Annotated in this window: 50 protein-coding genes (1 of these 50 running past the window's edge); 19 read left to right on the top strand and 31 right to left on the bottom strand. The window is 56.1% G+C overall.

What is annotated here, in order from left to right; all coding sequences use genetic code 11:
• The 4 genes in view from ADS46_RS02635 to ADS46_RS02620 are tightly spaced (at most 40 nt apart) and all read right to left on the bottom strand, a layout consistent with a single transcriptional unit that may run on beyond the window.
• Positions 1-642, bottom strand: partial view of an ABC transporter permease gene (locus ADS46_RS02635; protein WP_066315947.1) — the 5' portion only. The gene continues 384 nt to the left of window position 1, outside the view; 642 of the gene's 1026 nt are visible here — the first part of the coding sequence; its start codon is at positions 640-642; its stop codon lies off the left edge, out of view.
• Entirely contained in the window at positions 642-1661 is a 1020-nt protein-coding gene (locus ADS46_RS02630; RefSeq protein WP_066315943.1) for an ABC transporter permease, read from the bottom strand. The genes ADS46_RS02635 and ADS46_RS02630 overlap by 1 nt, the downstream gene beginning before the upstream one ends.
• Positions 1654-3174 (bottom strand): sugar ABC transporter ATP-binding protein, encoded by a 1521-nt coding sequence (locus ADS46_RS02625; RefSeq protein ID WP_066315941.1) that lies wholly within the window; start codon positions 3172-3174, stop codon positions 1654-1656. The genes ADS46_RS02630 and ADS46_RS02625 overlap by 8 nt, the downstream gene beginning before the upstream one ends.
• Before the next feature lie 40 nt (positions 3175-3214).
• Positions 3215-4222, bottom strand: coding sequence for a substrate-binding domain-containing protein (locus ADS46_RS02620; protein WP_066315940.1), 1008 nt, complete (start codon positions 4220-4222; stop codon positions 3215-3217).
• A gap of 260 nt (positions 4223-4482) precedes the next feature.
• Between ADS46_RS02620 and ADS46_RS02615 the strand changes: the two genes are divergently transcribed.
• From ADS46_RS02615 to ADS46_RS02605, 3 genes are all read left to right on the top strand, one after another.
• Positions 4483-5547 carry a substrate-binding domain-containing protein gene (locus ADS46_RS02615; protein WP_066315938.1) on the top strand — a complete coding sequence of 355 codons (1065 nt, stop codon included), beginning with the start codon at positions 4483-4485 and terminating at the stop codon, positions 5545-5547.
• Positions 5525-6157: a hypothetical protein gene (locus ADS46_RS02610; RefSeq protein WP_066315936.1), complete on the top strand. Its 633-nt coding sequence runs from the start codon at positions 5525-5527 to the stop codon at positions 6155-6157. Before ADS46_RS02615 ends, ADS46_RS02610 begins: the two co-directional genes overlap by 23 nt.
• 207 nt (positions 6158-6364) lie before the next feature.
• A complete protein-coding gene (locus ADS46_RS02605) occupies positions 6365-7363 on the top strand; it encodes a LacI family DNA-binding transcriptional regulator (protein WP_066315934.1) in 999 nt (332 codons plus the stop codon).
• Between the two features lie 19 nt (positions 7364-7382).
• Here the strand turns inward: ADS46_RS02605 and tal are convergent, their stop codons facing one another.
• The 7 genes from tal to ADS46_RS02570 all read right to left on the bottom strand — a co-directional run bounded on the left by tal (position 7383) and on the right by ADS46_RS02570 (position 15084).
• A complete protein-coding gene (gene tal, locus ADS46_RS02600; RefSeq protein ID WP_066315933.1) occupies positions 7383-8336 on the bottom strand; it encodes a transaldolase in 954 nt (317 codons plus the stop codon).
• Positions 8337-8353: 17 nt separating this feature from the next.
• Complete coding sequence (locus tag ADS46_RS02595) at positions 8354-9085, bottom strand: SDR family oxidoreductase (RefSeq protein ID WP_066315932.1); 732 nt, start codon at positions 9083-9085, stop codon at positions 8354-8356.
• Between the two features lie 9 nt (positions 9086-9094).
• Complete coding sequence (locus tag ADS46_RS02590; protein WP_066315931.1) at positions 9095-10636, bottom strand: FGGY-family carbohydrate kinase; 1542 nt, start codon at positions 10634-10636, stop codon at positions 9095-9097.
• A gap of 62 nt (positions 10637-10698) precedes the next feature.
• Positions 10699-11679: an ABC transporter permease gene (locus ADS46_RS02585; protein ID WP_066315929.1), complete on the bottom strand. Its 981-nt coding sequence runs from the start codon at positions 11677-11679 to the stop codon at positions 10699-10701.
• A complete protein-coding gene (locus ADS46_RS02580) occupies positions 11676-13178 on the bottom strand; it encodes a sugar ABC transporter ATP-binding protein (RefSeq protein ID WP_066315926.1) in 1503 nt (500 codons plus the stop codon). The genes ADS46_RS02585 and ADS46_RS02580 overlap by 4 nt, the downstream gene beginning before the upstream one ends.
• Before the next feature lie 61 nt (positions 13179-13239).
• On the bottom strand, positions 13240-14178 hold the full coding sequence (locus tag ADS46_RS02575) for an ABC transporter substrate-binding protein (protein WP_066315924.1): 939 nt from the start codon (positions 14176-14178) through the stop codon (positions 13240-13242).
• 177 nt (positions 14179-14355) lie between these two features.
• Complete coding sequence (locus tag ADS46_RS02570; protein ID WP_066315921.1) at positions 14356-15084, bottom strand: SDR family oxidoreductase; 729 nt, start codon at positions 15082-15084, stop codon at positions 14356-14358.
• Between the two features lie 548 nt (positions 15085-15632).
• On the opposite strand from ADS46_RS02570, the gene ADS46_RS02565 reads away from it, so the two are divergent.
• The 3 genes from ADS46_RS02565 to ADS46_RS02555 are packed head-to-tail and all read left to right on the top strand — an operon-like array spanning position 15633 to position 24493.
• Complete coding sequence (locus ADS46_RS02565) at positions 15633-21776, top strand: GLUG motif-containing protein (RefSeq protein WP_066315918.1); 6144 nt, start codon at positions 15633-15635, stop codon at positions 21774-21776.
• Positions 21777-21797: 21 nt separating this feature from the next.
• Complete coding sequence (locus ADS46_RS02560) at positions 21798-23429, top strand: ShlB/FhaC/HecB family hemolysin secretion/activation protein (RefSeq protein ID WP_234346750.1); 1632 nt, start codon at positions 21798-21800, stop codon at positions 23427-23429.
• A gap of 47 nt (positions 23430-23476) precedes the next feature.
• Positions 23477-24493 (top strand): helix-turn-helix domain-containing protein, encoded by a 1017-nt coding sequence (locus ADS46_RS02555; protein WP_066315917.1) that lies wholly within the window; start codon positions 23477-23479, stop codon positions 24491-24493.
• 87 nt (positions 24494-24580) lie between these two features.
• Here the strand turns inward: ADS46_RS02555 and ADS46_RS02550 are convergent, their stop codons facing one another.
• The gene (locus ADS46_RS02550) at positions 24581-25504 is read right to left on the bottom strand and encodes a LysR family transcriptional regulator (RefSeq protein ID WP_066315915.1); all 924 of its coding nucleotides are present in this window, start codon (positions 25502-25504) and stop codon (positions 24581-24583) included.
• Positions 25505-25786: 282 nt separating this feature from the next.
• On the opposite strand from ADS46_RS02550, the gene ADS46_RS02545 reads away from it, so the two are divergent.
• The 5 genes from ADS46_RS02545 to ADS46_RS02525 are packed head-to-tail and all read left to right on the top strand — an operon-like array spanning position 25787 to position 31297.
• Entirely contained in the window at positions 25787-26752 is a 966-nt protein-coding gene (locus tag ADS46_RS02545; RefSeq protein ID WP_066315913.1) for a Bug family tripartite tricarboxylate transporter substrate binding protein, read from the top strand.
• 59 nt (positions 26753-26811) lie between these two features.
• On the top strand, positions 26812-27315 hold the full coding sequence (locus tag ADS46_RS02540) for a tripartite tricarboxylate transporter TctB family protein (protein WP_066315912.1): 504 nt from the start codon (positions 26812-26814) through the stop codon (positions 27313-27315).
• A gap of 28 nt (positions 27316-27343) precedes the next feature.
• The gene (locus ADS46_RS02535) at positions 27344-28816 is read left to right on the top strand and encodes a tripartite tricarboxylate transporter permease (RefSeq protein WP_066315910.1); all 1473 of its coding nucleotides are present in this window, start codon (positions 27344-27346) and stop codon (positions 28814-28816) included.
• 32 nt (positions 28817-28848) lie between these two features.
• Positions 28849-30042, top strand: coding sequence for an acetylornithine deacetylase (argE, locus tag ADS46_RS02530; RefSeq protein WP_066315908.1), 1194 nt, complete (start codon positions 28849-28851; stop codon positions 30040-30042).
• 10 nt (positions 30043-30052) lie between these two features.
• Positions 30053-31297, top strand: a complete 1245-nt coding sequence (locus tag ADS46_RS02525) for a Zn-dependent hydrolase (protein WP_066315907.1) — start codon at positions 30053-30055, stop codon at positions 31295-31297.
• A 229-nt stretch (positions 31298-31526) separates the two neighbouring features.
• Here ADS46_RS02525 and ADS46_RS02520 read toward each other — a convergent pair whose 3' ends face one another.
• The 6 genes from ADS46_RS02520 to ADS46_RS02500 all read right to left on the bottom strand — a co-directional run bounded on the left by ADS46_RS02520 (position 31527) and on the right by ADS46_RS02500 (position 35450).
• On the bottom strand, positions 31527-32471 hold the full coding sequence (locus tag ADS46_RS02520; RefSeq protein ID WP_066315906.1) for an Rpn family recombination-promoting nuclease/putative transposase: 945 nt from the start codon (positions 32469-32471) through the stop codon (positions 31527-31529).
• Between the two features lie 325 nt (positions 32472-32796).
• Positions 32797-33288 carry a type II toxin-antitoxin system YhaV family toxin gene (locus tag ADS46_RS02515; protein ID WP_066315904.1) on the bottom strand — a complete coding sequence of 164 codons (492 nt, stop codon included), beginning with the start codon at positions 33286-33288 and terminating at the stop codon, positions 32797-32799.
• Positions 33285-33620, bottom strand: a complete 336-nt coding sequence (locus ADS46_RS02510) for a type II toxin-antitoxin system PrlF family antitoxin (RefSeq protein WP_156524458.1) — start codon at positions 33618-33620, stop codon at positions 33285-33287. The genes ADS46_RS02515 and ADS46_RS02510 overlap by 4 nt, the downstream gene beginning before the upstream one ends.
• Positions 33621-33842: 222 nt before the next feature.
• Entirely contained in the window at positions 33843-34196 is a 354-nt protein-coding gene (locus tag ADS46_RS18935) for a hypothetical protein (protein ID WP_066315900.1), read from the bottom strand.
• Between the two features lie 23 nt (positions 34197-34219).
• Entirely contained in the window at positions 34220-34366 is a 147-nt protein-coding gene (locus ADS46_RS18790; RefSeq protein ID WP_199825173.1) for a hypothetical protein, read from the bottom strand.
• Between the two features lie 130 nt (positions 34367-34496).
• Positions 34497-35450 carry a LysR family transcriptional regulator gene (locus ADS46_RS02500; protein WP_066315897.1) on the bottom strand — a complete coding sequence of 318 codons (954 nt, stop codon included), beginning with the start codon at positions 35448-35450 and terminating at the stop codon, positions 34497-34499.
• Positions 35451-35610: 160 nt separating this feature from the next.
• Between ADS46_RS02500 and ADS46_RS02495 the strand changes: the two genes are divergently transcribed.
• From ADS46_RS02495 to speB, 7 genes are all read left to right on the top strand, one after another.
• On the top strand, positions 35611-36441 hold the full coding sequence (locus ADS46_RS02495; RefSeq protein ID WP_066315894.1) for a transporter substrate-binding domain-containing protein: 831 nt from the start codon (positions 35611-35613) through the stop codon (positions 36439-36441).
• Between the two features lie 26 nt (positions 36442-36467).
• Entirely contained in the window at positions 36468-37124 is a 657-nt protein-coding gene (locus tag ADS46_RS02490; RefSeq protein ID WP_066315891.1) for an amino acid ABC transporter permease, read from the top strand.
• Positions 37125-37137: 13 nt separating this feature from the next.
• Positions 37138-37836: an amino acid ABC transporter permease gene (locus ADS46_RS02485; RefSeq protein ID WP_066315889.1), complete on the top strand. Its 699-nt coding sequence runs from the start codon at positions 37138-37140 to the stop codon at positions 37834-37836.
• On the top strand, positions 37829-38641 hold the full coding sequence (locus ADS46_RS02480; RefSeq protein ID WP_420706085.1) for an amino acid ABC transporter ATP-binding protein: 813 nt from the start codon (positions 37829-37831) through the stop codon (positions 38639-38641). The genes ADS46_RS02485 and ADS46_RS02480 overlap by 8 nt, the downstream gene beginning before the upstream one ends.
• A gap of 79 nt (positions 38642-38720) precedes the next feature.
• Positions 38721-39440: a DUF1989 domain-containing protein gene (locus tag ADS46_RS02475; RefSeq protein WP_066315884.1), complete on the top strand. Its 720-nt coding sequence runs from the start codon at positions 38721-38723 to the stop codon at positions 39438-39440.
• A 20-nt stretch (positions 39441-39460) separates the two neighbouring features.
• Positions 39461-40750 carry a M20 family metallo-hydrolase gene (locus tag ADS46_RS02470; RefSeq protein ID WP_066315882.1) on the top strand — a complete coding sequence of 430 codons (1290 nt, stop codon included), beginning with the start codon at positions 39461-39463 and terminating at the stop codon, positions 40748-40750.
• 10 nt (positions 40751-40760) lie between these two features.
• The gene (gene speB, locus ADS46_RS02465; RefSeq protein ID WP_082925941.1) at positions 40761-41747 is read left to right on the top strand and encodes an agmatinase; all 987 of its coding nucleotides are present in this window, start codon (positions 40761-40763) and stop codon (positions 41745-41747) included.
• A gap of 79 nt (positions 41748-41826) precedes the next feature.
• On the opposite strand, the gene ADS46_RS02460 is transcribed toward speB, so the two are convergent.
• Positions 41827-43131 (bottom strand): MmgE/PrpD family protein, encoded by a 1305-nt coding sequence (locus ADS46_RS02460; RefSeq protein WP_066315879.1) that lies wholly within the window; start codon positions 43129-43131, stop codon positions 41827-41829.
• A gap of 424 nt (positions 43132-43555) precedes the next feature.
• On the opposite strand from ADS46_RS02460, the gene ADS46_RS02455 reads away from it, so the two are divergent.
• Positions 43556-44416: a nitrilase-related carbon-nitrogen hydrolase gene (locus tag ADS46_RS02455; protein WP_066315877.1), complete on the top strand. Its 861-nt coding sequence runs from the start codon at positions 43556-43558 to the stop codon at positions 44414-44416.
• Between the two features lie 9 nt (positions 44417-44425).
• On the opposite strand, the gene ADS46_RS02450 is transcribed toward ADS46_RS02455, so the two are convergent.
• From ADS46_RS02450 to ADS46_RS02400, 12 genes are all read right to left on the bottom strand, one after another.
• The gene (locus ADS46_RS02450) at positions 44426-46462 is read right to left on the bottom strand and encodes a CocE/NonD family hydrolase (RefSeq protein ID WP_066315875.1); all 2037 of its coding nucleotides are present in this window, start codon (positions 46460-46462) and stop codon (positions 44426-44428) included.
• A 69-nt stretch (positions 46463-46531) separates the two neighbouring features.
• Positions 46532-47428 (bottom strand): glycine betaine ABC transporter substrate-binding protein, encoded by an 897-nt coding sequence (locus ADS46_RS02445; RefSeq protein ID WP_066315873.1) that lies wholly within the window; start codon positions 47426-47428, stop codon positions 46532-46534.
• Positions 47429-47605: 177 nt separating this feature from the next.
• Entirely contained in the window at positions 47606-48385 is a 780-nt protein-coding gene (locus tag ADS46_RS02440) for an SDR family NAD(P)-dependent oxidoreductase (RefSeq protein WP_066315871.1), read from the bottom strand.
• Positions 48382-49344 (bottom strand): 3-hydroxyacyl-CoA dehydrogenase, encoded by a 963-nt coding sequence (locus ADS46_RS02435; RefSeq protein ID WP_234346749.1) that lies wholly within the window; start codon positions 49342-49344, stop codon positions 48382-48384. The genes ADS46_RS02440 and ADS46_RS02435 overlap by 4 nt, the downstream gene beginning before the upstream one ends.
• Positions 49341-50228, bottom strand: a complete 888-nt coding sequence (locus tag ADS46_RS02430; protein WP_066315868.1) for an N-acyl homoserine lactonase family protein — start codon at positions 50226-50228, stop codon at positions 49341-49343. Before ADS46_RS02430 ends, ADS46_RS02435 begins: the two co-directional genes overlap by 4 nt.
• Positions 50229-50257: 29 nt before the next feature.
• Entirely contained in the window at positions 50258-50800 is a 543-nt protein-coding gene (locus tag ADS46_RS18680; RefSeq protein WP_156524457.1) for a hypothetical protein, read from the bottom strand.
• Positions 50793-51845, bottom strand: a complete 1053-nt coding sequence (locus tag ADS46_RS02425; protein WP_082925940.1) for a LacI family DNA-binding transcriptional regulator — start codon at positions 51843-51845, stop codon at positions 50793-50795. The genes ADS46_RS18680 and ADS46_RS02425 overlap by 8 nt, the downstream gene beginning before the upstream one ends.
• A 27-nt stretch (positions 51846-51872) precedes the next feature.
• A complete protein-coding gene (hisD, locus tag ADS46_RS02420; RefSeq protein WP_066315866.1) occupies positions 51873-53195 on the bottom strand; it encodes a histidinol dehydrogenase in 1323 nt (440 codons plus the stop codon).
• 89 nt (positions 53196-53284) lie between these two features.
• Positions 53285-54526: a sugar ABC transporter substrate-binding protein gene (locus ADS46_RS02415; RefSeq protein ID WP_066315864.1), complete on the bottom strand. Its 1242-nt coding sequence runs from the start codon at positions 54524-54526 to the stop codon at positions 53285-53287.
• 115 nt (positions 54527-54641) lie between these two features.
• On the bottom strand, positions 54642-55655 hold the full coding sequence (locus ADS46_RS02410; RefSeq protein WP_066315862.1) for an ABC transporter permease: 1014 nt from the start codon (positions 55653-55655) through the stop codon (positions 54642-54644).
• Complete coding sequence (locus tag ADS46_RS02405; protein ID WP_066315850.1) at positions 55652-56602, bottom strand: ABC transporter permease; 951 nt, start codon at positions 56600-56602, stop codon at positions 55652-55654. Before ADS46_RS02405 ends, ADS46_RS02410 begins: the two co-directional genes overlap by 4 nt.
• Before the next feature lie 37 nt (positions 56603-56639).
• The coding region (locus tag ADS46_RS02400) for an ATP-binding cassette domain-containing protein (protein ID WP_234346748.1) at positions 56640-57671 on the bottom strand (1032 nt) is incomplete at its 5' end.

Below are 57671 nucleotides of genomic sequence, written 5' to 3'. Positions count from 1 at the left end.
GGAACCCAGCATGTAGATCGAGAATCCTAACCGGGTGCGGTTGAGGATCAGCGCCCAAATAGCGGCACTGAGGCCGAAAATCAGCAGCGGAATGGGAATGCCGAACAGTGTGCCTTGGCCAAGATAAGCAAGTTCTTCGGGGAAACCTGAAATACTGCCGCCACGGGTAAGAAACTCGCCTAATCCGCGCAGGAATATCATCATGGCCAGGGAGGCGAGAATAGGGTGCGCGCCAGTGTAGGCAACAATGGCCCCCAGCGCCCAGCCGATCAGTGCACCGCTGAGTATGGCGGCCAACATGCCGAGTAGAATGCCTGTCATGCCCGCGTCTGTACCACCCAACCAGCCAATTACCCAAGCCATCGTTAGCGCTGAGATATTGGCGGAGAAAGTAATTGCGAGGTTGAGCCCGCCTGAGAGCAAGGGGATCAACATGGCCAGTGCCAGCAGGCCTAGTTCAGGTAGCTGGAAGGCGATGGAGGAAAAGGTGGCGCCGGTAAAAAAGCGGTCGGATAACGAGCTGAACAGGATCAGCAGCGCCAACAGAACAATGCTTATGCCTATCAGTTCCCCTGCTGGGCCAGATGAGGGACTACCTCTGGAGGCGTTGCGAGAGAAAAGCTGCGTTACAAATGAGTGCATTACACTACCTCCCCATGACGGGTTGTGGCACGCGTGCGTTTAAGGCGCGTGCGCAGGGCATCGAGGGTATCCCCTGACATGCAGATAGCGATCAAAATAGTGGCCCCCACGATCATTCGGAAAGCGTAAGAGGAAATGCCAAGCAGGTTGAGGCCGTTTTGAGTAATGGCTACCAGGGCCAAGCCGAGCACTGCCCCCAGCAGCGTGCCTCGCCCGCCTCCCAGGCGTGCTCCGCCCAGCACGACAGCGGCAAGCACTTCAAGCTCTCGCCCGTACATGGCATTGGGCACGACCTCTTGGGCGTAATGCATCTGCATGAGCCCTGCGATGCCGGCGCAAGCACCCAGCCAGCCGTAGGCCAGGTAGTGCATCTTGCCAATGCCTATCCCCAGTCGCCGTGCGGCTTCGGGGTTGTCGCCCATGGCGAATATCTGGCGTCCAATATTAAGGCGCCTAAGCAGCAGCCAAGTGGCAAATAGCACCACTGCCATGACGAAAACGGGCAGGGTGAGTTCGGCCCAGCCGTTGCTGGTTTCCAGCTCGAAGAATACGACACGATCAACCACCCAGTCCGGTAGCAGATAAATCGAGGCACCGTCGGTTAGAAACATCAGCAAACCGAAGAAGAGGTTAAAGGTGGCGATGGTCACGACAATCGAGATGATTTTGAAGTGATAGATAAAGGCGGCATTGATGGCACCTAGCAGAGTGCCAAAGCCAATGGCTAAGCCAAAACCAATAGCCCAGTTGCCGCCGCCGATGCTGATTAAGGTGGTGGCGGTTAGGTATTGGACGACCGAGGCGGCCACGGCGAAGGAGATGTCGATACCACCGGCGACCAGCACCACCAAAAGGCCCGCAGCGAAGATCACGTTGACGGCCGAGTAATTAAGGAGGTCCAGAATATTGACCAGCGTCAGAAAGGTATCGGTGGTGAGTGATAGTGCGATGCAAATCACCACGATCACGGCGATCAGCCATAGCTCGGTACCACCCACGCGAGGAATGAATTTATGCATGGACAGCCTCCTCAATGTGCGTGAGTTCGGTCGTCGCGGGTGTGAATTCCTCTATCAAACGGCCATCACGCATGTGCAATACGCGGTCCGAGTTGAAATAAACTTCGGGTATTTCGTCTGAAATCAGCAGAATCGCCACTCCCTGCTCGGCAAGGGCGGTCACGATTTCGAAAATACCGGCACGGGCACCGACGTCCACACCGACGGTGGGACTGTCGAGAATTAATAGTTTTGGCTCGGTGGCTAGCCACTTGGCAAGTACGATGCGCTGCTGGTTACCGCCAGACAGGCTTGAAATGGGGTCGCGGGTATCGCCAATCTTCACCTTCAGGCGGTGAATCCAGTCATCCACCAGACGCTGTTTTTTCTTCGGTGAGAGCAAACCGAGCGGGTTTAGCAGGCGACCAAGCACGGTAATAGCAGTGTTATCGCCGATGGGTTGCTGTTGGATCAGGCCAAGCGATAGCCGGTCTTCGGATACATAGGCAATCCCGGCCTTGATGGCATCCCGGTTTGAGGCCATGTGCAGCGGCTTGCCTTCGAACACAATCTGGCCTTCGTCGGGGCGTCGCATTCCGAATAGCGATAGTGCGAGTTCTGTGCGCCCCGCACCAAGCAGGCCAGTTAGCCCGACGATTTCTCCAGGGCGAATATCGAGATCTACATTGTGATATTCACCACTGCGGGAGAGGTTTTTAACCTCCAGTAGCGGGGCGCCCTGTTGGGCTGGAACAGGGCGCGTCTGGTAATCGAAGCTTTGGCCCGTCATCAGCTCGGTCAAGCGTGACTGTGTCATGTCTTTGGTGGAGTAGGTGCCGACGTAGCGACCGTCGCGCAGCACTGTGACCCGAGTACAGATATCCAGAACTTCCGCCAGTCGATGGCTGACAAACACCACTGCAATGTTCTGTTCCGACAGCTTCCGTACGATCGTGATGAGGGCTTCGGTTTCATGCCGCGACAGTGAGGCGGTAGGCTCGTCCATGAAGACCAGGCGTGCGTCAGCAATGAGGGCCCTGGCGATGGCGACGAGCTGGCGGTTGGCAATGGACAGGGAGGCGACCCTGACGTCCAGGTCGATAGATACACCTAACCTTTGGAGTAGATCGGCGGCCTTTTGACGCATGGTCGCGTAGTTTACCAAGCCCACGCGAGTGCCGAGGTTCTGTTCAAAGGCTATGTTTTCGGCCACGCTCATTTCGGGAAATAGGGCAAGGTCTTGCCAGATGACCTGAATGCCCATTTCTCTTGCCTGGGAGGGACCTAACCCGAGCATGTCCTTGCCATCCCATTGCATGATGGCGCCGGGTTCTGGTTGGTGTACGCCGCTGATGGTTTTGATCAGCGTGGATTTGCCGCAACCGTTCTCTCCGGCAAGGCATAGTACCTCGCCTGGTATGACGTTAAAGGAGATATCGTCAAGCGCCTGCACACCGCCAAAACGCTTGGATACGTGCTCAAGGCGCAGCAACTCAGGGGGCTGCTCATCAGCCCCAGCTAGTTTATGGTTCATGGTGACCTCTGGCGTGCTCCTGGGGGACAGCTAGGCGCTGTTAGAGGCCGAGGGCGGCCAGTTCATCGACGGTTTCGCTATTGATCTCGATCAGCTGGTCGACAATGATGTTGCGGCTCTCTACGTCCGGATCAATCACGCCGAGTCCTTCGACTTCCATGCCGCTTTCCAGCGTCTCGCCATTGGCAAGCAGGGTGCCAAGAGTGACAAATACTTCGCCAGCCTGTTTAGGATTCCACATGAAGCCACCGCTTAACACGCCGTCATGAAGCAGGCGGCGTCCCTGGCCTGGTGAGAACGGGCCAAGCACAACAACCTCGCCACTGAGGCGGCGTTCCGCTACGGCGCGTGCCGCACCAATCGGCCCTTGGCTGCCAAAGGCAAGTATGCCACCGAGGTCGTCGTTGGCCCGCATCAGGTCAAGCGCTGTACGCCGGGAGGCGTCCACATCCTCGGCCACGCCATAGCGGTCGCCAATGACGCTCATGTCCGGGTAATTATCTTCGATATAGGCGATTGCGGCGTCTGCCCAGGCGTTGTGCAGAGGAACGGAAAGTCCGCCAACAAATACCGCATATTGACCGCTGCCATCCATCAGTTCGGCCAGGCGCTCGCCGTAGGCCTCACCAAACCCCTGGGCTGAGGCAAGCTCGAAGTTCCAGTCCACATTTTGCTGGTCAGGCGATTCATGAGTAAGCACGATGATGCCTTGATCACGTGCTCGGGCAAGCACTGGCTCAAGTACCTGAGCATCATTGGGCACTACGCCGATTACATCCACGCCTTGGGCGATCATGTCTTCGATGGCACGTACCTGAAGGGCTGGATCTGCACTGGTAGGTCCGACCATGAAGCCTTCAACCCCGAGTTCCTCGGCTTTTTCTTCAATGCCACTTTCCATGGCGTTGAACCAGGGGATGCCGCCGATCTTGGCCACAACACCTATGGTGGGGCTTTCATCGGCGATGGCAGCGCCAGAAGCGAGGGCCATGATGGCTGAGGTGGCGGCGAGCTTGAACGCGCGGCGTGAAAGTTTGCTGAGGTTCATGTTTGTTCTCCCGTTATCTTTGTTGATCTTGTTTACGGATCTTGTTTGTTGATCTTATAGATCGAACGGATATGTACGTTGCTGGCTGGGAGCCTGTTATCAGAGCTAATGCTGCCTCTGTCAGTTAAAAGCTAAAACCTTTTAGCTTGTTTCGTCAAGCCGCTTGGCGCATATTTGCGACCTGAAGCTAAAACCTTTTAGCTTGTCTCTTCAAAAAGAGCATGGCATGGTGATTCAGCGCTTATATCACGGAGATCAATATGACCAGAGCAAAGCCGGGAGGGCGAACCACGATCAGGGATATTGCCAGTGCGGCGGGCACTTCTACCTCGGCGGTCAGCTTTGTGCTCAACGGTAGTTGGCAGCAGCATCGGATCAAGGAGGCGACAGCAAAGCATATACTTGCGTTGGCCAAGCAACTGGATTATCAACCGAATCAGCGTGCCCGGGGACTACGCATGCAGCGCTCGTCGCTGGCCGGTATGATCGTACCTCACCACCGCAATCGCTTTTTTGCTGGCCTGATCGAGAACTTTGAGAGTGAGGCGCGGCGACGTTCCCTAGTGCCGATCGTGGTGAGTACTCAGCGTGATCAGGATATTGAGGAACAAGTGACCGCCACTCTGGTGGGCCAACAGGTAGAGCTATTGGTCATTGCAGGCGTGCGCCATCCGGAGCCCTTGAATCAGCTATGCCGTGCTCGGGGGGTGCGTTGTGTCAATGTCGACTTGCCGGGGGCTGATACGTTTTCTGTGGTGACGGACAACGTGGGGGGTGCCCGTAATCTGACCCGTATGTTGTTGAAGGATATTCCTCAGAGCGAGCGCGTGATTTTTCTCGGAGGGCGGGAGGACGAGTACGCAACGGACCAGCGGGTGGAGGGGTTTATGGCGGTATGCCGCGAGCATTCACGTACCGTCGAGCCAGGCGATATTTTGCGCTGTGGGTACAGCCCTCTGGCATCCAAGGCCGCACTGGAGGCGCTTTTTACCGATGGCGGCAAGCCTCCTGCGGCGTTGTTGGTTAACTCGATCACTGCTTTTGAGGGGTTTGCCATGTTCTGGCACGCCTATCCCGAACGGGTTCGTCATGCCCGCCTGGCTTGCTTTGACTGGGACCCTTTTGCTGCCTGTTTACCGCTCGATACCATCATGCTGAGGCAGGATATGGAAACAATGATTCAAACCTGTTTCGAGTGGTTTGATGGCAGCGCCGAGCGGGCTGGTGAAGTAGTGGTTATTCCGCCACGTTTAGTGATTGGTAATCCCTCCGAGTCTCAGTTTTTGCAGGAGCAGCAGCCGGATGCTGAATACTATCAACCTTGATGAACTAATTGTACGTCTCACCCCTTGGTTACAGGGGCCTGAGCGTCGGCTTGTCGCATTGGCAGGGCCGCCAGGGGCAGGCAAGAGTTATATCGCCAAACGATTGTTTGATGCGCTTTCGTCAATTTCTCCTGGCCACGTGGCGATTCTGCCCATGGATGGGTTCCACTACGATGATGAGTTGTTGTCGGAACGCGGTGACTTGGGTCGCAAGGGCGCTCCTCATACCTTCGATGTTGATGGCCTGCATGTGATGCTACAGCGTATTACGGCTGATGATGGCACCGCCGTAGCCGTGCCGGTATTTGATCGAACCAGGGAAATTTCGCGAGCCGCCGCCCGTATGATCGGCCCTGAGGTGCGCCTTGTTATCGTTGAGGGAAACTACCTATTGCTGGATGACCCGCAGTGGGTGACGTTGTCTGACCAGATGGATTTGCGTGTTTTTATTCAGGTGCCTGAACATACACTTGAGCAGCGCTTGGGTCAGCGCTGGACTCATCTACCCGATGCGCAACGTCGGGCCAAGTTGGAAGGCAATGACTTGCCAAATATGCGTTTAGTCGTCCAGCAGAGTAGCATTCCTGATTTCTATCTTTACAATGTTTGACAGCCTGAGCTTGCCTGACAATGATGGCCACTTCATGAAGGTAATACGTTAAGGTACGGTCAACCGCTGCAAGACCGACTGAGGTGGCTCCCGCCAATTGAAAGCTTGAAGGCGCTACTAAGCACTGATCCTGTTGTATTCCCGGCTCCAACTGCCAGGGCATTGGATCGTTGGTCGTGCACTGTATCCTTGATATACGAGTCGTACATGACGAAACGCAGCCAAGTCACTATCACCGATATCGCCAAACATGTGGGCATGACCAACATGACGGTGTCGCGTGCATTGAAAAAGCCTGAGAAGGTCAGGCCAGAGACACGTGAGAAAATACTGGCTGCGGCAAACGAGCTGGGCTATGTGCCGAACGCCTTCGCCAGCCATCTTCGAAGTCGCAAGAACCGGCTCATCGGGCTGGTGACAGCCAGCGTGGATAATCCCTTTTACAGTGAGGTGATCAAGGCAATTTCACGTGCGGCCAAGGAGCATGACTACACCATCATGCTGATCGACACTGATGGCTCGCCAGAGCTTGAGGACGTGGCGATCGATACCCTGCTCAGTTATCAGGTGGCGGGTATCATTTTGTCGCCCGTCTCTGACGATGCCAGTTATCGGCCCAATTATCTGGAACGGCTGCGTAATGCCAACTTGCCGGTGGTGATGCTGGACCGAACGCTGGATGTGAAAGACTTCAGCCGTGTGGTGCTGGACAACCATCTGGCCGGACGATTGCTTGGCGAGTTGCTGGTAAAGAAGAACATCGAGCGCGTGCTGACATTAACAGGACCCAGTGGCTCGCAAATCACGCGGCATCGGCTGGCTGGGCTCAAAGAGGCTTACGAGGAGGCGGGCGTTACTTTGTCGTTGGAGCAACGCCCAGGCGACTACACCTTACAGCCCGCCTATCGCGACATGGCCGCCCACCTTCGCCGAGATAAGCTCCCCGATGCCGTATTCGGTTTCAACCAGTTGATCACGCTGGGGGCGATGCGGGCGCTGCACGATGCCCATGTATCACGGGATGATGTGCTTGTCGTCGGCATAGATCGACTTCCCTATGCCGATATTTTCGATGTATCGATTCCCTGTGCGGTGCATGACACCTACCAATTGGGGCATGAAGCCTTTCGCTTGCTCTTCGAGCAAATAAAAGACCCCACGACCGAAGGCCGTGATGTCACGATCGCAGCCACGCTGATTCAGTAAGGCGAACGGGAACGTAACATCACAGGGCAGCCAAGCGTTCGGCAATCTGCTCTTCAAGGCGCGACTGGTCATCGGCGAAACGGCGGATACCCTCGGCCAGCTTGTCATTGGCCATCGCGTCCTGATTGTGTCCCCACCGAAAAGCAGGCTCGTTGAGCGGTGTTGGTCGTGGGCCGCCATTGCGTGTCATCAGCACATTGGCCTTCACGTCGCCCGGTGTCGTCGCCAGTTCTTCGAGCAACACCGGCGAGATGGTCAAGCGTGGGCAGCCGGCGAGTGCCAGCACCTGGTCGGCGGTGCGGAAGCTTGCCCCCATCACCACGGTATCGTATCCGCCTTGACTAACCCGCTCGCAGACGCCACGCACAAACTGTACGCCGGGGTCGTTTTCGGGGGTGAACGTTTGCCCGGTTTCCTTCTTGTACCAGTCGGTGACGCGGCCGACGAAGGGAGACACCAGGAACACACCCGCATCAAAACACGCCTGGGTCTGAGCATCGCTGAACAGCAGAGTCAGGTTGCAGTTGATGCCTTCTTTCTCCAACACTTCTGCGGCACGGATGCCCTCCCAGGTGGAGGCTAGCTTGATCAATATTCGGTCTTTGGCCACGCCTCGCTTCTCGTAGAGCGCCACCAGCTCGTGGGCCTTGCGGATACTGGCCTCGGTGTCGAAGGACAGCTTCGCGGCCACTTCGGTGGATACGCGACCCGGGATGAGCTTGGCAATCTCGCTGCCCATGGCCACGGCGAGGCGATCCACGGCATGTTCTGCCTGCTGATCGCGGGGTTCGGCTTTGACGGCAGCGAGTTCCTGATCAATTAACGCTTGGTAACCCGGTAGCTCAAAGGCCTTGAGCAGCAATGACGGGTTGGTCGTGGCGTCGTGAGGTTGGTAGCGCTGAATGGCCTCCAGGTCACCGGTGTCGGCGACCACCATGGAGTGCTGACGAAGCGCATCGAGCTGATAGGTCATGGAGTTTCCCCTTGGCATTAGTGAGACGTGAAACCGCCGTCTATCGGCAGGCTGGCACCGCTGATCATTGACGCCGCCGAGCTCAGCAGGAAGGCAACCGGCAGCGCCACTTCACGCGGGGTGGCAAAGCGCCCCAGGGGAATGGCAGCCAGCATCGGGTCGCGCTTGGCGGGGTCTGACCAGGCGCGTTCGGCCATCGGGGTCAGTGTCACCGTCGGGTTGACGCTGTTGACGCGTATGCCCTTGGGGCCAAGTTCGAGGCACAGTACGCGCGTCATGGCATCCATGGCCGCCTTGGACGCGCAGTAGCCGAGATGCCCCGGCAGGGCCGCCATGGCCGCCTGACTGGAGACATTGACGATGCTGCCCTGGCGACCATTCGCAATCATGTGACGTGCTGCCTCCCGGGCGACCACGGCACAGGCGGTGACGTTGGTGGCCATGATTTGCTCGAGGTCTTTCGCCTTGACGTCGAGAACGTCATCGAGGATCGAGACGCCCGCACAGTTGACCAGGCCATCAAGGGCAGGCATTTCAGAGAAGGCCGCGGTGACGGCCGCTTCATCGGTAATATCGACGGCCAGAGTGTGAGCCCCCAGCGCTTGTTTGAGTTCAGCGAGCTTCTCTCGGTTGCGTCCAAACAGCACCAATTCAGCGCCGAGTTCGGCGAGGGCCTGGGCAATGTCGAGGCCGATGCCGCTGGTAGCGCCCGTGACAAGAATGCGTTGATTCTGCAGTTCGAAATTCATGGAATACGTTCACTCGCTCTGTGTGTGGCGGGTATTGAGCTGATGCATGATCGGCTTGAGCGTCGGATAGAGCTGGCAGTAAAGCGTGAAGAGGTCATCGTATCGACAAGCCGCCATCTCGCATGGCGTGGCGCGCTCGACCAGGGTGCCATGCTGTAGCGGCTTGGCGAGGTCGAGCAAACCGCAAGCCTGACCGGCCAGCAGGCCAGCCCCCAGCGCGGCCTCAACGCTCTCCCGGTAGGTGTAGACGGGCATGCGGGTCACGTCGGCGATGATTTGCATCCATAGATCCGACTGAGTGGCACCGCCGACCACGACCAGTTGGTCGTCGAGGGTTACTCCCTGTTGGGAGCCTGCTTCGATGTTGTGCCGTAGAGCGAAGGTCACGCCTTCCAGCACGGCTCGGTAGAGATGATGGCGCTGGTGATAAAGGCTGAGCCCGATGAAACCGGCGCTGGCATGGGCATCCCATACGGGACTGCGCTCGCCCATCAAGTAGGGCAGGAAGAGCAGGCCGTTGGCCCCCGGGGGAAGTTCGCGTGCAAGCGGTTCGAGACGTTCAAAGGCATTCCCGCTCTCACCGGCGGCGGCCTTGTCCTCACCACAGAAGGTATCGACGTACCAACTAACGGAAGCCCCCGCGGTCAAGGCGCCGCCGAAAGTGTAAATGTCCTGATCGCCGTTCAGCACGTGCGGCATGCTGATGAGCCCCTGCCGGGCATCGACACGCCGATTGATCACCCCCCAGCACATGCTGGTACCTATCATGGCGACGTGGTTACCTGGACGGGTCGCCCCTGCCGCGAGCGTGGCCATCGCCGCATCGACGCCACCGGCGACCACGGGGATACCGGCTTGCAGGCCCAGCGATTCGGCCAGCGAGGGCACCAGGCCGCCGACTGTCGCTCCCGAGTCCACCAACCGGTCCGGCAGTTTGTCTCGATCCAGACCCAGCGTATCGAGCATTTCCGGCGACCATGCGCGTTTTTCCAGGTCGTAGATACCGCCGATATTACCGGCCGAACTGTGATCGATAGCGATTTCACCACTCAGGCGGTAATTGATGTAGCTGTTGGGCGGCAGCAGATAACGGGTCTGCTCCCAGACCTCGGGGCGCTCCGCCTTGAGCCACATCATCTTGGTGAACCCGTAGTAGCTGTCCACGCCGTTGCCGGTGATATCCCCCAACCGGCTGAGGTCGACGTGCGCCTTCACCCACTGCACCTGAGCCTCAGCCCGACGGTCCATCCATATCAGGCAGGGATAGACGGGCCGGATATCCGCGTCGACCGGGATACCCGAACCGCCGTAGAGGCTGCTGACGCATAGACCTTTGACATGCTGGGGGTCGACCCTCGGGTCAGCCAGGCAGTCGCGAAGGCAGTCGAGCACCGCCTCCCACCACACATCCGCCCACTGTTCAGCCCAGAGTGGATGCGGCGTGTCGACGCGATAACCCCGGCTATGTTCGGCCAGTATCTGGCCCTTGCCATCGAGCACTAGTGCCTTGGTGCTCTGGGTGCCGATATCGATACCGATCACAGTTTCCATGCAGCTCTCCTTTTCTCGACTCTCGACGCGGGGCTGAATCTCGCCAAAGCGTATGTCGGGATTCAAAGCGTGCGCTTGCGGCTGATATAGATCGCCAGCAGGATGATCAAGCCCTTGATGACGGTCTGGAGGTAGGGCGACACGCCCATCAGATTGAGGCCGTTATTGAGCACGCCTAGCAGCATGGCGCCGACTAAGGTGCCCAGGATCATGCCGCGCCCCCCGGTGATGGCGGCGCCCCCCAGTACCACGGCGGCGATGGCATCGAGTTCGAAGCCGACCCCGGCATTGGGCTGCCCGCTCATGAGCCGTGAGGTCAGGATCAATCCGGCGATAGCGGCCGTCGTACCGCTAAGTGTGTAGACCAGCAGTTTGTAGCGGGAGACGCGAATACCGGACAGTCGGGTCGCCTCTTCGTTGCCACCGATGGCATACAGGTAGCGACCGGTCGATGTATGGCTGAGCAGTACATAACCGACGGCATAAACGGCAAGCATGATCAGGATCGGCGTCTCGATACCGGCCAGGCTGCCGCGCCCGAAAAAGGCAAACCCCTCCGGCAGGCCGGAGATTGGATAGCCGCCGGTGTAGATCAACCCTAGGCCACGGGCGATGCCCATGGTCGCCAGGGTGACGATAATCGGGGGCATCCCCGCAAAGGCGACGAAGACACCATTGAAGGCCCCGAAAGCGGCACCTACCAAGAGCCCGAGCACGATCGCCAGCGTGGGCGGCAACCCGGCCACCATCATGCCGGCCATGAGCGTTCCCGATAGCGCCATGACCGGGCCGACCGACAGGTCGATGCCGCCGGTGAGGATGGCCAGGCTCATGCCGACGGCGATGATCGCGATGATCGACGACTGGCGCACCAGGTTGGCCAGATTGCTGCCTGACAGGAAGTTGTCATTGATCAATCCCATGGCGATGAAGACGACGATGAAACCGATCAACGGGTAGAAGACTGGCGTTCGGCGCCAGCGAGCCAGTCGCATCTTGAGTGACTGACGGGCGGAGCCGGGAGTAGATGCAAGCTGGTTCATGCGCTGAGTCCCCCAGTAGCATGGTGCATGATAGATTGTGAGCTGAGATGTTCGCCTTCGAGTTCGGCGGCTATCCGGCCTTGATAGAAGACCGCGACGCGGTCACACAAGCCGAGCACTTCGGGTAGTTCTGAGGAGATCATGATGATCGACACGCCCTGTGCGGTGAGCTCCTTCATCAAGGCATAGATTTCCGACTTGGCGCCAACATCGATGCCGCGGGTAGGTTCGTCGAAGATCAACACCTTGCACTGGTGACCCAGCCAGCGGGCGATGACCACTTTTTGCTGATTGCCACCACTAAGGTTGCTGACCGGTGTTTCAGGACCGGGGGCTTTTACCCGCACCGAGTTCATCAGGTCGGCGGCAATATTTGACTCCTGACGGCGTTTTATCAACGGCAAGGCGCCCTGGAATTGCGCCAGGTTGTTCAGGGAGATGTTGTCGCGGCACGAAAATGGCAGGATCAGGCCTTGGGTCTTGCGGCTTTCTGGTAGTAACCCGATTCCCTGCTCAAGGGCGGTTGCCGGGTGGCGGAGCTTGATCGGCTTGCCTTCCATGCTGACCTTGGCATGAACGGGACGTGTCGCACCGATAAGTCCCATGGCCAGCTCGGTGCGACCGGAGCCTACCAACCCGGCGAAGCCAAGGATCTCGCCACGATGAAGTTTCAATGAGTACTCGGGACCCTCGGGGTCGAGGCGCAGCGACTCAATGTTCAGTACCACGTCAGCGCGGTCGGCATCGCACCGGTATTCGGGGAACAGGTTCTCGACACGTCGTCCGACCATCTTTTCGATCAGGTCATCGGGGGTGGTCGAGGCGGTGTCACCGTCATAGACCTTCTCGCCATCACGCATCACGGTGACGTGATCGCAGATGGTGAAGATTTCTTCCATATGGTGAGAGATAAACACCATGCCGACCTCTTGCTTGCGCAATTCGCGCATGATGCTGAACAGGTGATCGGCTTCACTGGGCGTCAAGGTGGCGGTTGGCTCGTCAAGTACCAGGATGCGTGCATCCAGCGATAGTGCTTTGGCAATTTCGATAAACTGCTGGTCGGCGACGCTCAGCTCCACGATAGGGCAGTCCAGGGGGATACTCACCTTGAGGCGCTCGAACAGGCGCTGAGCTTCGGCGACCATGCCACGTCGGTCACGTAGCCCTAATCGGTTGCGTTTTTCACGTCCCAGGAAAATATTGTCGACGGCGTCTAGATCGGGGATCAGACTGAACTCCTGGAAGATAATGCCGATACCGGCGTCCAGCGCATCCTGATACCCGTGAAATTCGCAGCGCTTGCCATCAATGATGATGTCTCCTTCATCTTGACGGTAGATGCCGCAGAGAATCTTCATCAGCGTCGACTTGCCAGCCCCGTTCTCGCCAAGCAGGGCATGCACCTCGCCAGCGTGGAGATCGAGTGACACATCTTGCAGGGCCTTCACCCCGGGGAACGACTTCGAGATGTGCCTCAGGGAAAGTAATGGAGTCATGGAAATACCCTCATGTGCCGCCTGGCGGCGGCACACGTTGTCAGCGTCAGTGGTATAGGGGTTACCAGCTGAAATCGGCGGCTTTATCTCGGTCAATCAGCTCGACGTCGATGGGGATTTCTGCGGGTGCGGTTTCAGCGCCCCAATGCTTGGCCAGCGCCAGGCCTAGGCCCACACGCACCATGTCGGCAGGGTATTGTGCCGAGGTGGCGATGAACTGCGAGTCTTCTTTCTGAATTTCGGCAACGGCTTCGGGGTGACCGTCGACGCTCACCAGTTTGATATCGTTGCCGCTGGAGTTGATGGCGATCAGGGCACCCAGGGAGCCGATGTCGTTGACGCTGAACAGGCCGTCGAGCTCGGGATTGGCCTGAATCATGTTCTCGGTCACGGACATGGCGTGGGTGCGCTCCTGGCGACCATTCTGCTTGTCGACGACCTCAATGCCATCGTATTCCGCAAGCGCATCGTTGCAGCCTTCGATGCGTTCGAGGATGGGCACGACCGGAATGCCGTCCAGTAGCGCCACCTGACCTTCTCCGTCGAGTTCCTGGGCCAGGTAGTCGCAGGCTTTATAACCGGCGTCGTAGTTCTTGGAACCCACGAAGCCGTCCACGGGACCCTCGGCCTGAGCGTCAATGGCAACGGTGGTGACGCCTGCTTCCTCAGCGGCCAGCACCGCCGTTTCGACACCGACCGAGTCGGCGGGGTTGAGCAGCAGGATATCGATGTCTTGCTGGATCATATCCTCGACATCGCTGACCTGCTTGGAGACATCGTGGCGGGCATCGGTGGTGATCACTTCGGCACCAATGCTCTCGGCGGCGCTCTCGAGTGCCGCTTGCATGGTCACGAAGTATTCGTTGTTAAGCTCTTGAAAAGACATGCCGATCTTAAGGTTATGCTCATCGGCCGTGGCGGTTCCCGCTGTCAAAACGGTGGCGCATGCGGCGACGAGAACCGTCTTGCGAAAGGGGGCTGCGATATCATTAATTTTCATGGTTGGCTCCAGATTTGTTGTTGTGGCATTGCTGTTGTGGCATTTCAAGATGCGAGAGAGCTGACATTTATTGAAATGTTAACGTCAACATTGAAAAGCTAGAAGAGTCCTGATGACAAAGCAATAGAACTCAGACCAATGTCTACTAGCGCCTGATGACTCTCTCCGAGGTTTGCTTTACATATCGAAATTGCTGGGCAGGACCACCATGTCACGAATGGTGACATTGCGAGGGCGAGTCAGGATGTACATGACAGCATCAGATACATCCGTTGGCTCAATAATGCTGCCTGACTCTTTCGCCTTGCGCAGGTTTTCTTCTGGCCAGTCAGCCAGCAAGGCACTGTTGACAGGACCCGGTGACACCGAAGCCACCCGGATGCCATGTTTCAGGACTTGGCGACGCACGGTCTGAACGAAATTGTTCATGGCCCATTTGGAGGAGGCGTAGACCGGCTCCCAATGGACGGGGAAGTGCCCGGCGACCGAGCTTGTCACCATGATGTCGCCCGTTCCGCGTTCAATCATGTGTGGCAAGACGTTCTGGACGTTCTTCATCACGACGCTGACATTGAGGCTCACCATGCGGTCAATGGCATCTGGGTCAGCGTCAAGCAAGTCACCTCCGATATAGCTACCCGCATTGGCGTGGAAGATATCGAGTTGGCCGGCTTTCTCCAGGATTTGTGACAGCAGCGTTGCGCAGTCCTTGGGATCGAGCAAGTCCATGACCAGCGGAATCGCCGCATCGCCCAATTCCTCACAGATTGCCTTCAGAGCGGCCTGGTCGCGGTCAACCAGTACGACGCGAGCGCCTGATGAAATCATCGCCTTTACCGTCGCAAGCCCTATTCCCGACGCCGCGCCGGTGACGGCGGCTACTTTTCCTTCCAATTCATTAGCCATCAAACTCTCTCCTTTAATTGTCTTTTGTCGTTAAAGCAACTTGACGTTAGACAAACATTTGTACAGCGGGTGAGTGCTGATATTTTTTTGAATGTTAACGTCAACATTAATGAACACTAGTCGTCTGCCATGGGCAAATCAATGGAGGGTAGACCAATGTCTAGAGTAATGAATGAGGCGAGGCCGATGCTACGAAACCTGCTGCGTGCGCCCAGCCCTTGTAGGAACCCGACTTCGTCGGGCGATAGCCTTTAGTGGCTCGATCATTGCTGATCGCCCAATTAATTGGGTGCTTACAAATCCCACGCCCACATAATCCTGTGGCGTCTTTCAGCCGCTTTAGAAACCAGGCTTGTCTCTGCGTCTCATTTTGTCTCCCTCCCTTTACCCTGCGTCCCAAAGTCGGTTTATGGTCTTGGCGGCTGCTTCCCGCGTTGTTAAAACGGCCTAAAACTAAAACCGGTATGGGCGTTTCCTGTCATGCCCTGAAGCGATGTCTTCCCCACCGAACCTTGTCGCTATTAACCCGGGATTTAAAGAGGGATAGCATGAATAAAACGTATCGACTCGTCTGGAGTCTGGCCAGCCATACTTGGCGTGTGGCACCGGAGAGTGCTTCGCGCCGTGTCACTGATGGTGGGGCTCGAAGCGTCTTGGGTAGCCTGTTGCTGGTCGCGGTGCCGTTGCAGGCGGCGGAGTTGCCGTCGAACGGACAGGTTGTCGACGGGGAAGCAAGCATCAAGCGCCAGGGCGATAGCCTCACCATTGAACAGAACAGTCAACGAGCGGCCATCGAGTGGGATGAGTACTCCATCGGCGAGGGCAGCACCGTACGCTATGACCAGCCTGGGACCGATGCCGCCGCCCTGAACCGCGTTACCGGCGACCGGGTCTCCGAGATTCGCGGTGCCCTGGAAGCCAACGGCCGGGTGTTTCTGGTCAACCCTAATGGCGTTCACTTCTCGCCCTCCGCTCGGGTCGATGTCGGCTCGTTGGTGGCCTCAACGCTGGATATATCAACCGAAGACTTCATGAACGGTGATTATCGCTTCGAAGGCGGCAGCGCCAATGCGGTGATCAATCAGGGCAATATCACTACGGCTGAAGGTGGCACGGTGGCGATGATTGCCGCCGAGATCGTCAACACCGGTGCCATCGAGACCCCAAGGGGCAATACCCTGATGGGGGCGGGCAGTACCGTCACCCTGGATCTGGGTGGCCCGGTCCAGATTGAGGTGGAAGAAGCGCGTCTCGACACAGAGATCAAGCAGGGCGGCGCGATCCGCGCCGATGGCGGGCGTGTGCTGCTCACCGCCAAGGCCGCCGATGAGTTGACCGCCAGTGTCATCAACCACTCGGGCATTACCGAGGCGAAGACGCTGGCCAGCGGTGAGAATGGCGAGATCAAGCTGATGGGCGATATGGACAGCGGCCGCGTCGAGGTGGCGGGTCGGTTGGACGCCAGCGCCCCCGAAGGCGGCGATGGCGGCTTCGTCGAGACCAGCGCTGCCGAGGTCAGTATCGCCAACGAGGTGCAGGTCACCACCCGTGCTGCTGATGGGCCGGAAACGAGCGGCGAGACCGGCGAATGGTTGATCGACCCCACTGACTTTACTGTCAGCGATGGCACGGACTCGCAGAGCGACAGCGGCATCGGCGCCGAGACGCTGTCGAGCAATCTGGCGAATAACGACATGACCCTGCAAACCGTTAACTCTGGCACTGAGAATGGCGATATCAACGTCAATGCCGCCGTCGACTGGGATGCCGATACCACTCTGACTCTCGACGCCCACGGTGACATCAACCTCAATGCTGCCCTGACCGCCACCGGCAACAGTGCCGGGCTGGCGCTCGACTACGACGGCGAGGATTACCACGTCAACGCGCCGGTGACTCTCTCCGGCGCCAACGCCAGCCTGTCGGTCAACGGCACCGATTACACCCTGATCCAGACTGTCGACGACCTTCAGGCCATGAACGATGACCTCGGGGGGCACTACGCCCTGGGTCAGGATATCGATGCCAGCGCTACCTCGGGATGGAACGGCGGCGAGGGTTTTGTGCCCGTGGGTGGGATCCCCACGACCTTGGAGGCCTTTCAAGGTGTCTTCGATGGCCTTGGCCATGCCATCCAGGGATTGCACATTGATCGTGGCGGTGAGGAGTTTGTCGGCCTGTTTGGTAGTGCCCTGGGTTCGCGGGCCTTGATGCGCAATGTCGGGCTGGTGGATGTCGAGGTCACGGGTGGCGACTATGTCGGTGGGCTGGTGGGGTACAACCTGGCCGAGAGTCGTATCGAGAATGCCTACGTTGGCGGTGATGTCTCTGGCGCCGAGAACACCGGTGGGCTGGCAGGAGCCAATGATGCCTCCATCCGCAATGCCTATTCCACGGTCCGTGTGGATGGCACTAGCGCTGGCGGACTGGTGGGTGCCAATGGCGGCAGTATCGATCAAGCCTATGCCACTGGTGCTGTTACGGGAAATTTCAGGGGCGGCCTGGTCGGCATCAATAACAATGGCAACGTCACTGAAGGCTATTACGCCACCACCGATGCCAATGGCAATGATATCAACATATATAACGACTCCGGCCAGGGTGTCGGGGTGCGCTACACCCAAATGGCCAATCCGGACACCTTCAGTGACTGGGATTCCTCAGGAAGTTGGGCTTTCTCCACCGACGCCGGTATGCCCGGCTATCAGGTCAGCCTGCCCTATCTTGAAGGCGTCACTCGCCAGCAGGACCTTCGGACCACGCCCCTGTTCGAGGACGGCACCGGTACGTCGGGCGACCCCTTCATCCTCACCGACTGGCAACAACTGCACAACATCAAGCGCAATGACGATGTTCTCACCAGTGGTTACCACTTTGACCTGATCAATGATCTCGACAACGGCACGGTCGGCTATGCCGATCTGGCCAGCCCCATCGCCAATGGTGGCAAGGGCTGGGACCCCATCGGCGATAGCATCGATGCGTTCAAGGGGACTTTAGAGGGGCAGGGGCATCGCGTCGGTGACCTGACCATCGTCCGTCCCGACGAGGACCATATCGGGTTGTTCGGCGTCTTGGGCAGCAGCAGCACGATCCGCAATATCGAGATGGCCGATGCCGATATTACGGGCAGAGACTACGTCGGTAGTCTGGTTGGCACGACCTCCGGCACCGGCAGTGTCAGGGATGCCTTTGCCAGTGGCCACGTTGCCGGTGAGTTTGCGGTCGGGGGGATGATCGGCAGCAACAGCGGCACTCTGGAAAATGCCCGTGCCAGCGTCGATGTCGAGGGCGACAATAGCATCGGTGGACTGGCCGGGGAAAACGGTGGTGACATGGCCAGGGCGTATGCCACGGGTCAGGTCACCGGCGACGACCGGGTTGGCGGGCTGATAGGGCGTGCCACGTCGGCTGAACTCAACGATGTTTATGCCACGGGGGCTGTCAACGGCGAGACAAGCGTTGGTGGTCTGGTGGGCCGCAACTCATACAGTACCATCAATAATGCCTATGCGACGGGCTCGGTGACAGGCGGAGAATATTACGTGGGCGGGCTGTTCGGCAGCGATACGTCCGGTACTGTCAACGACAGCTACTACGCCACCACCGATGCCGATGGCAATGCCATCGATGGCGGCTACACCAACAGCGTTGGTACGCCCAGGACTCGCCTGGAACTGATGAACCCGGCGACGTTCGAGGGCTGGGACGAGGCTATCTGGAACTTCGGCGGGGACGCCGATGTGGATGGCTACCAGATCGCGCTGCCACTGCTGGATGGCGTCACACCGGTGGCGGATCGCGTCACCGATACCCTCTTCCAGAGAGGTACCGGCATCTCGAGCGACCCTTACATCCTCACTGGCTGGCAGCAGTTGCAGAACGTCAATTTCAATGACGATGTGCTGGGCGGTGGCCACCACTTCGCGCTTGTCAATAATCTCGACAGCGGAACGTCCGGCTACGCCGATCTGGCGGGTGAAAACGCCAATGGCGGCAAGGGCTGGGAGCCTGTTGGCGATGATGGGGCGCCATTCACCGGTACCTTCGATGGCCTGGAGCGTGTGATCAGCGATCTCACCATCGACCGTGGTGGCGAGGACTACATCGGCCTGTTCGGCACCACCACCGGCGGCAGCGTGATCCGCAATATCGGACTGCTCGGGGGCAGTGTCACTGGCAACGATTATGTCGGCGGTTTGGTTGGGGACAACAATGGCAGCATCACGAATGCTTCTGTGACCGGCACGGTGAGGGGAACGGGTACCTATAATGTCGGCGGTCTGGTTGGGCGCAACGATGGCAGCATCATGAATGCCTATATGACCGGGACAGTGAAGGGGAGCGAGCAAGTCGGCGGTTTGGTCGGGATTAACTGGGACAGCATCGCAAACGCTTATGCGTCGAGTGTGGTGACGGGTGACCAGTATGTCGGCGGTTTGGTTGGATATAGTTTCAATGGCGACATCGAAAACGTTTACGCGACGGGGACGGTGACGGGTCAAGAAGGTGTTGGCGGTCTGGCTGGATTCATTTTATCCGCCGATCTCTCAAATGCCTATGCGACGGGCGCGGTGACGGGTAACCAAGATGTCGGCGGCCTGGTTGGGGGCGGCACAAGTACCTCTGACAGTTACTACGCCACCACTGACGCCGGTGGCAATGCCATCGATGGTGGCTACACCAACAGCATCGGTGCGCCCAGGACTCGCCTGGAACTGATGAATTCGACGACGTTCGAGGGCTGGGACGAAGCTATCTGGAATTTCGGCGGGGACGCCGATGTAGATGGCTACCAGGTCGCGCTGCCGTGGCTGGATGATGTCACGCCGACGGCGGGTCGCGTCACCGATACCCTCTTCCAGAGCGGTACCGGCACCTCAAGCGCCCCTTACATCCTCACCGACTGGCAGCAGTTGCAGAACGTCAATTTCAACGACGATGTGCTGGGCGGTGGCTACCACTTCGATCTTGCCAACAATCTCGACAGTGGAACATCCGGCTACGCCGATCTGGCGGATGAAAGCGCCAATGGCGGAAAGGGCTGGGATCCTGTTGGCGATGACGGGACGCCATTCATCGGAACCTTTGACGGTCTGGGCCATGCGGTTTCACAGGTAACCATCGACCGCCCAAATGATTACGCTATTGGACTGTTTGGCCGGATAGAAAATGCCACTCTTCGTCGGCTTGGCCTGGAAGGCGTTAGCGTTAGGGGAGGAGCCCCAACAACAGGCGGTGGGATAGGCGGGCTGGTAGGGTATAACGATAGCGGTACGATCAAGGACGTCTACGCTACTGGCAGCGTCACTGGCGAGTTTGAGAAAGTCGGCGGCCTGGTGGGGTACAACGACGGCGGTACAATCATCCAGAGCTATGCTGCTGGTGATGTTTCATCAGACGTGATATTCGCAGGCGGATTGGTGGGGTACAACGTCGACGGTACTATCAGCCAGAGTTACGCCACCGGCGATGTATCAGTAGATGACTATGGCGCCGGAGGATTGGTCGGGACCAATTTAAATGGAACAATTACCCACTCCTACGCCACCGGCGATGTATTAGCACCCACGAATGCGGGCGAGCTAGGTGGATTGGTGGGGTGGAACTCCCAAGGCACAATCTCCCATACCTATGCCACTGGTAATGTATCAGAGGGATACTCGAGACTCGGTGGGTTAGTAGGAAATAACAACGGTACTGTCACCGACAGTTTCTATGCCACCACCGACGCCGATGGCAGTGCCATCGATGGTGATTACACCAACAGTGTCGGCAACGGGCAGCCATACGCGAAACTGACCCAGCTCGATACGTTCTCGGCCTGGGGAGACGATATCGATGTTCGGGGCAGCACCGATGCGACTTGGCGCCTTTATGAAGGCCATACCACACCACTGCTGCGCAGCTTTCTGACGCCAGTGACCGTGACTCCTGATGTGTCAGACAAGACCTATGACGGCAGAGCCGCCATTGGAACCGCCGACTATGCCACTGACGTGTTCGGTGTGGCGCTGGATGGCCACCTGGACTACACAACCGATAGTGCCGGTGCTGGTATCTACCGCTTTAAAGATGGCAGCCTCTCGCTGTCGGGACTCTACTCCGGGCAGCAGGGCTATGATGTCAATTACGACTCAGCCAGTTTGACCATCGAGCGTCGTCCTGTTGTGGTGACTGCGGATGATCAGAGCAAGGTCGAGGGTAGCGCCGATCCGACGCTCACATGGCAAACCGGTTGCGGAGTACTGACTGCCGATTGCGGCCTGGTGGCGGGGGAGTCGCTACAGGGTGCCTTGACCCGTGAGACAGGAGAAAGCACGGGCAACTATGCCATCGAGCAGGGCACGCTGGATAACGCCTCGAACCCGAATTACGCCATCGATTTCGAGCCTGGCCGGTTCATGATCGCAGCGTCTACCCCTGAACCGCAGCCGGATGACACCTTCCCCTTACCGGCTCGTAATAGCATCGCCGCTCTGCAGCAACTTACTGTGGAAGGTGATGCTGAAGAACAAGCAGGCACCATCATCAGCACCACTTCTGATAGCGGGCAGAGGTTGTTAGCGGTGGGCAGCGATTCTGGTAGGCAGGCCAGCGCGAGCGCCGCCGGTGGCCCACAGATAAGGGTAGTGAATGGCGGGATTGCACTGCCTGCTATTCAAGAGGCCCCGGCTTCCGGTGACCAGTAATTTTTCGGGACGATTTCACTCATGATGCACGACAAGACCTCACGCGCTTCCTTGACCACCGGACTGGCCTTGTTGGCGGTGACGCCTGCTCTGGCTCAGACGCCACCCGACGCGGGACAGGTGCTGCAACAAAGCCAGGATAGGCAAGTCGCTCCGCTGGAATCTTCCGTTGAACTTGAACTCGACGGCGAGCCGCTTACTGAAGACGAGCCCGGTGGCGCTGAGGTGACGCTCCAGGAGGTTCGCTTTCGCGGCAATACGCTGTTCGATGCTGAGCGGCTGCGCGCGGTACTCGGTGAGGCCGCTGATCAGCCTCAGGATATGGCAGGACTTCAGCAACTGGCCAACCGTATCAGCCAATTCTACCGCGATAACGGCTACCCCTTCGCCCGTGCATTGCTGCCAGCCCAGGACCTGGGTAGTGGCGTTCTTACCATCGAGGTGGTCGAGGGGAACTACGACCGCGTTTATACCAGTGGCCCTGAGCGGCTTGCCAACGAACTCCAACCCTGGCTTACACCGCTGGAACCCGACACGCCAATCGCCTCTGCCCCGTTGGAGCGCCGGTTGTTGTTGCTGGGCGACCTGCCTGGTGTGGCAGCAACGCCTGTCATGCGCCCCGGTCGCCGTACTGGTACCGGTGAGCTGGAGGTTGAGGTACGGCCGACGCAACGTGTGACAGGCTTGGTCGGTGCCGACAACCATGGCAGCCGTTATTCAGGCGAGTATCGGGGGCGCACCCGTATCAATATGAACCGCCTGGCTCGGATTGGGGATGAACTTAGCCTGACGGCGCTATACAGCAGCGAGGATACCTGGCTCGGTAACCTGCGCTACGAGTCACCGATTGGCGTCAGTGGTTTGCGCGGTGCGCTGGGCTATGCCCACACTGACTATACGCTGGGTCAGGGCTTCGAGGGCTACACCGGCACGGCGGATGTTTATTCGGCTGAGTTGCATTATCCGTTACTGCGTCGTCAACAAGGCAACGTATCCGTCAGTGCTCGCTACCAGTACAAGGAACTGGACGATGAAGTCGAGTTTGCCGATTACCGCCGCGCTACCGAAAGCCATGGCCTGCCGCTGAGCCTGGAGTTCGATGCTCGCGACGCGTTAGGACAGGGAGGCATCACCTTCGGTGCCTTGACCCTGACCCCGGGCACGCTGGAACGCTCGGCACCGGGGATGGCCAATAGTGACTATGGTTTTACCAAAACGACCCTGGATGTGGCTCGCCTGCAGGCACTGGGCAATGGCTTTGAAGTGTATGCTCGTATTAATGCACAGTGGTCGGACCGCGACGACCTGGACAGTTCAGAAAGCTTCAACCTTGGCGGGCCTAACAGCGTACGCGCTTACCCGGTCGGCGAGGGCTCTGATAGTCGCGGCTGGCTGGCTCAGTTCGAAGTGCGTTACAACGCGGGCTGGGGCTTTGCTCCCTATGCGTTCTATGATGCCGGGCGCACGCCGGACGGCGGTGAAGACCCGGGCGAGGCGCGTGAGCTTGCCGGGGCTGGTGTCGGGCTACGCTACCGAGCCGGGGATTTCACGCTAAACGTTGCCAGCGCTTGGAAAACGCAGGGAGGCGACGCCCAGTCGGAAGGCCGCCAGCGCGACCCTCGGGTATGGGCCAGTATGAGCTATCGCTTCTGATATGATGTTTTCAAGTTCAAGTAAATAGTCTGGCAGGAGTGACGGTAATGCAGACTAGTGATCCTCTACCCAACACATACTTCGACAGCGATTTCCTGACACCGGCGGAGCGTTTTGAGGCTTGGCGAGCGAGCGTCATGCCGATGTTCGATGTGGCGCCGCTGCCCCAGGCTGACGAACATGCGTTTCAGGCACAGGCCGAGATGTACCAGTTGGGAGATATCGTCGCGGGGACTGTTTTTACTCAGGCGCAGCAGTTTCGCCAGGCGCTGGTAAGCGAGCGTACCGACCATGTGCTGGTTCAGCTTCACTTGTCAGGTGGTTATCGGGGGGATCTGGACGGTAATGATGTACGTGTCACCCCAGGCTGTGTGTCGTTAATCGACTTGTCCCGCCCATTGCAAACCCTTGCCAGCGATACCCATATTGCCAATGTCGTCGTGCCTCGTAGTCATTTCGATGCGCGCCCGGAGTTCTTGAATAATCTTCATGGCATGGTGTTGTCACCCCAACGAGGGGCCTTTCTGGCGGAGTATCTCAACGCATTGATGACCCGCTTACCTCACCTGGAACAAGATGAGGCAAAAGACGTGGCGGGGATAACCCGCGATATGATCCTGACCTGCGCCCATTGGGACATCAGTGCCCGCGAGCGCATAGGTCCAGAGCTGCGCAATGTGTCGAAACAGCGGGTGCAGCATCTCATCGAACGCTATCTGACATCGCCGCGACTAACGCCGGACTGGCTGTGCCACAGCGCCGCCATTTCTCGCTCGCAACTGTATCGCCTGTTCAGCGATGAAGGCGGTGTGGTGCGCTATATACAGTACCGGCGCATGGCCTATTTGCGCCGTTGCCTCGAAGATCCTCGGGAAGACCGCAGCATTCATGAACTGGCGGCCCATGGTGGTTTCGGAAGTCCTGCGCATTTCTCACGGCGCTTCAAACAGCTCTATGGCATGTCACCCCGAGACTGCCGTCATATCACTCTGCATCAGGCGCGTGAGGCTGCATCGCCAGACACTCCAGAACTGAGCCGTTGGGCGCGTCAGTTAGGTCGTTGATAACCCTCATTGACCTTTGCCGAGCCTCTGCCGTCGTTGGGCTCTGCCAATTGATTGGGCCTTGTGCATTTGCTGATCTCAATTTATTTAAGCGTGTCGTCTTTCCTGCATGATGCCCATGCTTATTAAGTTGGCAATCTCTTTTTCTAGTTCATCGTAAAAGGCAGCTGAGACATTACTCAGCGGTCTGCGTTTAGATTTTAGAAGGGCAATTTCCCATTCTATTGTTGGGTCAAGAGGTTTGGAGACGACATCAGTACCTGGCAGTAATAGTTCAGCAATGGGGTCAACGACGGCAATGCCTACCCCTCGATCGACCAGTGCACAGACGCCGCGCATAGGACGAATTTCTGCTGCGATGTTCCTTTTTATATCAATAGTTTGCATGATGTAGTCTACCCGGGATCGTAGCGGGCTATCAGGCATCAATTCGATAAAGGTCTGGTTCTGTAAACTGGTGATTGGCACGGTGTCGAGCGTTGCCAACGGATGTTGTCGGTGCATGATACAGCGGGCAGAACAGCGCGCTAAGCTAGTCACGCTGGCACCATAGGTATCGGCTTCAAGGGTAATGCCAAGCGCCATATCGCAGGTGTTATTATCGATCATCTTGAGTAGTTCCTGCATGCCTACATCGATCAGGCGAACCCCGACTTTGGGGTGTCGCTCTTTGAACCGTTTAATCACATCAAGCAGAAACGTATCGCAAAAGATCGGTTGTGCAGCGATCACAACGTTTCCGACTTGATTGTTGGCGATGGCTTCAGCATCTTTTTGAGTGTCGCGTATGCTCGATATCAACCGAAGTGCTGAGTCGTGGAAGGCGAACGCTTCGGCGGTTGGTTCAATCTGGTTACGTGTTCGCTTGAAGAGAACAAAACCAACTTCTTCCTCTAATCCGCTGAGAAGGCGGCTTACCATCGATTGGCTGATTGCCAATGCATCGGCGGCGGCCTTTGTAGTGCCATGCTTCATAAAAGCATCGAAGGCCTCGATCTCTTTGAGTTTCATTTTTCCTCCCCAGGGCTTATCGCCAGGCACACACATTGACGGTATTGGCTGTTTTGCCAATTACATCCAACGTGCCCTAAGTCTCTGACGTGTATTTCCACTCATATCCACATCCTAAACCATCGTTTGGCATGCAGTTTTGTAGTCTTGCTAGTACAAATATGCATGCTGAGCCATTTTATTGCAATTATTTTCATAGCTGTCTATGCTGAGTTTGTTCGTTTGGTGTGTAGCACTGAGTGCCCAGACGTAGCGTAAGCAAAAATAATCAAGGAGACAGGAATGAAACGCATATTGAACCTCGCTGCCGTGGGTCTAATGGTGACGTGTACGGCCCAGGCGCAAAGCTATCCGTCCGAAGCCGTAACGCTGGTCGTTCCCTATGGCCCTGGTGGTGCCTCTGACCTTGCTGGTCGAGCGTTGGCTGAATCCGCTCGGGAGTTCCTTGGCGAGCCGATCACGGTGTCAAACCAGTCCGGCGCTGGGGGGATGACCGGTGCCCGTGCGGTCTCGGAGTCTGAACCCGATGGTTACACCCTGTTGCTGGCTCGAGTGGGCATGGCGCTGTCACCCGCCGTGAACGAGAACAGCAGCGTCGATTGGGACGAGTACACTTTTCTTGGTTCTCTAGAAGCCACACCGATGATTCTGGCGGTAGCCGAGGATTCTCCCTACGAAAGCGTCGAGGAGTTGCTTGAGGGAGTCGAAAGCAATCCAGGTGCTATGGCCTATGCGGCTTCAGGCGCGACCGCTATTGATGGCTTTACCGTGCAGACACTACTTTCTGACGCCGGAATGGATCCCCTCTCTGCGGCGACGCTGGTGCCATTCCGTGGTGGTGGTGCTTTGGCAACTGCGCTACTCGGTGGGCATGTTGATTTCTTGGCGATCGCCGCTGGGTCACTGATGCCGCACATTGAGAGCGGCGACATGCGTCCCCTAATGGTTTACGCACCGGAGCGCATGGACTCGTTGCCTGATGTTCCCACCGCTGAAGAGCTTGGCTATGAACTGGCCGGACAAGTCGTCGGCTGGAGTGCCCTGTATGGTCCGCCCAACCTGCCCGAAGAGGTCGTGACGACTTGGGATGGCGTATTGGCAGAGGTCGCTGAGAGTGACAGTTGGCTGAGTCGTGCTGATGACCGTGGATCGATCTCAACGATCGGTAGCGTCGATATGGCGACTTATGCCGAAGAGCAGTATGAGTTCTATCGCGGTCTTGCTGAAGAATTTGGCTACCTGGAGTGATCAGTGGCAGACGTAAGTCATCCGACTTATGAGGCGATAACAAGCATTGGGAGGGGCATATGGGTATTACACGCGGCGTGATCGTAACGGTGCTGTTTGGGTTAGTGCTGTTTGTGCTAATCCCTATCTACGTGCCCCGCCCAAACTTCATTCCCGGGTTTGCACCACCCCCAGATATGTGGCCAAGGGCGGTCTCAATTCTTGGAATGTTGCTCGGCTTACTATTGCTTGGACTGTCGCTATCCAAGAAAACCGAGGCAATCGCCGACCCTGAGGCGGCCAGCGAGATCCGTGGTGATACACCATTGCGTACATTGCTGGCACGTTTCGGTTTGGCAGTGCTGGCCTTCGCGTTATTCGTGGTTGCTGTTGAGCTGCTTGGCTTTCTTCTAGCCTGCATCCTTTTACTGGCTGCCGTGCTCGTGTTGACAGGCTATTGGCGTCATAAATGGATATCGTTGAGCGTTGCCGTGGCGCTACCGCTTTTACTCTATTTGTTCTTCTCCAGCGCGCTCAATACGCGCTTCCCTGCCGGCACTTTGCTCAAAGCTTTAGGCTTCTGACGCACCGCGCACTACAGGAACCATCACCATGCTCAATGACCTGTTGATTGCCTTTCAGGCAGTCGCAACGATCGAAAATTTCCTGATCATGGCCGCGGGTATCTGGGGCGGCGTGATCATCGGTGCCATTCCTGGCATGACTGGCACCATGGCCGTAACGCTTGCGCTTCCTTTTACCTTTTATATGCAGCCCATCCCCAGCATCCTACTGTTGGTCGCACTCTACAAAGGGTCGACTTACGGCGGTTCGGTGTCGGCGATTCTCATCAAGACTCCTGGCACTGCGTCGGCAGCCTGCACAACTCTGGATGGCTACCCGCTAGCCCGCCAGGGTAAGGCGGGGAAGGCACTCAACATGGCGCTGTACTCGTCGTGCACAGGTGACTTCATCTCTAATATCTCGTTGATTTTTATTGCGGCACCACTTGCCCTGCTTGCACTGCGAATCGGGCCGCCCGAATACTTCATGCTGATGGTATTCGCACTGACGACAGTGTCCGGGGTATCGGGTCGCTCGCTTATTCTGGGGCTGGTATCTGCTTGCTTGGGACTTTTGTTGGCAACCGTCGGTGAGGATATGTATGGCTCCTTCCGTTTCGACCTCACCATGGACATGCGGGGTGGCTTGGCGGTGGCTCCGGTGTTAATCGGGCTGTTCGCAATTCCTGAGCTGCTGAAGATAGTGGTGTTTCGCAATACTGATACCCAGAAAGCCATGCAGCTAGGCGACAATCGCGTTACCCGCGAAGAGTTTCGCCGTTCTCTTAAGTCGATGCTTAAAGGAAGCATGATCGGTGTGGTCATGGGGGCCATACCGGGTATTGGGCCGTCAGCGGCGGCATTTTCGTCCTACGGTGAGGCCCAGCGCAGTTCCAAGAACGGCGAAAACTTTGGTAAGGGGGAAGTTGAAGGCATTGCGGCTTCTGAGTCAGCCAACAATGGCTGCTGCGGCTCGACGATGATCCCGCTCTTGGCGCTTGGTGTGCCAGGCGATGTGATCACGGGGGTGATGCTTGGTGCCTTTATGATTCACGGAATGACACCAGGCCCCATGCTGTTCGAGACCAACCTTCACGAAGTCTACATGCTGTTTATCGGCATGCTGTTCTCGTCGGTCCTGCTGTTCGGCGCTGGCAAGGCCACCATGCGCTTTTTCTCTCACATTTCGCGGATTCCGCCGGGCCTGATGGCGCCCATCGTCTTGGTTCTTTGCCTATTTGGCATCTTCTCGATTTCCAACAGCATGTACGACGTCATCGTGTTGCTGGCCATGGGGGTGTTCGGTTTCTTCATGTTCTTGTTCGCGATCCCCGCAGCACCGTTTCTGATCGCCTTCATCCTGGGGCCAATGTTGGAGGAAAACCTCCGCCGTGCCCTTGCCATCTCCCGAGGTGACCCGAGCATTCTGGTTTCATCGCCTATCACCTGGTTGTTCGCCTCGCTAGCGGTGTTCGTGATTGTGATCACTATTCGCCAGCAGCTTAAGAAAGCCAAGGCCTGACACCTTACTCACTTTCAAAAGGATTAGACGTTATGCACGCCAGCAGCGCTCAGCTCCAAGATCATCCTCGGCTTGCCACTGCCGTTTCTCATCTTGAGGATTTAATTGGCTTCGATACGACCAGCGCCCATTCAAATCTCGAGATCATTGCGTACTTGAAGCGCTACTTTGACGAGTTAGGGATGGAGACCACGGTGCTTTATGACAAGAGCGGTGAGAAAGCCAATCTGATCTCCTGCATTGGTCCTAAAGATGTGCCTGGTATTGTGCTGTCTGGTCATACTGATGTAGTACCGGCTAACCCTGAGCGCTGGACGAGCGATCCGTTTCGCCTGGAGCAGCGGGGACATCGGCTATTTGGACGTGGCAGTTGTGACATGAAAGGCTTTGCTGCTTGCGTGATGGCAGCGGCCCCAGCACTGATACAAGGTCCCTTGAAGCGACCCTTCTATTTCTGTTTTTCCCACGACGAGGAAGTGGGTTGTATAGGGGCTCCGGCGATCGCGAAACACTTGGCCGGGCTGGAAGTCCCGCCTGGTCTGGCCATCATTGGCGAGCCTAGCGAAATGCACCTTATTAATGGCCAGAAGGGAAAGATTGCCATGCAGGTCACGGTGCGAGGTGAAGGGGGGCATTCTTCTTTTGCGCCACAGCACGTCAATGCCGTGGAGTATGCGTCACGTATTATCGCCATGATCAGTGAACGATCACGACGATATGAGCGAGAGGGACCTTTCGATCATGACTTTAGCGTACCCCATGCGACGGCGTTGGCGACGTTGATCAACGGTGGAGTCGCCACCAATGTGACACCTGACACCTGTGAGTTTGTTTTCGAGCTTCGAAGTATCGATCAGCAGGCTGCTTGGGGCGATATGCGGGCCTTAATTGACGAGGTGGAAGCCTCTTTGCTGCCGGAAATGCGCAATGCCTCGACAGTAGCGGGCATCGAGTGGCAGGAGCGTTTCTCTTATCCTGCCATGGACGATGCCACTGACAGCGAGTTATTTAAGCTTTTAGAGCCGATTCTGCCGCCGCGCGGCGGTAAGGTCTCTTATGGCTCTGAAGGCGGGGTGTTTGAGATTGATGGCGGCATTCCATCCGTGATCATTGGACCAGGCTCGATCCGCCAAGCTCATAAACCTGACGAGTTCATTGAGATTGATCAACTGACCCGGTGCCTCGAATTCTTCGACACCTTGGGTGGCTGGATGACACACGGATAAGGAAATCATCATGACCATTAACGCCAACCGCCTATGGCAGAACCTAGAGGCATTATCGGAAATTACCGATCCTGATCGACCATGGACGCGTCGAGCGTTTACAAAGCGTTATCAGGAAGGGCGCGACTGGCTCAAGCAGACTATGCATGCTGCTGGGCTTACGACTCGATTGGATGATGCGGGTAACTTGATTGGCACTTTGCAAGGTAGCGAACCTTCGTTAGCGCCGTTAGTCATTGGCAGCCATATTGATACGGTGCCCAGCGGAGGGCGCTACGATGGAATCCTTGGCGTTCTCGCCGGCCTAGAAGCGGTGCAGAGCCTGAAGGAAATGGGTGAACCGTTACGGCATGATGTCCAGGTTATCGATTTTCTATCCGAAGAACCCAGCGAATATGGCATCTCGTGCGTCGGTAGCCGTGGAATGGTGGGCGCTTTGACAGGCGAGATGCTCAATTTTCGAGAGCCGGGCGGTGAGCGTTTAGGCGATGCTATCCGTCGTATGGGCGGTAACCCGGATGCTTTGGTTACGCCTTTGCGGCAGCAGGGTGATGTTGCTGCTTTTTTGGAACTACACATCGAGCAGGGACGCGTACTGGAAGAAAACCACGTGCCCATTGGCGTAGTAAGCGATATCGTCGGTATTCATCGCTACGATATCGAGGTTTTGGGTCAGGCCGATCATGCTGGCACCACGCCAATGGAGTTACGTCGTGATGCACTCGCGGAAGCGGCGGGTTTGATCAAAGCGATCCAGCAAGAAGCGCAACGTCAGAGCGCCGGAGACCATTATCTGGTTGCGACAGTGGGTCGCTTGAACGTTTCTCCCAACGCGACCAACGCGATTCCAGAGCAAGTTGAGATGGTGCTGGAAGTACGAAGTAATAATGCTCATCTGCTCCAAAACTTCTTTCCACCCATTCTCGACCAAGCAAAGCGCAATGCTTCAACCCTTGGTCTTGAGATTATCGCAACGCCACTCAGTGAGGGGCTCCCGACCCCTTGTGCGGATCTCGTTCAATCAAAGATATGGGAAGCCGCTCAAGCCTGTGGCTTGAATTCCATGAGTTTGACCAGCGGTGCCGGGCATGATGCCGTCTATATGGCGCAAATCGCCCCGACTGGCATGCTGTTTGTTCCTTGTCACGAGGGAAGAAGCCACTGCCCGGAAGAGCTTATCACTCAGCAGCAAGCGTCGAATGGCTGCCGCGTGATGCAAAAAGCGCTAAAAAGTCTCGATCACTATTTAGGCTGAGACACTTTGTGGAGAACGTTTGGTTACAGAAGGTGCATTGCTGAGGCCACTAATCACCTTGGTGGCCTAGTCCTTTCTGATCGCCCGATGAATTAGGCTCTTACATCCTAACTTGCACTTACTCTCTGATCGCGTAACAAGTTTCGCTGCTACGAGACCCACCTGGACTTGGTTTTGTGGCTGCTTGCAGCTATTTCAGAGGCGGAACCAGCCAGAGTAGGGTCAGCTGTTAGTCCTTACTTCCTGTCTGTAATTGGGTGACGACTTCTATCGATAGCCCTGTAGCTTCAGCAATTTGCTCAGTGCTGAGCACGCCAAGTGCTAGCAAGTTACGTGCTGTCGTCCTTTGTGCTTCTATCTGGCCTTCTTGACGGCCTTTTTCTTCCCAGCGCTCAGGCCATTGTTTAATGCGTTCTGCCAACATGTGATGTACCTCGTGTAGCTCGTGTAAGTCATTGAACTCGGGCAGTTCCATGTCGGGTGCCCGGTTAGGCAGCAGCACGCGGCGTATCCAAACCACGAAAGCCCGTCGAAGCGGTGTCTGCTCAGATGCTTTGAGCCATTCTACCAAACTGCCCAGCACCTCCAGCATGTCCTGTTCATCGCGATTGTGTTCTAACCGAAAGAGGGCGGCTGCCACATTGCGCATCTTATCTGACCATTCAGGGTCGTTGACGATGGCACCTTCGTCCAACAGCAGGTATTCAAGGTTAGGGCAGTAGCGTTCTAACCCGCCTGGTACCCCTTCGACCAAATCAGCCACGTTTTGTGCCGCTGTCCAGCGTTGTTCTCCATTGTAGAGTACCACGGGTAAAACGGGAGGTAACTTGCCGCTTGGCGCAAAGGCATTCTGGCGTATCAGGTCCTGATAAAGCAGCCCCAGGTAGCTCATGATCCGCACGGCCATGTGCTTATCTTCACTAGACTGGAATTCTAGCAGGGGGTAAACATAGAGCCAGTTATCACCCCAGCGTACACGCCAGATGATGTCATCTTCACGGTCGCGTAGCTCATCGGTAATGTAAGAGCCGCTTACTTTTTCCAGCGTCGAAAAATCGAGCTGTTTCACCCAGTCTTCTTTTACAAAGCCAGTGAGCAAATCCCTAACCATCTCAGGATGTGAGAAAAGTAGCTTATAGCTATGGTCGTGGCGGTGGTGAGGATGGCTAACCATGGACGCTCCTGTCTCGATGGGTAAAGCTTATCATAGCGTTCTTAGTCTACGGCATACGCTCATTGCTGATCGCGCAACAAGTTTCGCTCCTACGAACCCCACCTGCACCTGGCTTTTGCCAAGTGTTTTTATTTGTGACGGGATGATTGGTGATCGTACGATGAATTGGGGCTTCTACGAACCCTTCGCCCACATAGTCTTGTGAGGGCTTCCAGCCTCTGTGGGAGCCAGACTTGTCGGGCGATCAGGCCTTCTACAGTCGATGGCCTGCGGTGGCTCGATCATTGCTGATCGCTCAATGAATTGCGCTCTTACAAACCCCTTTTCATCTGGGGGCTTCCCCCAGAAGTGCTTTGATGCGTTCGCTTTCATTGATGGCCGCTCTCCACAATTCATTCCAGCTATCCGGCGGGTTACCGTTCTTGAGCATCTTGCGGAAGATAGCGTAAGCGTCCTGTTTGCTGTCATAGGCGCGCTTGGTGGATTCGTCATTGACCCAGGCGTAGATGAGGATCTTGCTTGCAAGGTCGTAGCGAAAGAACAGCCGGTACTGTTGATAGAACTTTGCCCGGCACCAATGGGTGTGCTCTGACTCGAGGGTGTTTCCTTGACGATACTGAGGGCCAGCCGGGTCCTGTGGAATGTCGTGCTTAGCCAGCTTTACTATCGCCGCCAGACGCTTGGTGGCCGGTTTGCTGCGATATCCAAGTGGGTCCTTTTCCTGGTGTTGCTTCACCTTGTTGGTGAGCGCATCCACCTGTTCCAGGAATAGCGGATGCGCGTAGATCGTCCATCCGTTTATCTCCAGAGGGCTCATGTGTCGTCGTCGTCCTCCGGCAGTTCCTCATCGAGATCTACCTCAATGCCTGCCGTCAGATGTTCGGCCTCGGCAAAGGTGCTGGCTGTGACAGGACGAATGTTTTCCGGATGCTCCTGCAGGTCGCGCTCCAGAAAGGCCAGGAAACTGGTCATTACGGGATCTTGGCTGGACTCATCGCGGCCGCGAGTGAGCACCACTTCCCCATTGGAGCGAATCATGTAGTGAATCCGATCACGGCGATTCAGCTTCAGCGCACGACGCACCGATGCTGGAATGGTCGTCTGGTAGCGATCCGTCAGGGTGGAATCATCCTCAATGGCCGTATTCACGATTGGCCTCCGCTCAGTGGCAATGCAAAAGTAATGCATTAAAAATAATGCAACTGCATTGCGTCGTCAATGGCCGCGGAAGCCATCAATAGGTCTCTGGCGTCTGCCTGGGATGATGGCTGATCGCGCAACAAGTTCCGCTCCTACGGACCCACCTGCACTGGGTTTTGTGGTTGCTTGCAGCTATTTCAGGGGCGGAACCAGCCAGAGTAGGACCAGCTGCTAGTCCTTACTTCCTGTCTGTAATTGGGCGACGACTTCTATCGATAGCCCTGTAGCTTCAGCAATTTGCTCAGTGCTGAGCACGCCAAGTGTTAGCAAGTTACGTGCTATCGTCCTTTGTGCTTCTATCTGGCCTTCTTGACGGCCTTTTTCTTCCCAGCGCTCAGGCCATTGTTTAATGCGTTCTGCCAAGATGTGATGTAGCTCGTGTAAGGCATGGAACTCGGGCAGTTCCATGTCGGGTGCTCGGTTAGGTAGCAATACACGGCGTATCCAAACCACGAAAGCCGGTCGAAGCGGTGTCTGCTCAGATGCTTTGAGCCATTCTACCAAACTGCCCAGCACCTTCAGCATGTCCTGTTCATCGCGATCGTGTTCTAGCCGAAAGAGGCGGCTGCCACGTTGCGCACTCGGTCTGACCACTCAGGGTCGTTGACGATGGCACCTTCGTCCAACAGCAGGTATTCCAGGTTAGGGCGGTAGCGTTCTAACCTGCCTAGTACCTCTTCGACCAAATCCGCCACGTTTTGTGCCGCTGTCCAGCGTTGTGCTCCATTTTAGAGTTTTACGGGCAAAGCGGGAGGTAACTTGCCGCTTGGCGCAAAGGCATTCTGGCGTATCAGGTGCTGTTCGTTGGCTATCAAGGTGCCCAGCCTAACTATCCCCATCAACCATGAAGTCTTCGCCTTTATCGGCATCAACCAGGTGCGATTGTTGCCAAAGCCTGGATACGAGTTCCTGGATAAAGGTCCGCACGATAAGAGAGGGCCGCCGACCTGCGCGCGTAACGACACAAAAGGGCGAAGCAATTTCCACTTGATCGGGCAAGAGCGCTTTGAGCTCACCGCGCTCAACCCAATGATTGGCGTAGTAATGGGGTAAGTTTCCAATGAAATGGCCGCTCAGTATCATTAACGCCTGGGCCTCCATGTTGGAGGCATGGGCGCCAACATGGGCATTGGGGAAGCTCTTGAGCTCCTGGAGATTGGCGTAGGGCCTCACCACGAAGGGATGCTTAATCACTTCTTCAACCGTAAGTTGGCTACCGTCGCATTCAAACAGCGGATGGCGTTTCGCGCAGTAGATGCCATGCATCTCGGTGTAGACCTGACGATGTTGCAATCCTTCCATTTGGGCGGTTTCAGGCAAGATCCCGAGCTGCACCTCCCCGTTGGAGATTTCACCGATCAAACGGTCGGGGCTGCTTACATTGATATTCAGGCGCGCCTTGGGGTTTTTGCGTAAAAACTCACCAATGACGCCCTGCAGATCAAGGTCGACATCCATGATCGTGTTATCGACCACCCCTAAGCGCAGGGTGCCATAGACAGAGCTGCGTAACTCGCTCATCTCACTGTCAAAGTCATCGACCGAAGCCAGCAGTAATTTGGCGCGCTCATAGACAATGGCTCCCCGTTCGGTCAGCTCAAACCCCTGCCTTCCCCGTCGACAGACGGTAAATCCCACGCGTTCTTCAAGCGCTCGAATGTGAAAGCTGACCGCGGATTGGCTCATGTGGAGCGCCGTTTGCGCACCGGCAAAACCACGATGCTCGGTAACGGCCAGAAAGACGGAAAGACTTTTAAGATCGGCAGCTGAAAGCTTCATGAGAATGCTCTACGTTAGTGCGTTTAGCATCAATAAAACAGGAGTGAACATCGAAAGATAGCAATTTTATTGTTGCATGGTTCCTGCTTAACTCAAGGTGTTGTTGCTCAGATGGCTTGCGCCACTGAGATCCGAGCATCACTTGTCCGAGGAGATCTCCATGCATCCCACAACGGCTATTACCGCTGGTTTACTGCTCAGCGTCAGCTTTGCCTCCACCGCCCACAGCGATTTGCTCGACGATATTCGCTCAGAGGGCACGTTTACGGTCGGCACTGAAGCGCGTTTTGCGCCTTTTGAATACATTGAAGATGGTGAAATTGTCGGCTATTCAGCTGACGTCATGGAACACATCATGCCTGAGCTTGGTGAGGACGTGGAATTGATCCGCATGGACTTGCCCTGGCAAGGCATTCTGCCTGGTCTGGAGCGCGAGCGGTTTGATTATGTCGTCACCTCCGTGACCGCCACCCCGGAACGCATGGAACGCTATCACTTAAGCGCCCCCATCGCCGATGCCACCATGGCCATCATGAAACGCGCAGGTGAAGACGACATCAGTTCCCCTGAAGACATCGCGGGCAAAGTGGCGGCAGCCCAGTCGGGGTCGGCGCAATTGGACGCACTGGAGGCGTTAGCCGCCGAGCTGGAGGAAGCAGGCACGCCGGTTGAGGACATTCGCACTTACACTGGCGTCGATGAGGCCTATGCCGAGCTGGGAACCGGCCGTGTCGATGTGGTCATCAACAGCTTGCCTAACCTGCTGGAAGCCGAGCGTACGCGCCCAGAGGTCTTTGAGGTGGTCGGCACCTTTGGGGATCCGGTCTACTTCTCATGGGCGGGCCGTGATAACGAAGAGAGCGCATCGCTTAATGCCTTTATGGACGAGCAAATCCAGCGACTCAATGAAGACGGTACGCTCGCCGAGCTACAGGAAAAATGGTTCGGCTCCCCCATGGATCTGCCTGACGAACTTCCTTCCGCTGAATAACCCGCCACTACCGCTCTGAGTGCCACATGTTTGAGATTCTGCTCAACCACTATCCGGCCCTTGCTGAAGGCTTGACCACCACACTGGTGGTCTCGCTTTCCGCCATCGCATTAGGCTTGGTATTAGGTGTCTTGATGGCGTTCGGGCTGATGAGCCGTCATCGCCTATTAGCCTGGCCATGCGGCCTTTACCGGAGCTTTTGGCGAGGGACGCCCATCCTGCTGCAGTTGCTGTTGGTCTATTACCTGCTACCGGAAGTGGGCCTAGAGATAGCGCCTATTACCGCCGCAATACTGACGCTCACCTTGAACACGGCGGCGTTTCAATCGGAGATTTTTCGTAGTGGGATCAGCCACATTCCTGCGGGTCAAATAGAAGCCGCCCGAATGGCAGGCATATCTACCTGGCAAATCCGAAAGCGCATCATCATGCCTCAGGTGTTCCGCCTGACGTTGCCACCACTGACGAATGAAATCATCACTATCCTCAAAAACTCATCGCTCATCTCGGTAATTGCGGTCACGGAATTGATGCGGGTTAGCGAGCAGATTGCATCGCGTACGTTTCAGCCACTGGAAACGTACTTGGCGGCGGCGCTGCTTTACCTGGCCGTGAACCTGGTGCTGGCCCGTCTCAGCGCTTATTTGGAACGCCGCATGGTTGGCGGTCTCGCCACCGAATAAGGGAGCGTCCTGAATGTTTGATATCACCATCCTATGGGAAACACGTGAACTTATTCTACAAGGCTTGTGGAACACGGTTTGGATCTGCTTTCTGGGCTGCTTGCTGGCCCTTTCGCTCGGGTTGGTGCTTGCCGCCCTTAGGCTCGCGAACCCAAGGATATTCAGCTATCCGGTGGCTTGCTACGTCGAGCTATGCCGCGGGATTCCACTGCTGATTCTGCTGTTTTTACTCTACTACGGCGGCCCCAGTATCGGCTTGACCTTAAGCGCGAGCGTCGCTGGCGTTGTCGGCATCGGCCTGTATGGCGCGGGGTATTTTGCCGAAATCTACCGCGGCGGCTTCAAGTCGGTTCCTAAAGGGCACCTGGAAGCGGCGCGCATGCTCGGTATTTCCCCATGGCATGTGTTAACCCGGATTCAGATTCCTCAAATGGCGCGTTTAATAGTGCCGCCAAGCACCAACCAGCTAATCATTTTGGTGAAGGAGTCTGCCCTGATATCGATTATCTCGGTGAATGACCTGACCAAGAATGCAACCTCTATTGTCAATGAGACGTTCCAGGTCATTGAGCCTTACGTGGCGGTTGCACTGCTCTACTGGCTGATCATTGAGCTGATTGCACGAGGCGGCTATGCATTGGAGAAGCGCTTGGCCAACCGTCAACCACGCCCCATCGAACTACGAGGAGATACCCGCCATGCCCATGGTTGACACCTTAGCGACATCACCGTCTACCCGACAAAAAGCGATTGTCGAGGCGCAGGGCGTAAGCAAGCAATTTGGCGACCTTGAAGTGCTGACCGATATCGACTTCAGTCTTTTGCCTTCCGAGGTGGTGTGTGTGATAGGGCCTTCTGGCTCAGGTAAATCGACCCTGTTGCGTTGCCTGGCTTTTTTGGAGCCCTATGACCACGGCAGCGTTTATATAGACAGCCAACTATTGGGCTACGAGGACAGCGGTGGGAAACGCGTTCGCACCAGTGAAAAGCGCGTTGACGAAGTACGCGCCCCGGTCGGCATGGTGTTTCAGCATTTCCATTTATGGCCCCATCGCACCGCGCTTGAGAACGTGACCGAGGCGCTGCGACTGGTCAACGGCCTCTCGCGCCGGGATGCTGATGAGGAAGGCATGGCTATGCTTGAGCAAGTCGGTCTGGCCGACCGTGCCGGGCATTTTCCTGAGAGCCTATCCGGCGGGCAGAAGCAGCGAGTCGCCATTGCCAGAGCGCTGGCCATGAAACCACGGGTGATGTTTTTCGATGAACCTACTTCCGCTCTCGACCCAGAGCTGGTTGGGGAAGTGCTGGAGGTAATGAATAAGCTGGCTGCCGACGGCATGACCATGGTGGTCGTCACTCACGAAATGGGCTTTGCCGCCAAAGTGGCCGACCGCGTGATCTTTATGGATCAAGGCCGAGTGGTGGAGAGCGGCGCGCCTGACAAGCTATTCCGCCAACCCCAAAGCGAACGCCTTCAGCAATTTCTTAACACCTGGCGCGAGCGCCATATCGATTAACGGACGTACTGCGTCTATCAACCGGTGCCATTCACTTTTTACAACGTAAAGGCGATGGTCAACATCCTTGGAGAACCCTATGAATACTGCGACACCCATTGATCATGCGCGTATTGAGCAACTACCCAAAAGCAACACTGAGCCCTGTGGCCACAACCACACCCTGGACACGCCAATCTCCCCGGACGGCACGCCGGTCTTGGGGGAGCGTTATGAAGTGGCTGCCCGGGGTGGACGAGCGGTACGTCTAAAAGCGGGACAAACTATCCGCATCATCAATACCCATGGAACCCAGGTGTGCGATACCTGGGCGTTCAGCACCCACAATCTCAATGAATTCATGTCCTGGGAGCACGGTCGTGCCTGGCTCAGTGGGTTGATTCCCAAGGTAGGTGATCCGCTGATCAGCAACCGTCGCCGTCCGATCATGACCCTCACAGCAGATTCTTCTCCTGGTATTCACGATACGTTAATGGCTGCCTGCGACCTGTTTCGATATATGACATTAGGCGTCAAGGATTACCACGACAATTGTGCTGATAATCTGCGCCTGGCCATGAAAGCCATTGGCATTGATGCCCCCGAAGTTCCCCAACCGTTCAATCTGTGGATGAACATACCGGTTAATGATCAGATGAACGTTGACTGGTGCCCGCCTGTGTCCAAGCCAGGTGATTATGTCGACCTGCGCGCTGAAATGGACTGTGTCGTGGCCATGTCGTCCTGCCCTCAGGACATCATCCCGATCAATGGGGAGGACTGCGAGCCGGTAGAGGTGCACTTCGAAGTTCACGAATAAACCCAGCTACGGAGAGCCCCATGGCGGACTATCCTTACTCCCCCGACAACCATGCCGTTTTTGACCTGGCCACCATTGCGGCTGCCGTCGACCCGCAGCGTCTAGCCAATGACCTGGCGACGCTTGCGATGATCGGTGCTCGCGACGATGGCGGTGTGGCGCGTTTAGCGCTGGATGACAATGACACAAGGGCACGTCTCTGGCTGGTTGAACAGGCCAGAGAGCTTGGGGCTAAAGCGAGCGTCGACGCTGTTGGTAACGTATTCCTCGATATACCCGGCAGCGACCCCAGGCTGGCGCCTGTCGTGACAGGCAGTCATCTGGACAGCCAACCGGCAGGCGGCAAGTACGATGGCGCATTGGGTGTTTTAGCCGGTCTTGAAGCACTTCGCGCGCTCAAAGCGGCTGGCTTTACCCCACGCCACCCTTTATCACTGGTGAGCTGGACCAACGAAGAAGGGGCGCGTTTCTCCCCAGGCACTTCAGGGTCGGCGGTTTTCTGCCATGTGCGAAGCCTTGAGGAAACCCGCCTGATTAAAGATAGCGAAGGCATAACGATGGGGCATGCCCTCGATACGTGTTTGGCCGAAATGGACGCTGCCGACGTGCCGCGTCGTCCGATGCCTACGCCCATGCACGCCTTTATCGAGTTGCACATTGAGCAAGGCCCCATCCTTGAGCAGGCGGGTGCCTCTGTGGGTGTCGTAGAAGGTATCCAGGGAGTGAGCTGGTTTGAAGTCACCGTCACGGGTAGCGCCAACCATGCGGGCACCACCCCGCGTGCCCATCGTCGCGATGCATTCGAGGGCGCCTGCGCAGTGGCAACCGCGCTACGGGAAGCGGCACGGGATAGCGAAGACCGCGTGCGCTTTACCATCGGCAAATTCGATGTCAGCCCTGGTTCGGTGAACACGATTCCCGACCGGGTCACCTTCAGTATCGATTTACGACACCCCGACGCAGCGACGCTGAAAGCAATGGAAACCACGTTCAATGACATCACGCGACAAACCTGGGCAGGTTGCCGGGTAACGCTTACCTCGTTATCGCGCATTGAGCCGGTGGCCTTTCCCGACACCCTGACGGCGCAGATTGATGCCGCCGCAGGTGAGCTAGGGATCACCGCGCCCCGCCTGGTATCGGGGGCCTTTCATGATGCTATTCACCTCGCCAACTACTGCCCAACCGCCATGCTGTTTGTGCCTTGTCACCATGGTCTCAGTCATCACCCGGATGAACATACCGAACTCGATGATGCGGTTGCAGGCACTCAACTGCTAGCCGCCAGCCTAGCGCGCTTAAGCCAATAAGGAGAGAAGCATGGCCAAAGGTACAGACGGTACTCGCCGAAATGCGGCCACCGGCGAACATTACCTACCCCGCCACGAACCCCGTTACCGAGAGATCGCAAGCTTTCTGCGGGCCCCGCTTGCCGATAGCTTGGAAGCGCTGGATATTGCCTTGGTGGGGATTCCGTTTGATGGCGGCGTCAGCAATCGCCCCGGCACCCGCCACGGACCGCGTGAAATTCGTAACCAGTCAAGCATGATGCGTAGCGCGCATCACATCACCGGACTGGATCCCTTTGCCCAGGCACGCATCGCTGACATCGGCGATGTGCGATTTTCCTCAATCTATGACCTTGAAAAAGTCTCTGATGATATTGCTACCTATTACGCCGCCATTCGAAAAGCAGGCGTTATCCCACTGAGCGCGGGTGGCGATCATTCCATCACGTTTCCCATTTTGCGCGGCTTAGCGGCAAACGGCCCCGTCGGCTTGATCCAGATCGACGCCCACACCGATACCTGGGACGAGTTTCAAGGCTCCAAATTTCACCATGGCGGCCCGTTTCGGCTCGCCTGTGAACAGGGCCTGATCGATCCCGAGCGCACCGTGCAGATAGGCATTCGTGGTGCCCAGAACACGACGCAAGGCTGGGACTATTCTCGCGAAACCGGCATGCGCGTCATGTTCATGGAAGAAGTGGATGCGCTGGGTATTGACGCGGTCATCGCGGAAGCCCGTCGCGTCGTCGGCGATGGACCTGTGTATTTATCGTTCGATATCGACAGCATCGACCCCGCGTTCGCCCCTGGCACAGGGACACCCGAGGTCGGCGGCCTTACCAGCCTGCAAGCACTTCAGCTCGTCCGTGGCTTCCGTGGTTTACCGCTCATAGGGGCTGATGTCGTCGAAGTATCACCCCCCTTTGACCCTAGCGGCAACACGGCATTGATGGGCGCCACCCTGATGTATGAGCTTCTTTGCTTGATGGCTGAAGGGGTTGATCACACAAGAACCTAAAGTCACTTCTGTCTTTTGCTGTGGACTGGCCGAGAAGCAGTCGTTGGCAATGGCGACAATCAAAGTGCCCGTCATCGTTTCAAGGCTTGCCAAGCAGGGCTAGAAGGTCGCTCGCGGGTCGTGTGTCGAGACTCATCACTACCTCGTGAATTCGTGTGGCTCGATCGCCCAGGACAGGCTTGGCCAGCGTTTGATATTTCTCAATCAACTCCGCGTCCGACAGCGGCTGATCCGGATTGCCCCGTGCCTCGAAGTTGGCGCTTTCGATGACCTCACCGTTGCTTAGATGCAATCGGGCACATGCCCAGCGCTCGGCAGGAAAGCGGGCGTTGAAGTTGTCATCCTCATGAATCTCTACTTGGCTGGCAAGCGCCTTGAGGTCGGGGGCGTCGAGCTCGTCGCAGACACCCGCAACATCCACGGTACCCCGCCCCAGTGCGCAGGCGACAGACCAGGGCAGGCTGTACTGGGCTTGCTCGGTGGTCGTCGGGTGCATCACGTGCAGGCGCTTGCCTTCGTGAAAGGTGATAATCTCGATACGCGTGATGGCGGCGGGATCGCGTTTCGCTGCAGGCAGCGACAACACGGCTTCCACGGCGGGCTGGGCCCAGCGGCAGACCGGGTAGGCTTTGAAGTACTGCTCGTGGAGATACCAGCGCTCGCCCAGGTCTTGCCAGACTACGGTGACGTCCGGCGCGGTCACTGTCACCGCCGGGGCTCCGGTGAAGCCGTCTTCGGCCAGCAGCGCCGCTGAGATCCCGGTCATTGCCCCCCAGCCAGAGCCGTCCTTGAGCATCGTGGGATGGTCGATGCAGCGCATCATCTGGCTACGCGGTCCGTAGAACTCCGCGATACCCAGTGCATGATGCATGGTCTCGATATCAACCCCGCGCAGGCGAGCGGCAACGGCAGCGACACCCAGTGCGTTCCAGGCGCCGGAGGTGTGGTAGTCCGGACTGGTGGCGTGCAGGGCGATCCCCGCGCGGGTAGCAATCTCGTAGCCGTAAGCGAGCAAGGCGAGGAAATCGTGTCCGGAAAGTCTGTTGACCTCGGGCAGCGCCAGTAGTCCGGGTAACAAGGCGACGCCGGCGTGTCCTTTGGTGAGTACTTGGCCGTCGTGTGCGTCGAGCGCGTCGATGAGCCAGGTCCCGTGTAGGGCGACGCCGGTTGGCGAGGCTTGGCCGTTGGCAAATAATAGCGGACGGTCGCCGCCGTGCTGGGTGGTGACGAAGCGTCTGGCTTTTTCGGCGAGGGACGTGCGGGTGGCCCCGGCGGCCACCCCCAGCAGGTCAAGCAGGCATCGCTTGGCCTGATGAATGTGGGCGTCGTCCAGAGCCGTTAGATCGACTCCGTGCATCCAGGAAAGGGAAGGGTGGTCGTGCATGTTAGTGTCCTTTGGTGCTGGGTTTTGACCCGGAATCGCTTGATAGATGAAAAAGCCCATTCCCTATCAATGTGCCAATACACATAGGATGAAGATTACGTAACATAATGTGTTCGCAGATAAGGACCCTAAAAACTCGTTACTACTTATAAAAAGTTTTAAGTAAATTCATTGGCATGGACGTCGCATTCGTGAACAAGTGTTTTACTAACGCGCTTAAAAAGTTCTGTATAAGGCACTTTTTATAAGTGTGTAGGTAAAGAGCTTAACACGCTCTTCAGAGATATCTCTGATTATGATATTCGGATATGTCATGCCATTTATTTGCGATGCTAATAGGCATTGGATAGGAAATGCATGGGTTTCACCGTATCCTCGTCGAAGCTTATCCAGTGTTTTCGTGTTTCTTGCGGGAGGCAACATATTGAGCATTTGCAGGACGAATTACCGGCTCGCCGCCGCCCAGATTCAATGCTCGCTGGCTGATGTCGCGCACAATATCGAGACCCACCGTCGTGTCATCGAGGAAGCCCGTCAGCGGGAGATCGATGTATTGGTTTTCCCGGAGCTTTCCCTGACGGGGTATGACCTGGGCACCCGTGTTCCCGAGGTTGCCATGCATCGTGATGATCCGCGTCTTGTCCAGCTGGCGGAATCCGTCGGCAACATGCTGACAGTGGTGGGTTTCGTCGAGTGCTGCGGTCGCGGTGAATATGCCAATTCCATGGCCTGCCTGTGTTCTGGGCAGGTCGTTGCCGTGCATCGCAAGGTCAATCTCTGTACCTACGGAGGACACGAGGAAGGCAAGCATTTCAGCAAGGGACAGTCGCTTACCGTCGCCGATGCCGACGGTCTCGCCTGCGGTGTGATGATCTGTGCCGATCTCTGGAATCCCGGCTTGGCCCACGCGGCCATGATGGAGCGTCCCGACGTCATGCTGGCCCCGGTCAACGCGGCGACGGGAATGGTCGATGGCGATTTCGATGACGAAGGCAATTGGCTGATCTGCCTGAAGTTCTACGCCATGATGTACGCCACGCCCATGGTCATGGCCCATCGCTACGGTGCAGAGGGCGATGCCTGGTTCTGGGGCGGTAGTTGCATCGTCGGCGTTGATGGCAAGGTGCTGGTGCGGGCCGAAGACGGCGAGACCCTCGTCAGCGCCGACATCGGCACCGACGCGATCGACGCCGCCCGTTTCGCGATGCCGACCCACCGGGACGCTGACACGCCGTTGGTGGCTTCGCTGATGGCACAGCGGCTGGAACGGGAGCGTCGCGGCTGAGGGCGCGACTTACACCCAGCGTCGGCGGCGGCGCGTTTTCCAGCGTCGGTCGATGAAGCGTTCGGTCTCATCAAAGGCCTGCAGACGTGCTTCCAGGTAGAACCAGTCGGCATCGCAGCTCAGTTCCGCCCAGGTTTCGGTGTGGACGTGCCAGCCGTCGCGTCTGAAGTCCTGTCGCCAGCTCTTGCTCATGGTCGCGGTGGCGGGTGCATCGGGGTGGATCGTGTAGCGCTCGTCCGCCGAGGCAATGTTGGTCAGGCCGTGGTCGTAGGCGATCTCTCCGAAGTCGTCGATGATGGCGTGCCGGGTCCAGCCGTCGGTCAAGGAGTGGGTGACGTCTCGGGACTGTTCGCCCGCGCGTACAACCTGATGTTGCAGGGGGCCGGAAAAGACTGCCGGTTCGAACTGTACCGGTGGCGTGTCGTGCGAGGCGCGCTGAGGTAGCGTGAGTTGAGAGTCCGCCTCATGCAGGGTCAGCGTCACCGGGTAAGGGCTTGGCCAGACCAACGGCCAGTAGGCAGTGGTCACCGAGACGCGAAGCCGGTGCCCGGCGGTGAAGCGGTAGCAGGTTTGATTCAGTGGAACTGTCACGTCGAACGGCGTATCGCATGGTACGTCGGAGGGTGTGACGTGACTGTCGCGGTGGCAGAGGTTGAGTACGCCGTAGGAGACGCGTTGCGACACGCCTTCGGGCGAGACGTCGCAAACGCGCACGATCAAATTGGCACGCGGCTGGTCGACGCTGACCCGCAGGGATAGCGTGGGGCGACCCAGAATTACCATGTCGGTATCCAGCGGATCGGTGTCGTAGGTCAGCGAATGGGCGTCGTCGACACGTTGATCGCCAGCGATCTCGGGGCCGCTGCTGTGGGGAATGTACTCACCGCATTGCAGGCCGTTGTCGGCGGGCGCACGCAGTTTGGCCATCTTGGGGCGAATAGCCCCGCTGTTCGTGTGTAGCGCGCCATTGCCGAGCGCCAGGGCTTGTGAAGTGACGTGCGGGCTTGGCCATTGTGTTTCGGCGAGCCATTCGCCGGGCACTTCGAGCCGTTGCGGATCGGCCTCGGAAAAGGACGGACAGAATACGCGATATAGCGGCTCTTCCATGATGCCGGTGTCACGCCCCTTCAGCCAGTGATCCCACCAGCGCAGCGTTTCCTGGAGAAAGCCGATGGTCGGCCCAGGCATCGCCAGGTGCGGATAGGCATGGGGCCAGGGGCCGACGATCCCACGCCTTGGGCAGGGCGCATGCTCGAGAATTTCGGCCACGAAGTTGACATAAGCGTCGGCCCATCCGGTGACGGCCAAGGTCGGTGTCGTCAATTGCGCATAATCCTCGCACACCGAGCCGTGGCGCCAGTAGGCATCGCGCGTCTGGTGATCGAACCAGTTCTCGGCAACGAAGGGTTGATGGGCGAGCCGGTGCTGCCAGAGTTCGCGCCAGTCGTCGCGTAAAGCGGGGTCTGGCGGCCGCGACATGAAGGATAGCGACGAGGCCGCCCAGCCGAAGTTCTCGTTAAGCACGCAGCCGCCCTTGTAGTGCACGTCATCGTGATAGCGGTCGACGGTGGCACCAACGGCGATGATGGCGCCGAGCGCTGGCGGCTGGCGCGAGGCCACTTGCAATGAGTTGAAGCCGCCCCAGGAAATGCCCATCATGCCGACGCGGCCACTGCACCATGGCTGTTCGGCTATCCAGGCGATCGCGGCGACGATATCGTCCTGCTCGCTCGTCAGGTATTCGTCTTCCAGCACGCCGTCGGATTCGCCGCTGCCGCGCAAGTCGATACGCAGCGCTGCATAGCCGTGTCCAGCAAAGTAGGGATGCATGCGTTCGTCGTCGGCACTGGTGGCGTCTCGTTTGCGGTAGGGGATGCACTCGATGATCGCGGGCACGGGATGGGACTCGGCGTCTGTCGGCCTCCACATCCTTGCTGCGAGGTGGCTACCATCGGGCAGCGGGATGAAAATTGCTGGTTCCTCTACGACCGGATGCGGGAAGTCACGCACTTCCCGGGAATCGGGTTGGCTTCCACTTGGAAACATGGGGCGTCCTGTCACTTGGGGCGATGCAAGCATCGCCCCCGGAAAAGAAGATGGGATCGGAGCAGGGGGTTAGAGCAGGTCGTTTTCGGTCAGGAAGTCTTCCGCGACCCTTTCAATGCTCTGATCATCGACGTCGACTCGGCGGTTGAGATCGATTAGCGTCGGATCGTTCAACGCAGCGGACATATCGTTGAGCAGGGGGCGAAGTTCAGGGTGGGCGTCGAGGGTTTCTTCGCGAACCACCGGTGCCAGCTGGTAGGCCGGGAAGAACTGCTGGTCGTCGTCGAGCACCTCGAAGTTGAAGGCGCCATTGCGGCCATCGGTAGCGAATACCAGCGCCACATCGACTTCGCCCTCACGCAACGCATTGTAAGTAAGCCCCGAATCCATGCGCTTGACGCTCGAGCGGGGAAACTCGAATCCATAAGCTTCCTGGAGTGGCCGCAGACCATCTTCGCGGGCATAGAACTCGGCATTAGAGGCAAGCGTCAGCTCGGCACCATCGTTCATCGCCGCGGCTAGATCAGAAAGGGTATGGATGTCGAGTTTTTCGGCCTCGGCCTCGCGCATGGCGAGGGCATAGGTGTTGTTTGTGTCCGAGGGGTTCAGCCAGACCAAGCCTTTCTCGGCGTCCAGACGCTTGGCAGTGGCGTAGGTCTCGGCGGCATTATCGGGTTGTGGCTGGTCATTGAAGAGGATGACTGAGTTACCGGTGTATTCCCAATAGAGGTCCACTTGGCCGTTTTCCTGCGCTTGGCGCAAAACGGAGGTGCCCAACCCCTCGCGCTTGTCGACGTCATAGCCTTTGGCTTGCAGCAACTGGAAGGTGGCGGAGGTGAGAATCAAATGCTCCGTGTAGTTGAGACCGCCGACCACGATAGGGTCATCTTGTGCGTGTGCCGTCATGGTGGTGGCGGAAAGGCCCAGTCCCAGGGTGGTCAGGAGTGTCATGATGAGATGTTTCATAGCAGCGCCATACCTCTATTTTTTTATGAAATACAACTTTCGTGGTAATTCAAAGTAGCACGCTTAGCGCTGTCGATTGATGAATATACGTTATACCCACAATATCGGATTCTAAACGATAGCTGGGGAACCGGCGCTGAAAGAAAAGCGGCGAGCTGGCATTGTCGTGAGAAGTCGCTATTCAGCCGTCCAGCCGCCATCCACCAGTACGCTGCTTCCGTTCATCATGGCTGCCGCATCAGAAGCCAAGAAAACGGCTACCCCGACAATGTCACCTACTTCAGCCAGTCGTCCAAGTGGAATCTTTGCCAGAACACGGCTGAGAAATTCGCGATCCTCGAACATCGGTTTGGTCATGGGAGTGTCGACGAATGTGGGGCAGATCGTATTGGTGCGTATGCCATAGGGTGCGAGTTCGACAGCCAATGCTTTGGTCAACCCTTCCAGTGCCCACTTCGAAGTACAGTAAAGCGTTCGGTTAGGCGCCCCTACATGACCCATCTGGGACGACATGTTGATGACAACCCCCTGCTTTCCTTCTTGGCGCATTCGGTTGGTTACCACCTGAGTGGCGAAATAAACCGCCCGGACATTGAGGTCCATCACCGTGTCGTAATCGGCAGTGGTAATGTCCGGCAGGGGTTTAGGCCGATTGGTACCTGCATTATTGACCAGTATGTCGTAGCTGGAACGACGATCAAGTGCCTGTGCAAGTGCTCCCACGTCGCTGACATCAGCAACTAACGTGTCGGCTGCGTATCCCGCTTGGCATAGTTTCTCCGCCGTTTCTTCTATCTCGGTAGCGGTACGTGCACACAGTGTTACCGCGGCGCCCGACGCTGCGTAAGCTTGTGCAATGGCATTCCCTATGCCACGGCCCGCCCCGGTCACCAGGGCACGCCGCCCGTCCAGGCGGAAGCTGGGTGCCCAACCGTTCAACTCGTTACCCGTAGTCATTCTTGAGCCTCTTGATGCTGCTTATGGGCGGCTAACGCCATCATTCGCCTGTCGCGCCAATTGCTCCGTTCCACGAGTTTCGACGCTGCCAAACGTTGACGACGCTCATGCTCTACCTTGCTAATCAGCTCATCACTCCAGGGCTGTGGATTGGTCCGCTCCTTGTCGATGGATAGGTAGAGATCACCCAGCCGTTGGGCATAGTCGCTAATGCCACCGGGTGCATTAAGATCAATCGTTTCGAAAGGGCCCATGAACGACCAGCGCAACCCTAGCCCCTTCGAAATGGTTGCATCGATGTCTTCAAGGGAGCAGTAACCTTCGTCGTATAGAGCCCATGCTTCACGTAGGAGGACGCCCTGCAAGCGGTTTAGTACGAACCCTTCCAGCTCACGATTCACACGGATCGGATGTTGCCCCACGCGGTTCATGAGCTGATGAACGGCATCCACCGTATCAGTGCTTGTCCAACTGGCAGGCACCAACTCAACAATGGGAGCGAGGTAAGGGGGGTTGACTGGGTGGGCAATCAGGCAACGAGAGCGGAATGAGATATCTTGGGTGAATGCTGAAGCAGGGATGCCCGACGATGAAGAGCCCACTATAGTATGCGGAGCAAGGCAGCTTTCCATCGCTTTATAGAGGTTCTGTTTGACGTCAACACGCTCAAGTACGGACTCTTGTACGTAACCAACGCCTTGTAACGCTTCTGCAAGCTCCTCGTGGCAACTACAGCGCGCAAGGACTTCCTCTGGAGACTCTTGGATCAGGCCATATTCAGCAAGATCCCTGAGTGACTGCTGCATCCGGTTTGGTGCATCCTTCAGTTGCTCAGGGCTCTTGTCATGAAGACGCACGGGCAAGCCTGCCCGCGCGAATACAATCGCCCACCCCAGGCCCACTAGACCAGTGCCTACTATGGCAATGGTCATATTCCCGGTTTGAGTATGTTGGCTCATGACACCACCGAAGACATATTGTCGGCCAGACAAATCTCGCTGATGCGCAGATTTTCTTTCGTGATACGTGAGGGGAAACGGTCAGCAAGGCCCTCTTCGTGAATTGGAATGACACGTGTGTCATCGTAATCTGCTTGTTTCATCATTTCTTCGGTAGCCAATAACAGGTTCATTTGACTGCCGGTCGCCAGGCCTACAGGCGTATACATGGTATCCACCCCGACCACAGAGCCATCGTTTTTAATATTACTGAATTGGTAGACAAGGTCTCCGGCTAATACCCATGTGTCCTCAGAGTCTGGCTTGCCGTCATTGCGTACCGTGACCCACATGGAACCAAAAGTGTGACTGTCCTTGGCCAAATGAAGGTCGATGCCGGGGAGAACATCTTCGACTGACCCCTCAACCGTACGTAGTTTTCCTTGGGCAGCAAGGTTAACCCCACGCAGAATATCGCTGGGATCTACAGCGATCAGCAGCCAGCGAAGGCGATCTGGCAAGGATAACGCCCATACCCACTTCTCTATTTCTTCTCGCTGGATATAGAAGGTGGCATTTGGGAAATCCTCGACACTTCCAAAATGGTCAAAGTGAGCATGCGTGATAAAGACGGTATCGACATCCTCGGGTGTAAGCCCCATTTCTGATAAAACCACTTTTGGTGAGCGCCAGTTTTCGACACCAAACTTCTCTGCAAGGTGTTGACCATAGTCTTTATGGTTATAACCCACATCGACAAGCGCTACGTGATCATTGCTGCGTATCAGCACGTAGCAATAAGGTAGTTTTACATAGCCTTCGTTATGTGCGCCGTAGAGCACGCCACTTTTGTGGTAATTGGCAACGTAGCTATACTCCAGGACGTGAATTGAATAATTTGCCATGTTGTTCTCCTTATAGAGTTTTGGCAGGGCTAAGCACCCTTTGATACGCCACAGCTACAGCAGGCGTGGCTAAAATCAACCGGACTAAGGTTTGCACCAGGTTCTGATGTGGCGATAAAGCACTGTTGTGATTTGTTTAATTGACGCATTACATGACGTGTGTCTATGTCGTCGAATATATTGCTTTGATGAGTTCCGATGCTGTCGATACTCTTGCTGACTTGCTGGAGGTGTTGGCACATTTCTGAAAGTGCCCCATGATGACGCACTGCTTTATAAGGAACCCGAATAGCACGTAGTTGCTCGGCGCAGTCGTCAAGCTGCTTCTTCGCCAAATTGAACATGCTATGATCCAACGGCAACTCTCGCTGCTGGCTCGACAAGTACAATAAAAAGATTCCTGATAGTTGCGCCATAACGCGCCCTAGCGAGTCATAGACAGGTCTTATGCCAGTGAGGTATTGCGCTGTTTCGGGGGAATAACCTGGCGGCGGTACCGCATTTAAAGAGTCGGTACTATCCTGGATTTCCCAGATATCACACTGCGCTGCATGTATATTGGTATTATTCATTAACCCTCCCATCGACTAGATTTGCCGAGCCACGAATAATCAGTTCTCCCGGCATAAAGTATTGCTTTGGAATCGCAGAGCGGTTTTGTTGAAAACGCAGTATTTCGGTTATGACACAATCGATCATGTCGTCCATCGGCTGACGAACGGTGGTTAAGTCGTGCGAAGGCCATGACGCTAACGCAATGTCATCAAATCCTACGATCGCAATGTCCTCTGGGACCCTGAGTCCCAGCTCACGCCTGATACAATCACTGGCCCCGACAGCAATGATGTCGTTGGCACAGAAAACTGCGTCAATGCGTTGATCCCTGGCATAAAGCTGCCGCATCCCGGCGTAGCCGTTTTCATAGGAGAAGTTACCCCCGGAATAGATAACGGGGTCAGGTAGGCCAGAGGCAGCGATACCCTCCAGATAACCTGCTAGGCGGTCCACATTCGTGCTTGCCGTTGCCAGCCCTTCGATGAAAGCCAGATGCCGGTAACCGGACTGGGCAAGACGCTCTGCAACCAGCCTGCCACCGGCGGTGTTGTCACAGCAGATAGCACTTGCGCTGGCACCTGCAACATAACGATTGAAGAGGATGACCGGTGTATTGCTGTCATTAAATTCTTGTAGGTAATCTGCTTTCATAGTGGCCGCAAGCAGGATTGCTACATCCGGGTTGATTTCCTGTAATGCAGGCACCGAGTCTTCTACTCCATCGTCTGAAGTGAAAATCATTGTATGCAGTTTCATCTTTTGCAAACGACGTGAAAGCTTAACGAGCACTTCAGGGTAGAAAGGGTTGGTAATATTGTTTACGAACAGAGCCACAACACCACTGCGCTGACGAATTAATCCTCGAGCAAAGAAATTGGGTCGATAGCCCATTTCCTTTGCCTTCATCATGACGCGCTCTCTGGTCTCCTTCGCGATTACAGGGTCATTGGCCAGTGCGCGGGAAACGGTAGAGACGGAGACGCCTGCCTCAACTGCGATATCTTTAACTGTAATACGACTGATATCGGATTGCTTAATGCTCTTTTGTTCGGCGTCTACCATGTCTCGTTTCCTTGGTTTATGTTGATGTTACTTGTGTACAACGGGGGCAGGGGTGCCATAAGGCACGTCAACGCCACCATAACGGCGTACACGAATATTGCACTGTTCTGCATGGCCCACAAAACCTTCCAGCATACAGAGCCGGGAGCCGTATTCACCCACCATAGTGGCTGCTTCATCGGTGAGAATCTTTTGGTAACTATGCGTCTTTAGGAATTTGCCGACCCAGAGTCCTCCCGTGTAGCGTCCTGCTTTCTTTGTTGGCAGGGTATGATTGGTACCGATAACCTTGTCACCATTGGCGACGTTGGTGCGAGCGCCAAGAAACAGAGCGCCATAAGCGGTCATGTTCTCCAGGAACCAGTCATCTCTATCCGTCATGACTTGAACGTGTTCACTTGCTATATCGTTGGCGACTTCAAGCATTTCTTCGTAGGTGTCACAAAGGACGACCGCCCCGTAATCTTCCCAGCTTTTTGCTGCTGTTTCAGCGGTTGGCAATATGCTTAGAATCCGTTCGACTTCAAGCAACGTCGCCTCGGCCAATTGACGGGAGTTGGTTACAAGAACGGCTGGGCTGTTATACCCATGCTCTGCTTGCCCAAGGAGGTCAGTAGCGCAAAGTTCGGCATCTACGGTTTCATCGGCGATCACCATGGTTTCAGTTGGCCCGGCAAACAGGTCAATTCCCACACGGCCGAATAGTTGGCGCTTTGCTTCGGCCACGAAGGCATTACCTGGCCCTACCAACATGTGTACCGGGGACAATGTTTCAGTACCCAAAGCCATGGCACCGACTGCTTGGATACCACCGAGTACATAAATCTCGTGTGCACCCCCAAAATGCATAGCGGCTATGACGGCAGCATTAGGGCGGCCTTTAAAAGGGGGCGTACAGGCGACTATGCGGGGGACCCCGGCGACAGATGCTGTGGCCACAGACATATGCGCACTGGCCACCATGGGGAATTTGCCTCCAGGTACGTAACAACCTACAGACTGAACCGGAATATTTTTGTGACCAAGAATAACGCCTGGTAAAGGCTCAACTTCGAGATCGAGCATCGTATCCCGTTGTGCTTGGGCAAACTGCTTGACTTGCGCCTGGGCAAACTTGATGTCAGACAGTTCCTGGGGTGATAATTCATCAATCAAGTTATTAATTTCATCTTGGGTTAGTTTGAAACTGGGTGGCGTGTAGTTATCGAATTTTTCTGATAACTCACGCACTGCTTCGTCTCCACGCGCTTCAATTTCACTTAGTGTCGACTCGACAATTGTGCGGATCTTTGTATCATCATCATTAATTTCAGATTCCGCTTTACCGTGCTTTAAGTATTCGATAGGCATATTGTTTATCTCTCAAAAAGGTTAAATGTGTCTATCAGCTTTAATTCGATTACAAGCCATTGCCACCTAAGCGACAATGGCTTCTATCCTTAAGGTGAAACAGTGGGTTCCACAGTGGTTAATTCATAAAGGTTTTCAGGAGCATCGCAGTTTCGGCAGTTGATGCCGGGTTCATTGGGTGCGTTTTCAATCACATCCGCTGGTAGCGGCTGGATGGTCGCGCCAGGAGTGGGGGTGCCCTCCAGTGCTGACGCCAATGACAGTTCAGGAAGCAGTTCAGGATTGAAAACTTCGGTCACGAAAGAGCTCGGGACTTTGTCTCCAGGGAAAGTGTTACAGCCGTCCTCGAAGGTATCCCCTTCACAAAGCTTGACGTCATCAGCGGTAACCCAGGGGAGTGGGTATTGTATATTCCGCTGATCTTCCGGAAGCTCATCACGCTCGCCTTCCAGCATCTCCATCATCAACTTAAAAGCAAGGCCGGATTGGGCAGGAGGGGAACCGGCAGATACGCCGGAGAGGCCTTTGGCCTGGTATTCTTCATTGGCCAGCGCCAGGCGGAAGCCGTTAGAGTTTTCGCCCGTCATGGGGACCAGGCGGTTTTCGTCTGCCTGTAGAAGTGCCTGGATGGCCCCATATTCGCCTGCCTGTGCCCATATGCCGTCAACATCTGGGTGCGCTGCAAGTGCTTTGGAGGTTTCTTGCTGCGTAGTTCGGTCATCCCAATTACTGTAGTACTCGGCAGCGATCTCAATCCCGGGGTATTGATTAAAGATATGCATGGCCCCATTGGTATGGCGCTCATCGACCGAGTTGCCCGGAACCCCTCGTGATAGGAAAATCTTTCCTTCACCCCCCAGTTCGTTGACCAATGCCTGAGCCGTATTCTCGCCAAATCCGGAGGTGATATAGCTGACGTTATAGGCGCACTGTTCAGTGACCGTGGCGTCATACATAAAGAACAGCACGCCTTGTTCACAGCCATGCCTAACTGTTCTATTCAGTGCGTTGGAGGATATGGGAAAGCTGACGATGCCGTCTGCCCCGTTGGCGATCATGCTCTCGTAGTCGGAGATCTGCGATTGTGGATCTGTGCCAGAAATGACCTCAACGAGTTCCACGGTATCGTTGTAAGGTGGGGTCTTGGCGAGTGCCTTGACAATATTAGCCGCTTCACTTTGCCAGGAGTTACCTGAGTAGCTGAGGGAAAGGTAAATCAACCATTTCCCATCTTCGGTCTTGGCTTCAGCGGGCTGCATTCCTGCGGCTAGCATGGAAACGCCTAGAGCAGTAGCTAGCGTGATGTGCTTTTTCTTTGTAATTAATGACATGTTGACCCCCGGGTCAGTTGTCTTGAGATTATAGCTAGAGCTTTGTATTGAATTTAAAACGTTTGCATTTTTTATGATCTTTTTTTAAGTCTATAAAACCTCCTGCCTCAGGGCATCAATTGGTTTTTTTAAGCATCGACTGAAGTCCAGTAAATATTTGCTCACGCAACATTATTAACGCGACTAAAATGACGATGCCTTCGAGAATTGTTTTCCATCCTTGACCAACTCCCAATGCACTAAGCATTGAGCTCAATGTGGTAAGCAATAACGCTCCACCGACTGTCCCGAGAAAGCTGCCACGGCCACCGAGTATGGAAGATCCGCCCACAACAACGGCAGCAATGGAAGGCAGTAAATAATCATCACCCATTCTCAGGGTTGCTCCGTTGGCATATGCGGCGAGAAGCACTCCGGCTAGCGCACTGCAGGCCGCTGAGATGGCATACGCAGAGATGGTCATTCTTTTTACCGCAATGCCTGCGATATTAGCTGCCTCAGGATTATTGCCCACGGCATTCAATTTTCGGCCGAACGCAGAATAGGACTGTAGGATGGTGAAAATAATAATAAATGCCAGCATGAGTAGTATCGGTAACGCCACACCGAGTACTTTATTTTGCATGAAAGCATTTAGCATGGGCGCCGGAAACCCTCGCGGAGTACCTTCGGTGAATCCCAGGCACACGCTATATACAATCAATCCCATCGCCATTGTCATGATAAAAGGAGGAATGGATAAGTGCGTTACCCCAAGCCCGCTAATCACACCCACCATGGCACTGATGAGCAGAATTCCAGGGATTATAAAGTAGAGACCCTCATTAGTTCCCTGCATAAATGTGGTTGACAGTACTCCACCTAGAGTAATCATCGATGCGACAGAAAGGTCCAAACCACGAACCAATATCACCAGCCCCTGGCCAAAGGCACATATGACCAGAAAGCTGCTCAGGTACAGGACGGTCATCAGCTGGGATATGCCACCGAGCGATGGGCTAACGAGGCGCGAACCAAAGATCATGAGTACAACCAAGCCGTATATAGTCAGTACCGCAATGGTTGTGCTACTGAGCCGTTGGGCCTGCCGCGTGTCCTGTTTGTCGGTTACGCCATAGGAAGGGTTCATGTGATATTCCTCTTGTCGACGACGAACTGAACAGCACCTGAGAATAGAACTGCCAAGATCATGATCAGGCCTTGAACCATTCCGGTGTAAAAAGAGGAAACGCCAACAGAGAAAAGAAACTTCTGCATCAACACGAGGGTCGCAGCGCCCAAGAGCGAGGCCGTGACGCCACCTCGCCCCCCGCCAAAGGCTGTTCCCCCTAAAGCCACGGCTGCAAAAGTAAGCAATAGGAAGGGCTCTCCAGCCGAAGGGCTGCCCGTTGACGTCTGGGCCGCTAGAAAGTAGGCCGCTAATGCATAAAAAGCACCTGCCCATAAAAAAGAAAAGAACTTCGTTCTCGCTACATCAATACCCGAAAGCTCAGACGCTTTGGCGTCTTGACCAATAGCCAGCAGGTTACGACCTGCATTAGTTCTGCGGAACACAAACCACAGCATTGCCACCAGAAAAGCAATGATGATGGAGACGGGCACTTCAAAGACACTGCCGGTAAGTTCATAGGCCATGAAGTCTGATACATAGCCACCTGGCGCCCTAAGAATTAGCAGCGCTATACCCTGACAAATGATCATGGTCGCCAGAGTTGCCGCAATAGCCTGGATCTTCAAATAAGCCACGACAAAGCCGTTGATGGCCCCCACTAATATGCCAACCGTCAGCGCGATCGCCAAAATGCCGACAGCGCCGAGAGCACCATCGAACTGCAACACCGCTACAATAGAATTCACCAGCGAAATAGTACCGGCCACAGAAAGGTCGAACCCTCCCTGCAATATGACAAAGGTGGCGCCTGCAGCCGCTAACATCAATGGTAAGGAGTTGTTGAACAACCCTTGAATTGAATAAGCTGAAAGGGCAGAAGGCTGTACGGCAGCGTATATGGCGAAAATAATTAAATAAATCACCATGATCATTAGGCCGCTATCGGCAATTTTCTTAATGGTCATGCTGTCGCCCCTGTGTTTTTTGGCATTGTTTGAAGGTTCACACAGCCTCCTGAATGCTGTCCTTCCTGGCAATTACTGGGCCGTGTGCAGAAGCCAGTAACCGTTCCTCGGAAATTTCATTTGCTGCAACGTCATCTGTGATGAGGCCGTCATAAACAACCAGGCAACGTGAACTGAGCTGCACCAATTCGGAGAGCTCGGAAGAATAGAAAATAATAGCTCCCCCTTGATCCACGAAATGGCGCATCATTGCGTAGATGGACTGCTTGGTGCCGACATCCACTCCTCTGGTTGGATCAAATAACACCAGAATTTTAGCGCCTGTCATCAGGGCTCGAGCCAATAATACCTTCTGTTGATTGCCCCCAGAGAGGTTGCCAACTTCGAAATCGAGATAGCGTGTTGAAAGGCTTACCTGGCTTGCAGCCTCCGCAGCCAGATGGTGTTCGAGACGGCCATTGACGATTTTCGCCCAACCTGTTGTGGCAAAATTGGGTATGGAAATATTCGCCGCTGCACTTAAGCTGGGAAATATGCCTTCGGTCTTCCGTTCTTCGGGCACGAAAGCGATTCCAGGATTAATCCGGAGTGCTTGTCGAGGTGTGTTTAGTGAAGTGATCTTACCACCGACCCTTATTTCTCCTGATTTCGGTTTATGTAATCCGCCAAATATACGGAAGAGTTCCTGCTGGCCCTGACCTTCCAACCCGGCAACACCAAGTATCTCCCCAGCATGAAGTTTAAGGTTGATTCCTTTCAGCATTTTCGATGCTAGTCGATCTGTTTCGAGCAATACCTCTCCGTTAGTAGCGTTCTCCCGAGCAACATTGTTCTTGTGGCTCGATTCATGTCCTACCATCATTGAAAAAATGTCTTCGTCATCGACACCTTCCAGATCAACTGTTCCCATCGTCGCGCCATTGCGCAGGATAGTCGCTCTTTGACATATTTCTCTTACTTCATTGAGACGGTGGGAAATGTACAGAACACTCACGCCTTGCGACGTGACTCGGTAATCCCCCCGAAAAACCAGAGTGTTCAAAAGTAGAATTTTCCGTAAGCTAAGCGC

It is taken from the genome of Halomonas sp. G11 (genome assembly GCF_001663515.1).
In the GTDB taxonomy this organism is placed as follows: Bacteria; Pseudomonadota; Gammaproteobacteria; order Pseudomonadales; family Halomonadaceae; genus Vreelandella.
The sequence above is the reverse complement of the archived record's forward strand: the minus strand, read 5'-3'. Positions and strand labels throughout refer to the sequence as shown.

What these genes read in the sequence shown, in the direction of transcription:
- ADS46_RS18680 (WP_156524457.1), bottom strand. Translation starts at nt 50,800, where the DNA reads ATGAATAATACCAATATACATGCAGCGCAGTGTGATATCTGGGAAATC.
- ADS46_RS02585 (WP_066315929.1), bottom strand. Translation starts at nt 11,679, where the DNA reads ATGAACCAGCTTGCATCTACTCCCGGCTCCGCCCGTCAGTCACTCAAG.
- ADS46_RS02475 (WP_066315884.1), top strand. Translation starts at nt 38,721, where the DNA reads ATGAATACTGCGACACCCATTGATCATGCGCGTATTGAGCAACTACCC.
- ADS46_RS02435 (WP_234346749.1), bottom strand. Translation starts at nt 49,344, where the DNA reads ATGAGCCAACATACTCAAACCGGGAATATGACCATTGCCATAGTAGGC.
- speB (WP_082925941.1), top strand. Translation starts at nt 40,761, where the DNA reads ATGGCCAAAGGTACAGACGGTACTCGCCGAAATGCGGCCACCGGCGAA.
- hisD (WP_066315866.1), bottom strand. Translation starts at nt 53,195, where the DNA reads ATGCCTATCGAATACTTAAAGCACGGTAAAGCGGAATCTGAAATTAAT.
- ADS46_RS02430 (WP_066315868.1), bottom strand. Translation starts at nt 50,228, where the DNA reads ATGGCAAATTATTCAATTCACGTCCTGGAGTATAGCTACGTTGCCAAT.
- ADS46_RS02490 (WP_066315891.1), top strand. Translation starts at nt 36,468, where the DNA reads ATGTTTGAGATTCTGCTCAACCACTATCCGGCCCTTGCTGAAGGCTTG.
- ADS46_RS02580 (WP_066315926.1), bottom strand. Translation starts at nt 13,178, where the DNA reads ATGACTCCATTACTTTCCCTGAGGCACATCTCGAAGTCGTTCCCCGGG.
- ADS46_RS02560 (WP_234346750.1), top strand. Translation starts at nt 21,798, where the DNA reads ATGATGCACGACAAGACCTCACGCGCTTCCTTGACCACCGGACTGGCC.
- ADS46_RS02520 (WP_066315906.1), bottom strand. Translation starts at nt 32,471, where the DNA reads ATGGTTAGCCATCCTCACCACCGCCACGACCATAGCTATAAGCTACTT.
- ADS46_RS02620 (WP_066315940.1), bottom strand. Translation starts at nt 4,222, where the DNA reads ATGAACCTCAGCAAACTTTCACGCCGCGCGTTCAAGCTCGCCGCCACC.
- argE (WP_066315908.1), top strand. Translation starts at nt 28,849, where the DNA reads ATGCACGCCAGCAGCGCTCAGCTCCAAGATCATCCTCGGCTTGCCACT.
- ADS46_RS02440 (WP_066315871.1), bottom strand. Translation starts at nt 48,385, where the DNA reads ATGACTACGGGTAACGAGTTGAACGGTTGGGCACCCAGCTTCCGCCTG.
- ADS46_RS02470 (WP_066315882.1), top strand. Translation starts at nt 39,461, where the DNA reads ATGGCGGACTATCCTTACTCCCCCGACAACCATGCCGTTTTTGACCTG.
- ADS46_RS02405 (WP_066315850.1), bottom strand. Translation starts at nt 56,602, where the DNA reads ATGACCATTAAGAAAATTGCCGATAGCGGCCTAATGATCATGGTGATT.
- ADS46_RS02575 (WP_066315924.1), bottom strand. Translation starts at nt 14,178, where the DNA reads ATGAAAATTAATGATATCGCAGCCCCCTTTCGCAAGACGGTTCTCGTC.
- ADS46_RS02555 (WP_066315917.1), top strand. Translation starts at nt 23,477, where the DNA reads ATGCAGACTAGTGATCCTCTACCCAACACATACTTCGACAGCGATTTC.
- ADS46_RS18935 (WP_066315900.1), bottom strand. Translation starts at nt 34,196, where the DNA reads ATGCTGAAGGTGCTGGGCAGTTTGGTAGAATGGCTCAAAGCATCTGAG.
- ADS46_RS02545 (WP_066315913.1), top strand. Translation starts at nt 25,787, where the DNA reads ATGAAACGCATATTGAACCTCGCTGCCGTGGGTCTAATGGTGACGTGT.
- ADS46_RS02630 (WP_066315943.1), bottom strand. Translation starts at nt 1,661, where the DNA reads ATGCATAAATTCATTCCTCGCGTGGGTGGTACCGAGCTATGGCTGATC.
- ADS46_RS02460 (WP_066315879.1), bottom strand. Translation starts at nt 43,131, where the DNA reads ATGCACGACCACCCTTCCCTTTCCTGGATGCACGGAGTCGATCTAACG.
- ADS46_RS02610 (WP_066315936.1), top strand. Translation starts at nt 5,525, where the DNA reads ATGCTGAATACTATCAACCTTGATGAACTAATTGTACGTCTCACCCCT.
- ADS46_RS02415 (WP_066315864.1), bottom strand. Translation starts at nt 54,526, where the DNA reads ATGTCATTAATTACAAAGAAAAAGCACATCACGCTAGCTACTGCTCTA.
- ADS46_RS02480 (WP_420706085.1), top strand. Translation starts at nt 37,829, where the DNA reads ATGGTTGACACCTTAGCGACATCACCGTCTACCCGACAAAAAGCGATT.
- ADS46_RS02595 (WP_066315932.1), bottom strand. Translation starts at nt 9,085, where the DNA reads ATGAATTTCGAACTGCAGAATCAACGCATTCTTGTCACGGGCGCTACC.
- ADS46_RS02535 (WP_066315910.1), top strand. Translation starts at nt 27,344, where the DNA reads ATGCTCAATGACCTGTTGATTGCCTTTCAGGCAGTCGCAACGATCGAA.
- ADS46_RS02525 (WP_066315907.1), top strand. Translation starts at nt 30,053, where the DNA reads ATGACCATTAACGCCAACCGCCTATGGCAGAACCTAGAGGCATTATCG.
- ADS46_RS02615 (WP_066315938.1), top strand. Translation starts at nt 4,483, where the DNA reads ATGACCAGAGCAAAGCCGGGAGGGCGAACCACGATCAGGGATATTGCC.
- ADS46_RS02550 (WP_066315915.1), bottom strand. Translation starts at nt 25,504, where the DNA reads ATGAAACTCAAAGAGATCGAGGCCTTCGATGCTTTTATGAAGCATGGC.
- ADS46_RS02495 (WP_066315894.1), top strand. Translation starts at nt 35,611, where the DNA reads ATGCATCCCACAACGGCTATTACCGCTGGTTTACTGCTCAGCGTCAGC.
- ADS46_RS02590 (WP_066315931.1), bottom strand. Translation starts at nt 10,636, where the DNA reads ATGGAAACTGTGATCGGTATCGATATCGGCACCCAGAGCACCAAGGCA.
- ADS46_RS02540 (WP_066315912.1), top strand. Translation starts at nt 26,812, where the DNA reads ATGGGTATTACACGCGGCGTGATCGTAACGGTGCTGTTTGGGTTAGTG.
- ADS46_RS02485 (WP_066315889.1), top strand. Translation starts at nt 37,138, where the DNA reads ATGTTTGATATCACCATCCTATGGGAAACACGTGAACTTATTCTACAA.
- ADS46_RS02605 (WP_066315934.1), top strand. Translation starts at nt 6,365, where the DNA reads ATGACGAAACGCAGCCAAGTCACTATCACCGATATCGCCAAACATGTG.
- ADS46_RS02450 (WP_066315875.1), bottom strand. Translation starts at nt 46,462, where the DNA reads ATGTTTCCAAGTGGAAGCCAACCCGATTCCCGGGAAGTGCGTGACTTC.
- ADS46_RS02425 (WP_082925940.1), bottom strand. Translation starts at nt 51,845, where the DNA reads ATGGTAGACGCCGAACAAAAGAGCATTAAGCAATCCGATATCAGTCGT.
- ADS46_RS02410 (WP_066315862.1), bottom strand. Translation starts at nt 55,655, where the DNA reads ATGAACCCTTCCTATGGCGTAACCGACAAACAGGACACGCGGCAGGCC.
- ADS46_RS02625 (WP_066315941.1), bottom strand. Translation starts at nt 3,174, where the DNA reads ATGAACCATAAACTAGCTGGGGCTGATGAGCAGCCCCCTGAGTTGCTG.
- ADS46_RS02445 (WP_066315873.1), bottom strand. Translation starts at nt 47,428, where the DNA reads ATGAAACATCTCATCATGACACTCCTGACCACCCTGGGACTGGGCCTT.
- ADS46_RS02565 (WP_066315918.1), top strand. Translation starts at nt 15,633, where the DNA reads ATGAATAAAACGTATCGACTCGTCTGGAGTCTGGCCAGCCATACTTGG.
- ADS46_RS02500 (WP_066315897.1), bottom strand. Translation starts at nt 35,450, where the DNA reads ATGAAGCTTTCAGCTGCCGATCTTAAAAGTCTTTCCGTCTTTCTGGCC.
- tal (WP_066315933.1), bottom strand. Translation starts at nt 8,336, where the DNA reads ATGACCTATCAGCTCGATGCGCTTCGTCAGCACTCCATGGTGGTCGCC.
- ADS46_RS02570 (WP_066315921.1), bottom strand. Translation starts at nt 15,084, where the DNA reads ATGGCTAATGAATTGGAAGGAAAAGTAGCCGCCGTCACCGGCGCGGCG.
- ADS46_RS02515 (WP_066315904.1), bottom strand. Translation starts at nt 33,288, where the DNA reads ATGAGCCCTCTGGAGATAAACGGATGGACGATCTACGCGCATCCGCTA.